Origin of the sequence: Bacteroides sp. AM37-9 (assembly GCF_003603455.1) — a bacterium.
GTDB lineage: Bacteria > Bacteroidota > Bacteroidia > Bacteroidales > Bacteroidaceae > Bacteroides > Bacteroides xylanisolvens.
This window is the reverse complement of record NZ_QTNF01000020.1, coordinates 57,672-113,089: the sequence shown is the minus strand read 5'-3', so window position 1 is coordinate 113,089 and position 55,418 is coordinate 57,672. Positions and strand designations below refer to the sequence as shown.

Here is a 55,418-nt window from a genome sequence, read left to right as displayed (position 1 = left end):
TCACTTTAAAGAAAGCTACAAATAGTTACCCCCAAGAAATTGCGGGTGAGCCGATGTTATCGCTTTGTCCGTTGTTTAGAGAAAGGCGGTCTACGTTGTCGAGCGAGAAACGCCCGATATCTATTTGTCCGGTTTGGCAGTCGGTCAGGGTGATTCCGTCATAACCGACAGCAGTATGTTGGGCTCCCAGGCTTCGTATGGATACTGTTTTCAGTCCGCCGATACCTCCGTAATCTTTTACGGTCACTCCGGCAAAGTGTTTCACCGCGTCGGAGACTTGCAGGGCGTGCAGGTTTTTCAGGGCGTCTTTGGAGAAGACTTGCAGGGGAGCGGTTGAGCGTACTTCGCGGGTCTGATAGATATCTGATACTGTTATTTCGGGAATAGAATATGTATGTGTCGTATCTACCTTTTGCTGTTGTGCAAAAAGTGGTATGGATAAGAATTGGCAGCTGAATGCTGCAAAGATCACTTTATTAAATGTTCTTTTCTTCATTTATTCCTTTTTCAGTCTGTTACTGTTTAAAAGTGTCCGGGCGAAATCCCTTCGACCGGACACGCATAAATAAACTTGGCAGAGTTTATCCGTTTTAACACACTTTCTCTGAATCAGAGTGATGAATGAAATGATAGACGACTTGTCCGGTTCATTAGACTCAACGCTTTTTCCTCGAAAGCAGTGAAACTTATTTGCATGGTAGGTCTTCTGACTTATTCCTGTTACAAACGCCTTCCCGGGTTGGTCTCCAGTGGCAATGAGTGAATTGCTTGTAACTTATATGGAACTTACAGCAGCGGGACTGTTCAGGACTTGCACCTGATTCCCTTTTAATTGCTTCCCCCGCATGGGAGTCGCAAACCAATGCGCGACAAAGATAGGGAGTTTATTTGTTTTTTCCAAAGGGATGTTCTTTTTCTTTCGTCTTGATACGAAAGAGAAAGAACCAAAAAGAAAGGATCAAGGCTGCGTTTTTTCAGCTACTCCGGTGCTTCCTTCGGCTAAAGGGCAGAAACTCGCTACGCTCAAACAGTCTGCCCTTTTTGACGCCGAAGAAAACACCTGCGCTTGACGCTGAAAAAACGAGGCCGGGAGACCATGCGGGGTGTTTGTGGGGTGGGTGTGAGGTGTTTGTGGGGCTTTGGAGAAATGGTGACGCTATCCGATATAAATAGTGACGGTATATGGCAAGGATACCGTTAGTATCTTGAGCATATACCGTCAATATTTTTTTATGTTAATCAAGTGCCTTATGTTGGTTCGTATGGTGTATGTTAATAGGGATTTTTGCTTATTTCTTATTGGCTTGTTTAATTTGTTGGTTCTTGTTTTGCTTTTTCTTGCGTATGTTAATTATTGCTTCTTATTAGCAGGTATTCTTCAACGGCTTGTGCGGTGGCGTCTTTTAGGAGTACGGTCTTTTCCTTGTTGAGAAGGTAGAGGGTGGGGATTGCCTTCAAGTCATATAGTTGTTGTTCTTTGATGGCAAATTTCTTGTCGTATCCGTTGATCCATTCTTTGGGGAATTCATTCAGGTGTTTTCTCCATTCGTCCAGTTCTTCGTCGGGATAGATGGAGAGGACTGTAAGTCTCTTTTGTTCCAGAAGTTGATTGATGATAGGGGCATTTTTCAGGGCGTCTATCGTTTCTGTGCAGGCGTGACAGCCGGGGTTGTTAATGAATAGGAGGATGTACTCTGCTTGCTGTTGGTAGAGGGAACCTTGTGCGCCGGAGGCTAATGTGTAGTTGAAGTTCAGGGCTTTGGTGCCGATACGGTTTTTCTGGGCTAATTCCCGGCGGGCTTTGGGACGTACTTTCTCTATTTCCTCTAACAGGGGGGAATCCAACATGGCGTCTAATACGGGAATGTAGAATTCTTCGTTACGCATAGGGGAGTTGGGGTCATATAGATATTTATCAGCCAAGTCGGTGATGTAGGTGAATACTTTTTTGTCTACGTTCGTTCGTTCGATTGTTTTCCGCATGGCTTCTTGTGCGGTTTCCAAAGGGACGTGGTTCAGTATGTCGCAATAGTCCGCCCAGGCTTGTTCGGTCACTTCGGGGTGGTGGATGTAATTGGTGTCGGCGAAGTTGACATTATCCCAATAGTGTTTTACTAGAAAATCTGCTCGTTGTTCGGGAGCTGTCATCATTGTGGGGATGGCAGGTAGGGTGATGGATTTAATAGTGTCTTGTACGGTTTCGTTTGTACTTTGGATGGAGGCGTTCCCGTTTTTGCATGAGCACAACAGGAGGAAACATAAAACCGGAATAATATTTATATTCATTTTCATAATTTGTTTTTTTACTTTGAGAGCAAAGGTAATTTCCTTTTTCCTTTATACAAAATAATCCTTTCTTTTTCTGTCTTTCTTTTGGTTTTGGGGTGCTGTTTTATGGGGGAGGTAATGAAGTATAAAATGTGCTGTTTTTAAGATAGTAAGGGGATGAGGAAGGATGAAAAAGAGATTGGTTAAAATGAAAATGGTATAAATAAATGTAAGAATATGCAGAATGTCGGTTTATTCTGTATGTATTTTATAGGAATATGCACTTTTTTTTCTAAATAGAGGCTTCGTTCCTCGGTGACAGACGCTCTGTTCATCGGTGAGGAAGGCTCTGTTTCTCGGTGAGGGAGGCTTCATTTCCCGGTGGGGAACTTGCAAAGGCTTGATTTTGCTCTTTGGGAGGGCTGCTTTGCTTTTCTTTATGGATGGTTGGGTGATGATAAAAAGTGCGGGTTTGGATGATGATTGGTAGTAAAAAGATGGTTGGTTGTGGAATTTGCTTTTGTTTTGATGGGAAATATACAATTCGTGTAAAATGGTGAATTTTCTTGTTTGCAAATGCTGCGCTTATTGTATATGTTCTTGTCGAGAGGGGGGGGATTATCCTCCTCTCTTCTGTTTAAATATTCCTTTTTTAAGGATGGTCGATTATATGTATGATGAAAGAATGTTTTTAACTGAATGATGCGTTGCTGTAATCGTTTGATTGCATGTGGATATTCCAGCAAGCAAATGAAAACGATGAAGGAGAATATGGTCTGTATGGGCTCGGGCGGTTATTTTTCTTTTGCCAGTGTAAATACGAATTCCAGTCCGCCTCCCTGATTGTTCTTGGCGGAGATGTTGCCACCGTGGATAATAACGGCGTTTTTCACAATAGCCAGTCCCAATCCTGTTCCGCCTAGTTTGCGTGAGCGACCTTTATCTACCCGGTAGAAGCGTTCGAAGAGACGGTTCAGATGTTCGGGTGATACACCTATACCAGTGTCGGCGAAGCTGAAATAGTAGAAATTCTCATCTTCACGGAAACAGTTGATATTTATCTGAATATTGCTTCCGGCGTATGCGATGGCATTGTCCATCAGGTTGCGGAAGATGGAATATAGCAATGAATAATTACCTTTGACTTGTATGCTCTTTTTCAGAGAGTTGATTACTGTGATATGCTTTTCGTCGAGTTCCAGAGATACTTCATTGATAATATTTCCGACAAGTACACTAATATCCACTCGTTCCATATCAATCATGCTGGCGGCTTCGTCCATGCGGGTGAGTACGGAGATGTCGCGTAGCAGCCGGCTCAAACGATTGCTTTGTGCATAACAACGTTCGAGGAATACGTTTATCTTTTCACGTGGAATATTCTCGTTGCTGACAATGGTTTCCAGATATCCTTGAATACTGCTGACAGGAGTTTTCAACTCATGGGCGATATTTTGAGTCAGTTGGCGTTTGAGTCTTACTTGTTCTTCTTCCTGGGTGACGTCGTTGATGGAAATTTCAAAGCTGGCATCCTGGAAGATGATACATTCAACGATAAATGTCCGCCCGTTCTTGTTGATGGTAACTGACATTCGTTTTTCACCTTTTCCTCTCGATCGTTCTTGCTGGTTCTTATTGATAAAATGAATAATCTCTTTTAGTTCGCTGATGGCAAAGACTTCTTCTGTTGTTTCCAGATTGGAGTCCGAAATCAGGTTACTGTATTGGGTGAAAAGATTGTTGACAAGAATCTCTTTCTTGTCTTTTGTAAATACTCCTAATCCTTCGTGCGAGATTTGGAGATGAGTGATTAGCTTTTCACGTTCGATGTAGAGAGCTTCTTTGGTTTCGTGCAATCGTTTGTAGATTTGGATGATGTGTTGTGAGATTTCTCCCAGTTCATTATGTGGAAAAGCGGATTGCATAGCCATTTCGATAGGCTCGTTTCGGTCGGCACGCATGGCAAATTCACGGAGCTGGCTGATGGAAGTGCCCAGTTTGTTGGTGAATTTATAGAAGATAATCATTAATAATAAGGTTACGATGATGGTAAACCATAGATAGTGCGGGTCTGCTTGCAGGTTGTTGATGAGGCTGACGTTATAAGGCAAAGCCGAACGGACAATATAATCTTTATAACGAGTGGCCGAATAAAAATAGGGAACTCCGGTTGTTTCGGAAGTACGGCGTACGTCATATCCGTTGCCATGCTTTATTGCTTTCTGTACTTCCGGACGATTCAGATGGTTTTCTATTTGGTTATTATGATTTGGATAACTGTCGTAAACAACATTTCCTTCTGCATCAATAAGGGTCACACGCAAGTCTTCCAGAATATGTTTGTTGATATAACCGCTGATTATTTCGCTATCAAGAGGTTGCTCTTCCAATTGTTCGTAGAGTCTGCTGTTGTAATCTTGCAGTTTTGTATTCAGCAGTTCTATTTTATATTCCCGTTCACGTTGATACTGGTACGCAATAAAACAAATGGCAAATACCAGAAAGAGTGAAATAACCGAAAGGAACAGCTTCCGGCTGAAAGAAAGAAAATGTTTTTGAGTTACAGGCAGGTTCATAATAATTGCTTAATTCGGTATTATTACTTATTCAGCTTCAAAACAGTATCCGTATCCGAGACGGGTGACAATACGTTTGCCGTATATACCTATCTTTTTACGTAAACGGGTGATGTTTACGTCGATGGTACGGTCGAGCACATACACTTCGTCACTCCAGATACGGGCCAGAATGTCTTCGCGTGAGAATACACGTCCCTTATTCTGTACCAGTAGAAGCAATATTTCAAATTCTTTTTTAGTCAATGGCACTTCTTCATCGTCGATGCTTACTTTTTTCTTCGTGATGTCAATAACGAGCGACTGATAAGTAAGACGTTCGGGTGCTCTTTCCGTTTCCGTTGTTACCGTACGTCTTAATACTGCTTTCACACGGGCAATGACTTCACGCAGCGAGAAAGGTTTCGAAATATAATCGTCTGCTCCCAGATTGAATCCGGTCACAGTATCGTTTTCAGTATCTTTTGCCGTGATAAAGATGATAGGCACTTTTGCTGTTTTTTTGTCTTTCTTCAATATGTTAGCCATTTTGAAACCGGAGATTTCTCCCATCATCACATCGAGGAGAATTAAGTGATAACTGCTGATATCCATCTTCATTGCTTCTTCGGCAGAATTTGCTGTATCAACCTCATAACCTTCGTTTTCAAGATTGAATTTCAGAATCTCACAGAGGTCTTCTTCATCGTCGACAACTAAAATACGGTAATCGTTCATAAGATATATGTATTAATGTGATATGACAAAGTTACGTTTTTATTTTATCCTTTGCAAAGATGAGGAGACTTTGTTACGGGCAGATGAAACAGACGTTACAATCGTGTTACATTCTGTGAATTCCGGGAATTGATACGGAATATGGAAGTTTTTGTTGATTGTAAGAGGAAAAAACGCTCGCTATTTGTTATCTTTGTTAGCGAGATACAATAGAAATGTTTGACTATAGAAACTACAAATAATGATAAAAATTGACTTAAAACGACATCGGAAGGAAATAATAGGATCTGTTGTGGTACTGTTAATTCTCCTTGGCGGTATGTCTGTGTTTAAATATACTTCATTCAATTCCGGTTTTGAGATTGTAGACGATCTGGGAGGAAATATATTTCCTTCGGCGATTCTGTCTGTTGCCACCACTGATGCACAAGTGATTGTTCCGTCGGATTCGACGTCTTTGGGGAATCCGAAGTCGTGTATTGCCGTTCGGTTGAAATCGAAGACAGCTTATAGTCGTGTGCGGATTGAAGTGGCCGAAACGCCTTTTTTCTCCCGCTCGGTGTCGGAATTTGTATTAAACAAGCCCAGGACGGAATATACGATTTATCCTGATATTATCTGGAATTATGAGGCACTGAAAAATGAGGTGCAGGCAGAGCCGGTAAGCGTAGCCATCACAGTGGAGATGAACGGAAAAGATTTGGGACAACGGGTGCGTACTTTTTCAGTGCGTAGCATTAATGAGTGTCTGTTGGGGTATGTGGCCAACGGAACTAAATTCCATGATACCAGTATTTTCTTTGCGGCTTATGTCAATGAAGAGAATCCGATGATCGATCAGTTGCTTCGTGAAGCATTGAATACTCGGATTGTTAATCGCTTTCTCGGTTATCAAAGTAAGGCTAAAGGGGCGGTAGACAAGCAGGTATATGCCCTTTGGAATATATTGCAGAAACGTAAATTCCGTTATAGTTCTGTTTCCAATACCAGCCTTTCGAGCAATGTTGTTTTCTCGCAGCGTGTCCGTACGTTTGATGATGCACTGGAATCTTCACAGATTAATTGTGTGGATGGGAGTGTGTTGTTTGCGTCGTTGCTTCGCGCCATTAATATTGATCCTATTCTGGTACGTACACCGGGGCACATGTTTGTAGGATACTATACGGATAATTCGCACACGAATAAAAACTTCCTGGAGACAACGATGATTGGTGATGTCGATCTGGATGATTTTTTCCCGGATGAACAACTGGATTCTACAATGGTAGGTAAATCGCAGAATGAGATGTCGTTACTGACTTTCGAGAAATCGAAGCAGTATGCTAATAAGAAGTATAAGGAAAACGAAGAAGGAATCCATTCCGGAAAGTTGAATTATATGTTTTTGGAGATTTCTAAAGAAGTGCGGAGGAAAATACAGCCGATAGGTAAATGATATTCGTTTTTAATTCGTATTTTTGCCCAAGTAATCATTTTAATATAAAAGGATGCAAGGCAAGAAATTTATCTCTCCCGGAGCATGGTTTTCTATGAACTATCCATCAGACTGGAATGAGTTTGAAGATGGCGAAGGCTCTTTTCTTTTCTATAATCCCGAAGTATGGACGGGAAATTTTCGTATATCCGCATTTAAAGGAAAAGCCGGTTATGGTAAAGATGTCATCCGGCAGGAACTGAAAGAGAATGATTCGGCTTCGTTGGTGAAAGTCGGAACGTGGGAATGTGCGTATAGCAAAGAAATGTTTCAGGAAGAGGGGACTTATTATACTTCCCATTTGTGGATTATAGGAGTTGACGATATTGCTTTCGAATGTTCTTTTACTGTACCTAAAGGCGGAGTTGTGAAGGAGGCGGAAGATGTAATCGCTACTTTGGAGGTACGCAAAGAAGGGCAGAAGTATCCTGCTGAACTGATCCCGGCCCGTCTTTCTGAAATCTATTTGATTAATGAAGCGTACGAATGGGTGGTATCCACCGTGAAGCAGGAATTGAAAAAAGATTTTCAGGGAATAGAAGAAGACCTGGAGAAACTTCAGCAGGTGATTAATAGCGGTAAGATTGGCTCGAAAAAGAAAGAGGAATGGTTGGCAATCGGCATCACAGTCTGTATAATTCTGACGAATGAAGTGGAAGGTATGGAATGGAAAACTTTGATTGACGGTAACCGGGAAGCTCCTGTATTACAATATAAAGACCGTATCATCGACCCGCTGAAACTGGCATGGAGTAAAGTAAAGGCAGGAGAACCTTGCGACATTATTGAAGAGTATAAATCCGTGATTATTAATCACTAATCACTAACCAACTAATTACTAAATTACGTGGCTGTACCTTATTTACAGATAGATAACCTGACCAAGTCCTTCGGTGACTTGGTTCTTTTTGAAAATATATCTTTTGGCATTGCTGAAGGCCAGCGTGTAGGATTGATAGCGAAGAACGGCAGCGGAAAAACTACCTTATTGAATATAATCGCCGGAAAAGAAGGTTATGATAGCGGTAACATTGTTTTCCGGCGTGACCTTCGGGTGGATTATCTGGAACAAGATCCACAGTATCCCGAAGAGTTGACCGTGCTTGAAGCCTGTTTCCATCACGGTAACAGTACCGTGGAACTGATAAAAGAGTATGAACGTTGCATGGAGACTGAAGGTCATCCGGGATTGGAAAATCTTCTGGCGCGTATGGATCAGGAGAAAGCCTGGGAATATGAACAGAAAGCCAAACAAATTCTTTCGCAACTCAAAATCCGCAACTTCGACCAAAAAGTGAAGCAACTGTCCGGTGGACAGTTGAAGCGCGTTGCTTTAGCCAATGCGTTGATTACCGAGCCGGATCTGCTTATCCTTGATGAGCCAACCAATCACCTGGACTTGGATATGACCGAATGGCTGGAAGATTACCTGCGTCGTACCAATCTTAGTTTGCTGATGGTGACGCACGACCGTTATTTCCTTGATCGTGTTTGTTCGGAGATTATCGAAATAGACAATCAACAAATCTACCAATATAAAGGTAACTACAGTTATTATCTCGAGAAACGTCAGGAACGTATCGAAGCTAAAAGTGTAGAAATAGAACGTGCCAACAACCTTTACCGTACGGAACTCGACTGGATGCGCCGGATGCCGCAGGCACGCGGGCATAAAGCCCGTTACCGGGAAGATGCTTTTTATGAATTGGAAAAGGTGGCAAAGCAACGTTTCAACAATGATAATGTGAAGCTGGAAGTGAAAGCATCCTATATCGGTAGTAAGATATTCGAGGCCGATCACTTGTTTAAGAGCTTCGGTGACTTGAAGATACTGGATGATTTTTCTTATATCTTTGCCCGCTATGAAAAGATGGGCATTGTGGGAAATAACGGGACAGGTAAATCTACTTTTATCAAGATATTAATGGGGCAGGTTGCGCCTGACAGTGGAACGGTGGATGTTGGTGAAACTGTTCGTTTCGGCTATTACTCGCAGGATGGCCTTCAGTTTGATGAACAAATGAAGGTGATTGATGTAGTGCAGGATATTGCCGAAGTGATTGAACTGGGGAATGGAAAGAAACTGACTGCTTCGCAATTCTTACAGCATTTTCTGTTTACTCCCGAAACGCAACATAGCTATGTCTATAAGTTGAGTGGGGGCGAGCGTCGTCGTCTTTATCTGTGTACCATCCTGATGCGTAACCCTAACTTCCTGGTGCTTGACGAACCTACCAACGACCTCGATATTATCACTCTGAACGTGCTTGAAGAATATCTTCAAAATTTCAAAGGTTGTGTGATTGTTGTTTCTCACGACCGCTACTTTATGGATAAGGTAGTAGACCATTTGATGGTATTCAATGGACAGGGAGATATTCGCGACTTCCCCGGAAACTATAGCGACTATCGTGACTGGAAAGACGCGAAAGCTCAAAAGGAGAAAGAAGCTGAAAAGCCGCAGGAAGAAAAGACTGCCCGTGTTCGTTTGAACGACAAACGGAAGATGAGTTTCAAGGAAAAACGAGAGTTCGAGCAATTGGAAAAGGAGATAGCAGAATTAGAAACAGAAAAAGTGCAGATTGAAGAACTCTTATGTAGCGGTACCCTTTCTGTTGACGAATTGACAGAGAAATCGAAACGTTTGCCTGAAGTCAATGACCTGATTGATGAGAAAACAATGCGATGGCTGGAACTTAGTGAAATAGAAGGCTGATTTGTGCCATTGTATCACTAGAATAGTCTGATAATGATAATAACTTTGATAATATATCCCGGACAACATATAACCTTGTATGACAAACCTAACCAATTATCATAGCCACTGTCTGTATTGTGACGGACGCGCCAATATGGAAGATTTTATTCGTTTTGCTATCAGTGAAGGATTTACTTCCTATGGCATTTCTTCCCATGCTCCACTGCCGTTTTCTACTGCATGGACGATGGAGTGGGATAGAATGGATGATTACCTTTCCGAATTTTCCCGTCTGAAGAAGAAATATGCAGATAAAATAGAGCTTGCCATTGGTCTTGAAATAGATTACCTGAACGAAGAAAGCAACCCTTCTTTACCCTGTTTTCAAAAACTACCACTTGACTACCGGATAGGTTCCGTACATATGTTGTACTCTCCGGAAGGAAAAATCGTAGATATTGATACTCCGGCAGATCTTTTCCGTCAATTGGTAGACAAGCACTTCGATGGTGACTTGGATTCTGTTGTCCACCTTTACTATAAGAACCTGCTTCGTATGGTAGAATTGGGAGGATTTGATATTGTCGGTCATGCTGACAAGATGCATTATAATGCTTCCTGTTATCGTCCGGGATTATTGGATGAACCGTGGTATGATGCATTGGTTCGCAAATATTTCACCGCCATTGCCGAATATGGTTATATCGTTGAAATAAATACTAAATCTTATCACGATTTAGGAACGTTCTATCCTAATAAACGATATTTCTCTTTCCTGAAAGAGTTAGGTATCAGAGTACAGGTGAACAGTGATGCGCATTATCCGGAACGGATTAATAATGGACGTGCCGAAGCATTGGCTGCTTTGAAGAAGGCAGGCTTTACTTCAGTTGCAGAGTGGCATAACGGAAAATGGGAAGAAAGAGAAATTGAATAAAGAAATAGAATTTAGTCAATCTCCAAAGTGCCTCCTTAATAAACTGATAATTTATTTTGTTTATTAAGGAGGCGCTTTCTTTAAGGATGTTTTGAGATGTTATTCAGTTCTTTTGCAAGCATTTGCCTGGAAAAACTCGTTCAATGTATCTTCATAGTTACCATGAAGCATAATATGATGATTTCCCAATGGATTCTTCAGAAAATACTCGGCTGGAGTATTCATGCGGATGCGTACTTGCGTGCGGCACATATTAATATAATTGGTATTTTCAGTCAATGTTCCAGTAGATAAGTAATATTCGTCCAGACATTCACCGCCGCATTTTATAATCGTTACGTCTCCTGTTGGAAGTAACCCTTGTATGGCAATTCCTTTTTCTGTTTCAAAATGATTGCGGATAATGTATCTCTCCGTTTGTTTGAGTCCTACGGTGCAGTGTGCCAGTATCAGCTCGTTCGTACGGGAATTAATCATGGAAGGATTTGCCATAAATCCGTCCTTGCCCGTAAGCGCTTTCACTGCTAATAGCGTAAAAATAGATTGAAGATCGCCTTCACAACCTGCTATTATCCCGTCATCATTCAATAAAGATAATGCCACGCATCCGGTAGTGTCGATTTGTTCAATCAATTTAAAGCAGCTCAATGTCAGTGCTTCCAGATTTTCTTCCTGACACACCTTTTTAATAGCCCGGTACAGCCTCATGGATTTGATTAAATCTTCGGGAGTTCCTTCGCGGCAGGCAAGAGCTTGCGATGCTACAGCTGCACATGATGCTCCGACTTGCTCATCCGTTATTTGTTGAAATTGTTCATAAATCCGTTCCAATGGAATATCTACATATTCAATTCCCCAACGACGTTTTGCCAACAGGTAGTCTACGTTACTGGCAACTAACCAGGAAGAAGGAGTTCCGATGACTCCGATACGTTTGCCGAATAAGGAACGTTGTGCACGGAAATTATTATAAAGTGTATGAATACGCAGGATGATAGCAGGTAATTCGCCATGTAGTATTTCGCTCTTCATTCCACGTCCCCGTAACCATGTGGAGATTTCCAATGCGGCAGCAAGAGAGTTCTGCATGCCGTCTGCCAGTAAAATGGCAGGGCGGGGGAGGTTTTCGAATTGCTGTATGACCAGTCTTTCCACCCCACCGGTAGCGATAAAAATGATTTTGAAATCATCACTACTAAGCTTGTCTATATCTTGATAATCGACGAGCTTTACGGTATAATATTTTTCAATTTCGCTTAAAATAGCTTCGTGTGAGCTACGTAGCGAGACTTGTTTGTGAAGGATTGAAGCAAATGAGATAAGGTGTATGGTCATTATGATATTGTTTTAAGTTTTCCGTATGACAAATGTATAGCTTTCTTTTCAAATTACCATAACGATTTTAACCTTGCTAAGGTTTTTAAAGTTTTTATGTCTCTGTATTCAAATTATTGCGTACATTTGCAGCTCCAAGTAGAAAAAGTAAATAGTAATTAAGTAATTTGTAGTTAAAATTATGCCAACCATATCCATTCGCGGAAACGAGATGCCTGCATCTCCTATCAGAAAGCTGGCTCCTTTGGCAGACGCTGCCAAGCAACGTGGAGTCCATGTGTTTCACCTGAACATCGGACAGCCTGATCTGCCCACTCCTCAGGCCGCGATTGACGCGATACGCAATATTGACCGGAAGGTATTGGAGTATAGTCCAAGTGCCGGTTATCGTAGCTATCGCGAGAAATTAGTAGGATATTATGCGAAATTCAATATCAACCTTACAGCAGACGATATAATCATTACATCAGGAGGTTCGGAAGCCGTACTTTTTTCCTTCCTTTCCTGCCTGAATCCGGGAGATGAAATAATCGTTCCGGAACCGGCTTATGCTAACTATATGGCATTTGCAATCTCTGCCGGAGCAAAGATTCGCACCATTGCTACGACCATTGAAGAGGGCTTTTCCCTTCCGAAAGTAGAGAAGTTTGAAGAACTGATTAATGAGCGTACCAAAGCGATTCTTATTTGTAATCCCAACAATCCTACCGGTTATTTGTATACCCGTCGTGAAATGAATCAGATTCGTGACCTTGTAAAGAAGTACGATTTGTTCCTTTTCTCCGATGAAGTATATCGTGAATTTATATATACCGGTTCTCCTTACATCTCTGCCTGCCATTTGGAAGGTATTGAGAATAATGTGGTATTAATTGACTCCGTATCCAAACGTTATTCAGAATGTGGTATTCGTATTGGTGCGTTGATAACCAAAAACAAGGAGATACGCGATGCTGTCATGAAGTTCTGCCAGGCTCGTTTGAGTCCTCCATTGATCGGACAGATTGCTGCAGAGGCCTCTTTGGATGCTCCGGAAGAGTATTCTCGTGAAACGTATGATGAATATGTAGAACGTCGTAAATGCTTGATTGACGGTTTGAACCGTATTCCCGGTGTTTATTCACCCATCCCGATGGGCGCTTTCTATACAGTAGCGAAACTCCCGGTAGATGATTCCGACAAGTTCTGTGCATGGTGCCTCTCTGATTTTGAATATGAAGGTCAGACGGTATTCATGGCTCCGGCTTCCGGTTTCTATACCACTCCGGGTTCCGGCATTAATGAAGTTCGTATTGCTTACGTATTGAAGAAAGAAGATTTAACCCGTGCGCTTTTTGTCTTGCAGAAGGCCTTGGAAGCATATCCGGGAAGAACAGAATGAAATTTAAGTATTAAGTATTAGGTATTAAGTATTAACCGTAGCTTCTTGTGTGTTTGCTCGTGTGTATAATTGCCTAATACTTTATGTCTAATACTTAATACTTTATACTTAATACTTAACCCAATGTCTCTATCACTTTTCATAGCTCGGCGTATCTATCGTGAAAGCGATGGCGGAAAGCAGGTGTCACGTCCTGCGGTCCTTATTGCCATGGCGGGTATTGCTATTGGTTTGGCTGTGATGATTATTGCGGTGGCGGTAGTTATCGGGTTTAAAAGTGAGGTGAGAAATAAAGTCATAGGATTCGGGTCACATATTCAGATAACTAATCTGGATGCGGTCAGTTCTTACGAAACTCATCCGATTGTGGTAGGAGACAGTATGATGACTGCTCTTGCTGATTATCCGGAGATAAGCCATGTGCAGCGTTTCTCTACCAAACCGGGTATGATTAAGACCGATGACGCTTTTCAAGGAATGGTGTTAAAAGGGGTAGGTCCGGAGTTCGACCCCCATTTTATAAAAGAGTATTTGGTAGAAGGGGAGATTCCTGTTTTCAGTGATTCAGTATCTACCAATCAAGTGCTTATCTCGAAAGCGTTGGCAACTAAAATGAAGTTGAAACTGGGAGATAAGATATATACCTATTATATACAGGATGATATTCGCGCTCGTCGCCTGACGATTGCCGGAATTTATCAGACGAACTTCTCCGAATACGACAACCTCTTTTTACTGACGGATCTTAATCTGGTGAATCGCTTGAACGGTTGGCAACCGGAACAGGTGACCGGTGTGGAATTACAGGTGAAAGATTATGATAAACTGGAAGATATAACCTATGAGATCGCAACTGATATTGACAACAGGCAAGATGATCTGGGAGGTGTGTATTATGTGCGTAACATCGAACAACTGAATCCTCAAATCTTTGCCTGGCTTGATTTATTGGATTTGAACGTATGGGTGATTCTGATTTTGATGATAGGAGTTGCCGGCTTCACCATGATTTCCGGTTTACTGATTATTATCATCGAACGCACCAATATGATTGGGATTTTAAAAGCATTAGGAGCCAATAATTTCACGATTCGCAGAACCTTTCTTTGGTTTGCTGTCTTTCTGATTGGCAAAGGCATGCTTTGGGGCAATGCCATTGGTTTGGCATTCTGTATTCTTCAATCTCAATTCGGACTTTTCAAACTTGATCCGGAGACTTATTATGTAGATACTGTCCCGGTATCTTTTAATGTTTTACTTTTTATCTTGATTAATTTGGGTACTTTGTTTGCTTCTGTATTGATGTTGATTGGTCCTTCATTTTTGATTACCAAGATCAATCCGGCAAGCTCCATGAGATACGAATAATCCTCTTTTTATCTACCCGTTTTCTACTGCATAAATAATTTAGTCTGTTGCGTGATGTGGAGTGAATAATATGTCTATATTTGCGCCCAATTTACTTAATATCCTCTTGTAGGTTTAATTTTTAACCATTATGAATAATGTGTTAATCCTGTTGGATAATCTGGATGACTGGAAACCGTATTACGAGACAAGTAGTGTCCTGACTGTTTCCGACTATCTGAAAAACAAGCCGGTAGAAAAAGACCGGAAGTTAGTTATTAATCTTAGCGATGATTACAGTTATAACTCTGAAGGGTATTACTGTTCATTGTTAGCCCAAACGAGAGGACAGAAAGTCATTCCGGATGTTGATATAATCAACAAGTTGGAGACCGGGACGGGTGTTCGGATGGATCGTAGTCTGCAAGCCCTCTGTTACCAGTGGATACAGAAGAACAATGTCAAAGACGACATTTGGTATCTGAACATTTACTTTGGCAAATGTAGAGAGAAAGGTCTGGAGCGGATTGCACGATTTATTTTTGAGAATTACCCTTGCCCATTATTGAGGGTGGCTTTGAATACTCATCCCAGAAATCAGATCGAAAGTATTCAATTTCTTTCTCTGAATCGGCTCAATGATGAAGAGCAGGATTTCTTTGCCAACACATTGGATAACTTTAATAAGAAAATATGGCGTGCGCCTAAGTCGGCGAAAGCTTCCCGTTATAGTTTAGCTGTATTGGTTGATCCACAGGAAAAATTTCCGCCCAGCAACAAAGGTGCCTTGCATAAATTGGCAGAAGTTGCCAAGAAGATGAATATTCATGTGGAAATGATTACGGAAGATGACGCCATCCGTTTGCTCGAATTTGATGCCTTGTTCATTCGTACTACAACATCATTGAATCATTATACATTCCATTTGTCGCAATTGGCTGCACAAAACGGAATGGCCGTTATTGACGATCCGCTTTCCATCATCCGGTGTACGAACAAAGTATACCTGAAAGAACTTTTTGAAAAGGAAAAAATTTCTGCTCCTAAGTCAACGCTGATTTTTCAGTCAAACGATCATTCGTTTGAGCAGATCAGCGAACAGGTGGGGGCTCCTTTTATTCTGAAGATACCGGATGGGTCTTATTCCATTGGCATGAAAAAGGTTTCTAATGAGGAAGAACTGCAAGCAAGTCTGAAGATGCTTTTTGAGAAGTCGGCTATCTTACTGGCGCAGGCATTTACTCCTACGGAGTTTGACTGGCGTGTCGGCCTGTTGAATGGGGTACCGCTGTATGCCTGCAAATATTATATGGCAAAAGGACATTGGCAAATTTACTGCCACTATGATTCGGGCAGAAGTCGTTGCGGACTGGTAGATACGATTCCTATTTATCAGGTGCCTCGGGTAGTGTTGGATACGGCCGTTAAAGCTGCGAATCTGATCGGAAAGGGATTGTATGGAGTCGACCTGAAAATGGTAGATGATAAAGCCTATGTTATTGAGATCAATGATAATCCGAGTATCGATCACGGGCTGGAAGATGCCATTATCGGTGATGAAATGTATTACCGGTTACTGAATCATTTTGAACAGGCCTTGGAGGCGAAACATTATTGATGATGGAGACGGGTTTATTTGTTCGTAAAGCACAGCAGATTGATATTCCTGCTATTTTGGAAATAGAATGGGAATGTTTTCGGGAAGATAGCTTTTCGAAAGAACAGTTTGCTTATCTGATAAGCCGCTCGAAAGGAACTTTCTATGTAATGATGGAAGGGGATAGGGTAATCGCTTATGTCTCCTTATTATTCCATGGTGGAACTCATTATTTAAGGATCTATTCGATAGCTGTCCATCCGGATTTCAGAGGGAAAGGATTGGGACAAGCATTGATGGACCAAACGATTCGGACAGCTAACGAATGTAAGGCTGCTAAAATTACTTTGGAAGTGAAGGTGACGAACGCTGCCGCTATTGCGCTATATATGAAAAATGGCTTTATTCCGGCAGGAATAAAGCCATGCTATTATCATGATGGTTCGGATGCTATTTATATGCAACGGTTGATTCCATGAATTCATCTTCTCATGAAATCTCCTTTTCCTCGAAAGAATCGGCAAATCTTGAAATTCAGCGACTGTATAGGTTGGAGAAGGTCGAATAGCGGTAATGAGAAATAGTATTTCCGGTTTCCTCCCATTTCTTTGGCTGTTTGGTTAATAACGACAATTTGCATGATGAAGCGTAGTAACCAGATTAACAGTGCGATGCCTGCGACTAACCAATGAGAATTGAGGACGCCGGATGCGATGCCTGCTATACAGGAAACATAGAATAACAGACGGGAGAAAGTCTCAAATCCCAAAAGGTATCGTTGTATTCCCTGATAATATCTTGCGGTCGCCATATAGCTTATTTTTTCCTCTTTCCATTCTTTGTATCGGTACACAGGATTTATCCGTGTGGTGGCGTTGATGTCTGTTTCGACGCGGGTATTTGAAGGAGTTGCCAACTGGTTGATGAATAGGTCATCCTCTCCACGTTGCAGGTTCAGGTATTTGGAGAATCCTTTCTGTTGGAAAAACAACTCTTTCCGGTAAGCTAAGTTACGTCCGATACCCATATATGGTTTTCCGGCTAAAGCGAATCCCAGATAACGCAAGGATTGGAAGAGGGTATCAAATGCGGTACGTTTGTGCAACCATCCTTTTGTACGGTCATAGCCGCTATATCCCAATACGATTTGAGTCTGCGGAGTAAAGTTGCGTGCCATTAACTTTAACCACTGGTTACTTGCCGGCATACAGTTTGTTTCTGTAAATACCAGCCAATCATGTTTACTGGCTTTGATGCCTAATGTCAGGGCCAGTTTTTTATGACTGATATAACGTGCGCTTTCAGGGGTAAAACTATGGTAAAGATGAGGATATTTTTCTTCCATCATTCCCAGTATATCCTCGGTTTCATCTGTGGAAGCATCGTTGATGACAATCACCTCGAATTGCGGATAATCCTGTTCCAGAATGGCTGGCAGGATTTTACGCAGGTTTTCAGCCTCATTGCGTGCGCAGAGAATTACGGAAAGTGGAGGCAGTTCTCGTGAAAAATGTACCTCTTCTTTGCGTACAGCCTTATTATGGGCATGTATCCGATTGTACAGACCAAAATAATAGATGAGCTGAATGATAAAAAGAATGCCTGCCGCTGATAAAAGAATCAGTTCGACAGTATTGAATGTAAATGTTTCCATCAAATTTTAGTGTCGTTTTTACAACGGCAAAAGTACACAATTTTTCGGTAGTTCCGTCATCTCGACGGGAGGTTATTTCGTAAGTCCAGATATTCTTTTTTAAACATATCTACAAAAAGAAAGAATAGCGAAAGCAATAACGGGCCGAAGATCACTCCCATGAACCCAAATAACGGCAGACCGATGACTACTCCGAAAATGGTGATAAGCGGATGTGTATCTGCCATTTTCTTTTGGAGAATAAACCGGATCAGGTTATCTGACTGTGATACGACGATGGCTCCATAAGCAGCAATTCCGATGGCATTAAACCAGTCTCCGCTTATGGCAAGGTAAGCGGCTACGGGAAACCATACCAGTGCGGTGCCTACCATCGGAATAATGGTTGCAAAGCAGGTCAGAAATCCCAGCATCAATATGTTGGGTGCTCCGAAAAGGAGATAACCGATCATGGCTACTCCTCCCTGAATGATAGCCAGCAAGGGAATACCGATGGCATTGGAACGAACAATCATATTGATTTCGTGGATTACTTCTTGAGTATTGGTCTCGTTAAATGGCAGAATATCGTTGACGTATGCTTCCATTTTTTTTCCTCCGATCAACATGAAATAAAGTACAAAGATCATGACGAACAGGTTGATGGCGAGACTGCTGATACTCTCCATTATGATTTGTCCGATACGGGGAAGTATGGAGACAATGAATGTCAATGTATCTTTTCCTAATACATCATATCCTGTTTTCTCTTTGATAAATTCGGCTACTTGTTGGATCGGTGCGATATACGTTTGTGGGTCCAGATTGATATCTTGTAGTTTATTTACTACCATCCAGACGGTCAGTCCCAAAGGAATAAGGAAGACAAAAATAGTTTCTGCGGTAATCAGTAAAGCACTTAGGCTACGTTTTAGCTTTCGTTTTTCTACCAGATATCTCATCTGTCCGCGTACAAGAATATAAATAGTGAGTGCTCCCAATAATCCTCCCAGGAATGGAGTGATTTGTCGGAAGATGATGATCCCCATAAATAGGATGATGACGATGAGGGAATATTTCCAGTATTGTTCTTTGGTGCTCATATCATGTGAAATTCGTTTATATAATGAACAATTAAGGTATAGGAAAGGTTTGTTTTATGGTGAGATAACGAAATGAAAACAGTTTGGTTTCATTGAGCGGATATTCGTTAATATCCAATTGATTTATGTTAAATGTTAACGGATTGGTTGTTTCTATTAAACCATGTTATAAGATACACTGCTTTGACCTGAAAATTTGGAGATAACCGAAAAGCTCGTATCTTTGTAGTGTGTTTTTCATAGTATTAGATTTAAGGTTAACAAAGATTGGCTGTCTGGGATAGATAGCCTTTTTTTATGTTATATATTCTGCTCTGTTTGACTATCCTCTTGGTTTTTCACAAAAAGCATTTGATTCCCACGTCCCACTTTACAGATTATGCCTTCTTTGGCAAACCGCTTTAAATCCTCTAATGCTTTATTTTTCAGTCGTCCGGTCAGTTCGGTATATGTGGTGCGTGTGATGAATCCATATCGGTTGACGTGTTCAAGTAGTCTTCTTTTCAGTTCTTCGTCATCCAGTTGGCTTGAAGCTTGGAAAAATAGTTTTTGAGCCCGTTCCAGTTTACCCGTTGCTTTCTTCTTGAATGTTTTGGAAGCAAGGAAATTCACTCTGTTGAATTGAATGGAAGGTGAACGCAGGTCTTTTTTATCTTTCACCAGTCGGGATTTTATCTTTCCGGAAAAATAACCGAACTCACCTACTTCTACCCGGTAGCCTTGTCCTATGTATTCTCCCACGAGGTCTACAAGTTCCATCAGTGTACCTTCTACCACTCCCGGCTTGTATCCGGTGCGGGCAACGAGTTGTTTCAATAGTTGTTTGGTGTTGATAGTGCCGTTAAATACAATGCTGGGGTACAACACATCCTTTTCTCCCTCTTTTGTAGTGAGAGCCGGTTTCTTCTTAAAGTCGTAATATGCCATTATTCTGATAATTAAATATATTCTCTGTATTCTTTATTGTTTTTTACTGTAGCTTTTATGAAACTGCTTAGTATAATTTTGCTCGTCCTGTTATAGGGTGTCTATTGTCCTGTTATAAAAAACTATTTGTTTTCCTATAAGAAAATAATTGTTTTGTTGTAAAGGGATAATGAAAATTATGCAGTAAAGGTATTTGTTTTATGTGAGGCGGACAAGTAATTGATGCAATGTTTGGGAATAATCTTCTAATGTGTTGAACAAGTAAACGTTTCTTGTCCTGTGCCGAAAATTATGTTTTTCAGCATAAGTGAGTGTTTTTCTATACTAATATTATTGTATTCTAAAAAAAATCCCTTAATATTGCATTTGTATTATTTGTCAGACAAATAATACAAATCATAAAATTCTAATAATATGAAGATAGAAATTAATCAAACAACATTAATCGATCAGGTGGAAGACAGTCTGCTTACTTACTTTAAAAAGAATGACTTAAGGCGTGGAGATTCAATTCCCAATGAGAATAATCTGGCTGCAGAATTAGGAGTTGCAAGGAGTGTTGTCAGAGAAGCATTGAGTCGTTTGAAAATGATGGGGCTGATTCATGCACGTCCTCGCAAAGGAATGGTTCTGACCGAACCTTCTATTTTAGGAGGGATGAAAAGAGTGATAGATCCTCGTGTTTTGAGTGAAGAAACTATTTTAGATCTGTTAGATTTCAGAATTGCACTTGAAATAGGAATATCAAGCGATATTTTCCGTAAGATAACTCCTAAGGACATCGAAGAATTAAGCGAGATAGTGAAAATGGGAATTGTTTTTGAGAATAATGAATACGCATTAATCAGTGAATCGGCTTTTCATACGAAACTATATAAAATCACTGGAAATAAAATAATATCCGAATTTCAGGAAATCATTCACCCTATACTTGTCTATGTGAAAGAAAAATTCAAAGATTATTTGAAACCTATAAATATAGAAATGAGTAAAAGTGGTAAAATAGCTACTCATGCTGATTTGCTGGATTTTATAAAAAAAGGGGATGAAAAAGGATACCGGGATGCCATCGAAAGACATTTTGAGGTTTATAAGATTTTCAAGGTCAATCGGAGTCAGGAGTTGATGGCAGAAAAAGAAAGTAGTGAAAAGGTAGAAGGGATATGAAAAGACTACATTTCATCATTTTATGTTTATCCTTAATAATATTGTTTATGAATACATCTTGTTTGAGAAAAAAGGAAAAGAGGATAGAGGTGCAATGGGAAAACTCATTGCTGCTTCCAGGATGCGCCGGCATGCCGGAGAACGTCGGATTAGCAGGTGCATATTCCGGGATAGTGGAAGGAAAGTTGCTTGTGCTGGGCGGAGCTAACTTTCCTGACAAGTATCCTTGGGAAGGAGGAACGAAAACTTGGTGGTCTACTTTATATAGCTATGATTTACAAACGGGAAAATGGACTGTTTATGATGATTTTCTCGATCGCCCGCTTGCTTATGGAGTTTCAATAAGTCTGCCGGAAGGATTGTTGTGTATTGGAGGGTGTGATCGTACGCAGTGTAGTGATAACGTTTTCCTGATAAAGAAAGAAGAAGATTCATTTGTGATAGACTCTGTCAGTTATCCATCTTTGCCGGTTCCGTTGGCGAATGCAACGGGAGCAATGGGTGATAACTGTATTTATATTGCTGGGGGGCAAGAGACTATGGTAAATGAACAGTCGACTCATCATTTTTACATGCTTGATTTGATGCATAAAGAAAGAGGATGGCAAGAAATGCCGGATTGGAATGGTCCTTCTCTTTCCTATGCAGTAGGTGTGGCTCAAGGGGAACGATTTTATCTTTTCAGCGGAAGAAGTTATGCTCCGGATGAGGCGATGGTAGAACATACGGAGGGGTACGTATTTGAGCCAGGCGTTGGAAAATGGAGTAAAATGACCGGTTCTTTTCCTGTAATGGCGGGGACTGGTATACCATACGGGGAGGATAAGATTCTGCTATTTGGGGGAGTGGAAGAGATTCTTCCTACATCTTCCGAGCATCCGGGATTCAGCCGTAAGTTACGAGTAGTCAGTACAAGTACGAATTCTCTGGTAGATTCGCTCGAATGTCCTTATCGCATTCCGGTTACTACGAATGTTGTTTCTGTCGGAAATCAGGTATTCATCGTAAGTGGTGAGGTACAGCCGGGAATACGGACGCCATTTATTCTAAAAGGAAGTTTCTAGAAATAAAATGAAATATCAAATCTAATTAAATGCATTATGAACAATTATGAAAGACTGGAAGGGATGGTTGCGGCCACCTTCACCCCAATGGATGAAAATGGGGATGTAAATTTATCTGTTATTGAAAAATATGCTGATTGGATCGCATCAACTCCTATTAAAGGGGTGTTTGTGTGCGGTACGACCGGTGAATTCTCTTCGCTGACGATTGATGAACGTAAATTAATTCTTGAAAAATGGGTTGCTTCGGCTGGTAAGCGGTTCAAAGTGATTGCCCATGTAGGTTCAAACTGTCAGCGGAGTGCTATGGAACTGGCATGTCATGCGGAAAAAGCAGGAGCCGATGCCATTGCTTCAATAGCTCCGTCTTTTTTCAAGCCGGGAACGGTAGATGAGTTGATCGATTTTTTTGCTCCGGTTTGCAGGTCTGCCAGTGGACTGCCTTTCTATTACTATAATATGCCGTCGATCACAGGGGTTAATTTGCCGGTAGATAGATTTTTGGTAGAGGGTAAGAAGAAAATACCAAACTTGGTAGGTACTAAATTTACTCATAATAACCTGATGGAGATGGGGGCTTGCATCGATTTGGAGCAGCATAAGTTTGAAGTTCTGCATGGCTTTGACGAGATTTTGATTGCAGGTTTATCAATGGGAGCTGTGGCAGGCGTAGGAAGTACATATAATTATATTCCGAATGTTTACCATGCCATTTTTGAATCAATGAAGCAAAATGATGTGGAAACAGCACGTGCCTGGCAAATGAAATCTATACGTACAGTGGAAGTTATCATTAAATATGGTGGAGGCGTACGTGGAGGTAAAGCTATCATGAAATTAATAGGCATTGATTGTGGCAGTTGTCGTTTACCGATTAAACCTTTTTCAATTGAGGAGTATGACAAATTAAAAGGTGATTTGGATGCAATAAATTTCTTCGATTTTTAGATATAAAAAGAGGAGATGACAGTAAAAGTATATTGCTGGGGTTTAGCTATTTTACTTTCTGTCATTCCCCTCAAATCTAGTTAAATGCGTTCAAAATTACCTAAAATAAAAATACTATGAAAGTAAGAAGGGAAATATTAATTATATTTTCAATGATTTTATTATTGGTATTGCCAGCCACGTCTTTGGGTAAAGAAATAAAATGGGTGCTGGAACGACCGGTAATTCCTGTGTTGGTGAAGAAACCGGCAAGTCCTGTATTAAAGGTTACTCTAATCAGGGCAGACAATCAACCTTACGCCATTCAGCAAATAGATTTAGATTTATTAGGGAGTACGGATGTGGCAGATGTTGTTTCTGTTGCTATATATGGTACACAAGAAAATGGACTGATAGATACATCCCGTTTGCTATATAAAGCACTTCCCGCTGCACGTAAAATATCATTTACTGATAAAGTGCAGGTAAATCAGGATTCTTTGTCTTTTTGGGTAGCCGTGACGTTGAAAGATACGGTTTCATTGGATCACCGTATTCAGCTTAACTGTAACCGGATTAAAACGACTAAAGGCAATCTGAAAATCTCGGAAAAAGGAAGTAAACCTTTGCGGGTAGGAGTAGCGGTACGGCAGAAAGGACAGGATGGGTGTGTTTCGTCACGTATTCCGGGATTGGCTACCAGCAATCAAGGAACTTTGTTAGCCATTTTTGATGCCCGTTATGACTATTCTCGTGATTTGCAAGGAAATATAGACATTGCTCTTCATCGGAGTACGGATAAGGGATTGACTTGGCAACCTGTTCAGACTGTGTTAGATATGGGAGAGTGGGGCAGCTTACCGCAGAAATACAATGGAGTGAGCGATGCTTGTATTCTAGTCGATAAAAATACAGGTGACATTTATGTAGCCGGATTGTGGATGCATGGCCTGCTGGATAAAGATGGCAAGTGGATAGAAGGATTGGATGAAAGTAGCACGGTCTGGACACACCAGTGGAAAGGAAAAGGCTCCCAGCCCGGAACAGGACTAAAAGAAACCTGCCAGTTTATGATAGCAAAAAGTACGGATGACGGTCTTAGCTGGAGTTTTCCGGATAATATAACTGCAAAGACGAAACACCCTGAATGGTGGCTGTTTGCACCGGCACCGGGACAAGGGATTACGTTGAAGGATGGCACGTTGGTATTTCCCACACAGGGACGTGATGAAAAAGGACTTCCTTTCTCAAATATTACGTATAGTAAAGATCACGGAAAGACGTGGATAACCAGCAACTTTGCGTATCAGAATGTAACGGAATGTAGTGTCGTACAATTGAATGATGGCGCCCTGATGTTGAACATGCGTGACAACCGGAACAGAGGACATAAAGAGGTGAACGGTCGGAGAATTTGTACGACTACCGATTTGGGAGCGAGTTGGAAGGAACATCCTACTTCAAGAAAGGCACTGGTGGAACCTACTTGTATGGCAAGCCTGCACCGACATGAATATATAGAAGAAGGAAAAAAGAAAAGCATGCTTCTCTTTGTAAATCCGAATGATTACGGGAAAAGGGATAAACTGACTTTGAAAGTGAGTTTTGATGATGGAATGACCTGGCCGGAGGAACATTGGATTCTTTTTGACCAATATCGCAGTGCCGGATATTCCTGCATTACGTCCATAGATGAAAATTCAATAGGCATATTATATGAGAGCAGTCAGTCGGATTTAGCTTTTATAAAAATCGATTTAACGGAGATTTTAAAGTAAACAGGCATGAATAATAAAACTTCAAATATATATCCCTGGGTAGTAGTCGGACTATTGTGGGGTGTTGCCTTGCTGAATTATATGGACAGGCAAATGCTTTCCACTATGCGAATTCCGATGATGGAGGATGTCCGGGAATTGGAATCGGCTGCCAATTTTGGTCGTCTGATGGCTGTCTTTCTGTGGGTATACGGACTGATGAGTCCTTTGTCGGGTATCATCGGTGACCGTGTGAACCGTAAATGGTTGATTGTAGGTAGTCTGTGTGTATGGTCGGGAGTTACTTATCTGATGGGCTATGCCACCACTTTCAATCAACTCTATTGGTTGCGTGGGATTATGGGAGTTAGTGAAGCACTGTATTTACCTGCTGCTTTGTCTCTGATTGCCGATTTTCACAAAGATAAAACTCGTTCGCTGGCTGTGGGAATACATATGACGGGATTATATGTAGGACAGGCTATCGGTGGGTTCGGAGCTACTTTTGCAGCAATCTATTCCTGGCATACCACGTTTCATTGGTTTGGCATTATAGGTGTAGGTTATGGTATTATTCTGGCATTTTTCCTACGTGATAAAGAGAGAGGAAATGTCTCGGAGAATCAGAAGATGAAAAAGATTCCGGTATTGAAGAGCTTGGGAATGTTATTCTCTAATGTCTTCTTCTGGGTTATCTTATTTTATTTCTGTGTGCCGGGTACTCCGGGATGGGCGGCAAAGAATTGGTTACCAACTCTTTTTTCTGATAGCTTGTCTATTGATATTTCAGTAGCAGGTCCTATGTCTACCATTTCTATAGCCTTATCTTCACTCTTCGGAGTATTGGCAGGTGGATACATCTCGGATCGATGGGTATTAAAAAATGTACGTGGAAGAGTTTATACCGGTGCGTTGGGTTTGGGGCTTATCATACCTTCCCTGCTGTTTATCGGATATGGTCATTCTATTTTTGCATTGGTCATGGGAGCGGTGTTATTCGGAATAGGTTTTGGTATGTTTGATGCAAATAATATGCCTATTCTTTGTCAGTTTGTATCTGCACGTTACAGGGCAACCGCTTATGGTATTATGAATATGTGTGGTGTATTTGCCGGAGCTGCTATTACTAGCCTTTTAGGCGAATCAATGGATGCCGGACACCTGGGACGTGATTTTGCACTGCTTGCTATATTGGTACTGGCTATGCTGGTTATTCTGGTCACTTGTCTGCGACCTAAAACAATTGATATGAAAGATTAATTTTCAAATTTTAATTTTATATTTTATGAAAAACTCAATAAAGCATACGAATAAAATATTATCGGTGTTATTTGCTTTTTTATTTATTTCCCTAAATATTCAAGCAGATGATATCAGTTCTAAAGAAATTAAAGTTTCTGGTATAGTACAGGATCAAACTGGGGTAGAATTGCCCGGAGTTTCAATTTCTGTAAAAGGAGTAGATAAAGGTACCATTACCAATGCGTCCGGTGAATTCTCAATAATGGTTTCTCCTGACGCTACTCTTATTGTTTCTTTTGTAGGAATGGAAACAAAAGAAATTGCAGTCAAAGGGCGTAGAAATATTGTCATTGTTTTGAAAGAGAGTTCTGTATTGCTTGATGAAGTTGTAGCTATAGGCTATGGAAAACAATCAAGGGCATTAATAACCAATTCTATTTCTAAGATAAATAAGGAAGAATTCCAGAAGGCACCCGGACAGAATCCATTATTACAGTTACAAGGAAAAGTGCCTGGTCTGTCTTTACAGATTTCTAGTGGGCAGCCTGGAGCTGATCCTCAATTATTTATTCGTGGAGGAAGTTCAACTTCGCCGGAAAGTGATACGCCTTTAATAATTATTGATGGTATAATATCACAAGGTTTTAGAAATATATCAGATATGAATCCGGCAGATATAGAATCTATAGAGGTCTTGAAAGATGCTGCTTCTACCGCTATCTATGGTTCCAGAGCAGCCAATGGTATTATTCTTGTCAAGACTAAATCCGGTCAGAAAGGGAAACCTGTTGTGAGTCTGCGATACACATACGGAGTGGAACAACAACCTCAGCGAATCCCATTATTGAATGCACGGGATTATATAACATTATCTCGTTCGAATATTGCCAAATTTAATCAGGCAGACTTAACTTATAATGGAAAAGAAGATCAGGCTAAATTTTTGAGCGGTTCATTTGGTATGTCAACCGGAAATCCTAGAAATTCAAAGAATACGCTTGAGTTTTTGGATGTTTATCTTCAAAAGTATGGTCAAGGTTACGTCAGTAACTTGTTGGAAAACGAAGGATGGCAGACAATGGCAGATCCTGTTACAGGTAAACAACTTATTTTTCAGGATAATGACTTTCAGAAAGCCACCTTTACAACTGGGCAGAAGCATGAAATAGATTTGAGCATTAGTGGAGGGACGGAAGTTATTAACTATTATGTAGGATTAAGATATTTGAATCAGGATGGTATTCTTCGAGGTACGAATTATAAGAATTACAGCGTTTTGTTTAATGGAAACTATAAATTGAGTGAAGCATGGAGTCTGTCTACTAAAGCTAGTTTGCAGGTGAGAGATGCTGTAGGAGGTGGAAATACAGTTAATACCATATCACGAAGCATATTGACTCCACCAACTTACCGCTTGTATTATGAAGATGGAACTCCGGCTCCGGGTGAAGGAATTTCTTCTTTCAGAAGCAGATTGCATGAAATTTATTATAAGACTAACTATGATGATACCAATGTATATAGGACAACTTTCCAATTAGGTGCAATTTGGAATATTCTGCCTGGCTTGATATTAAAGCCTACAGCCTATTATTTCGGTACGGAAGGTATAGAAAATTATTTTCAGGCAGATAATGAAACAACCGGAAATACAATTCGTCCGGCTTCTGCCAAACATAATTTTGACAGGCATTTGCAGGGAGATTTAGTGCTTTCGTATGATAAGAAAGTGAAAGATCATAATATTGGAGTCGTAGCAGGTGCCAGCTATACTCATGATTATAGTTATAGGCTTTCTGCAAGTGGCAGTGGTTCTTCCATAGATTTAATTCCGACATTAAATGCAACGGCAGATAGTACTCAGCGGGCAAGTTCGACTAAAACAATGGAAGCCACTTTGAGTTATTTCGGACGTGTAAATTATGATTATAATGGCAAATATCTTTTCTCCATCAGTATGCGTGCCGATGGTTCTTCGCGATTTGCGGAAGATAATAAATGGGGATTTTTCCCGGGAGTATCTGCTGGGTGGAATATGCATCGGGAAAACTTCTATAAACCATTGGAAGCTATCGTTAGTCGTTGGAAATGGCGTGCTAGTTGGGGGCGCACAGGTAACAACAATTTGAGTGTGGCTAATTCGAGAGGAGAATATAAGATTACAGATACCAACTATCAGGGCTCTGTCGGTATATTAAATACAACATTGAAAAATTCGCAGTTGCGCTGGGAAACAACAGAATCCTATGACATCGGGGTTGATTTGGGCTTTTTCAATAATAGATTAGGACTGTTAATCGACTATTACAACAAACTGACATTTGACAGATTGTATGATGAACCTTTATGGAGTTCTACCGGATTTAGTTCCATTAAGAGTAACTATGGATCTGTAAGAAACTCCGGAGTAGAGATTGAGTTGAATGCTACTCCTATTCAAACTAAAGATTTCTCATGGGATTTAGGGTTGACATTTGCTTATAACAAAGGAGTGGTAGTAGACTTACCGGATAATGGAGAAGAAAAGCATCGTGTAGGAGGAAACTTTGTTTATGATCCTGCAACTGGAGGGACAAAAAAAGTGGGTGGTATTGCCGAAGGTGAGAGATTTGGCGGAAGATGGGCTTTTCATTACTTGGGAACATATCAGACTGAAGAAGAAGCGGCCAAGGCACCTAATGACCCGAACGCACAAGGAAGAAAGAAACATGCGGGAGATGCAATATTTGAAGATGTAAATAATGATGGATAATTGGACTCTAAAGACATGATTTTCATGGGATATGTTCGTCCCGATAAAGTCGGAGGAATTATTAATACATTGAAATACAAAGGACTAACCGTGCGAATCGTTATGGACTGGGCTATGGGGCATGTAATAGACAATGGCTTCAAAGGACAGATAATGGGTAGCTCACGTAATAATAATAATGCCATCAAAGAGGCAATGACCAATTCTTGGCAGAGTGCGAATGATGGAAGCAAATATCCTAAATATACTGTTCAGAGTGACTATGATTATCAATATAGAAATCATATGAGATGGGATAATCAGATCGGAAGCTCTGCAAGTGGTAGTACTAATAATAGCTTGTATTTTAGCAAGGGAGATTACCTGGCATTCAGGGAAGTGTCTTTAAGTTATATGTTGCCATTATCTTGGATTAGAAAGATGAGACTCAGTGCTGTGGAAGTTTTTGCAGGAGCGTATAATATTGGTTATATAAAAAAATATGATGGCATGTTCCCTGAAATATATACTGGTGTTGACTATGGTATTTATCCGAGACCCAGACAATATAACATGGGAGTAAAAATTAATTTCTAATTAAATAAGACTCATAATTATGAAACAATTTAAATCAATACTATTAGGCATTTCTTTATTCTTGTTACATTCGTGTAACTTACTGGATGTAGATACTGTTTCAAGCATTACCGGAGATGGATACTGGAATACAAAAGGCGATGTAGAAAGTTATATGATCGGTATTTATACCAAATTGCGCGATACATCGAATTCTACTCTTCATTTTGAAGACAGAGGAGATGCCTTTACAACAGGGCTGGAAGGTGGCCCTTCTAATTTATGGGCGCAAAACCTCACATCGCAAAATGGTTATAGCTGGTCAAGCTATTACTCTGTAATACAACATTGTAATATGTTACTGAAGTATACTCCCGGAATAGATTTTGGTGTAGAGGCTGATAAAAACAGATTATTGGCAGAGGCGTATTGTATCAGAGGGTATATGTATTTCTGTATTGCCCGGATATGGGGGGATGCCCCTTTGGAACTGGAACCGACAGAAAGTTCAAATAAGCCTAAGTTAGCAAGAGAACCCGCGGAGGAAGTTTTGGCACGTGCTCTAAGTGATGTAAATACGGCAATTGATCTTTTTCCGGAAGAAAGTTATGCAAATGGAAAAGGAAGGGCATCGAAGCCGGCATGCTATGCATTGAAAGCCGATATTTTGCTATGGAAAGCAAAAGTGATGAATGGATCGGAACAAGATTTGAAAGATGTCATAACTTATGCGGATTTGGCAAGTAAAGGACTTTCACTGGAAGATAACTTTGCAGATATTTATGGAACTAAATATGGGAAAGAAGTGATATGGACTATCCATTTCGAAATTTATGAAAAGGAAGCTCAGTATAGTCAGAGTCTGAAACCAAGAGATGTTTTTGTAGAAAAGGCGGTCAATAAGGATGAAATTCCTTATGCTAAAGGAGGAGCTCGCAGCACTTATGCACCAAGTCCGTTTTTGATAGGTCTTTTTAATGCAAATCCGGCAGATATCAGAACCAAAGACTCTTATATCACTGCAAAGGATGCGGACGGAAATGAAATAGGGACTTTTGATAATAAGATGAAGGGAACAAAAACAGAAGGAGATCGCACCTATGACTCAGATATAGTTATATATCGGCTTGCAGAGATGTATTTATTTAAAGCAGAAGCTTATGCGGCGTTAAATCAAACACCACAGGCTATTATTGAACTGAATAGAGTCAGAGACCGTGCCAAGATTGGAACTTATAATGGAAGTACCAATAAAATAGCAGTGGAGAAAGAAATTCTGAACGAGCGTGCAAGAGAGTTATATCTTGAGAGAAAAAGATGGCCCGATCTTCTTAGATTTCATTATGGTGGAACGATTGATGTTTATCAGGAGGTCCCGAACTTAAAGAAAAAAGTCGATGATAATATTATCATTCCATTATATCTTGCAATCCCATTGAGCGATATAAATATCAATCCTAATTTAAAACAAACTCAAGGATATGAAAACCTATAAGATTATTACATGCGTATTTCTTTTTACAAGTATGTTTACACAGGCTTGTCAAAAAGATGATGAGACACAAGGAAACCCAACTCCTGTTCCACCGGAAGAAGAAGTGCCTTCGTCCGAATTCAACTATATTTATAATCAAGGGACGGATGGTTTTGAACTCTATCGAATACCTGCTATTGTTAAAAGTAAAAGCAATACTTTATTAGCTTTTGCTGAAGCTAGAAAAGCTCGAAGTAATGGAGATAGCGGAGATATAGATCTTGTAGTCAAACGTTCGTCGGATAATGGAAAAACATGGAGTAAACAGATTACGATATGGAATGATGGACAAAACACTTGTGGAAATCCCGTGCCTATTGTTGACGACAGAGGTAGAATACATCTGCTTATGACTTGGAATTTCCAGACTGATAAATGGGGGGCAATAACCAATGGTACCGGAGAAGACAGCCGACGTCCGTACTATACATATTCTGATGATGACGGCATTACTTGGGCGCAACCAGTTGAAATAACTTCTTCTGTAAAAAAAGAAAAATGGGATTGGTATGCTACCGGTCCGTGCCATGGTATTCAGATTCAAAAGGGAATACATAAAGGAAGATTAGTTGCTCCAAACTATTTTACAACTCGGGAGAGTGGAAAGGTCACGAGTTATTCTCATATCATTTATTCTGATGATTACGGAAAAACATGGAAACCAGGAGAACCTACTCCTGTCGGTGGTGTTGGAGAATGTTCTGTAGCCGAGATAGGAGAGGGAACGTTAATGTTGAATATGAGAGCAGATGAAGGCTTTTATCGGAAAAGTTGTACTAGCATAGATGGAGGACTTACTTGGTCTTCACCTCAAATTAGCATTGATCAAATAGACTGTAAGTGTCAGGGTAGTATATTATCAATAGGAGGAGCTGTTTTTCTTTCGAATGCTGCTTCCGCTACGGAACGTATTAATATGACTATCAAAAAAAGTACGGATAATGGGAAAAACTGGAAGGGACAATATACAGTTTATGAAGGTAACTCTGGTTACTCTGATATAGTTGAGCTCTCTGATTCACAGATTGCTATTATCTATGAGGGAGGAGAAAAACGATATACGGATGGGCTGGCATTTAAAGTTGTTAGCATAAAATCAATACAATGAATTTAATACATTACTGATATGAAAAGAAAAACTATATATTTATTACAGTGTATTGTTGTGATATTGTTATTGGCTTGTTCTGAAGATGATTTGCAGTCCTTGCAAGCTGCTTTCGAATCAGATCTTCAGGAAGTCACAATCGGAGAAAGTATTACTTTCAAAGACATATCTACTGGTGAACCTTCTAAATGGAATTGGCGGTTCGAAGGTGGAGAACCAGAAACCTCAATCTTATTTAGTCCTAATGTTGTATATAATAAGCCTGGAGTTTATTCGGTTACCTTGTCTGTCGGACGCGGAGAAGAAGCAAACGAAATGGTGAAGGAACAATATATTACTGTTAACTATCCGTCGCAGATAACTGTTGACTTCTCTGCAGATAAAACTACTGCTACAAATGAAGATGTTATTTCTTTTAAAGATTTGTCCAAAGGCTATCCGAATGAGTGGTTATGGAGTTTCACACCTAAAGAAGGTGGAGCAGTTATCACTTCAACAGAACAAAATCCACAAATGACACTTTCTCCGGGAATCTATACTATTAAATTGACAGCTAAGAATCCCAAAGCGTCTTCGGACAAAGTAAGAGAGGATTATATTACTGTTATTGATAAAAATGCGATTGCCGCTGATTTTGGTGCACAATGCCGGAATACTTATGCCGGGGGATATATTAACTTCTTGGATAAGACATTAGGAACGGTTGAAGAATGGGAATGGACATTTGAAGGAGGTACTCCAGCCAGTTCTGTAGAACAAAATCCTGTAGTGCAATATAATAATCCAGGAAAATACAAAGTGACGTTGAAAGCTAAAAACTCAGTAAATAGCTCTACGAAAGAGAAAGAAGGTTATGTATATGTTGTTTCTGCAGAAAAGTTAGTATTGTATTTGCCATTCGATGGTGATAATAAAGATGCAGGTCCAAATCAATTGAATCCTGAGGAACTTACGGCAGGAGCTGGTTCCAGTGTATATAATTCTCAGGCGCGCTTTTCCGGAGAAAGTGCTGAATGTCGATTTGCAGCACACTTCCAAGGCGACAAGCAAAATTATTCAATTTTGTCTATTCCTGAAGAAGGATTGAAGAATCATTATACGGATAGTGAATTTACAGTTGCATTTTGGGTGAAGGTTTCAAATATGACAGCTAAGAATGCAGTCTTTCATCAAGGTGTGGGACCTGGTGCTACTTATACCGATCCTGTGCCCAGACAAAGTTGGTTTAGACTTGATACCAGTGGTAAAACTGTTGTTTTCTGTGTAGAATACAAGGGAAAAGCAGGAAACTGGGCTGAATATGAAGGTAAACGAATGGATGACGGTGAGTGGCATCACTATGTATGTATTTATAAGAAAGTGGATGGAAAAAGAGATAGTTATTTGTATATAGATGGGCAGAAAGTTATTGAAAAGAAAGGGGTTGTTGACAAGGTGGTAGATAATTGGCCATACTATATTGGTTGTAACTATCGATTTACTAATGGAGAATTTGCACCTGAGAACTTCTTGAATGGTTATCTGGATGATTTTATTTTGTATAACAGAATATTGTCAGAAGAAGAAATACAAGATTTATACAATAACTAAAAACTAATTGTGGAACTTCTCTTTTAATCAGTAAAAGAGAAGTTCCACATTCAATTAATATCAGAATATGAAAAAACTTTTTCTATTGATTTTCATGCTTGTAAATTGCATTGGTTTATATGCACAACAGGTAATGGAGACAAGTGAAGCATACAAGAAGGCGGATGAATTATTAAAGAAGCTGACAATTGAGGAAAAAGCGCTCATGGTTAGGGGCTATAATAAGTTTTTTATCAAAGGTTTTGAAGAAAAAGGAATACTTCCTGTTTATTTGTCGGATGCGACACAAGGGGTTAATATCCGGAATAATTTGCCTGATCCTAACGTTGTAAAGCAACTGGAACGTTCAACAGCTTTTCCTTCTCCCATTTTGCTAGCCTCAACATTTTCACCGGAGTTATCTTACCAATATGCTAAAGCTATTGGAGAAGAATGTAGAGCTGGAGGAATTGAGGTTTTGTTAGGTCCCGGATTAAATATCTATCGACAGTCTCAATGTGCCAGAAATTTTGAATATTTTGGAGAAGATCCCTATTTGGTATCTCAAATGGTCAGTCAATATGTGACCGGACTTCAAAGTACGGGTACAGCGGCATGTTTAAAGCATTTCTACGGGAATAATACTGAATTTTATCGTAAACGGAGTAATTCCATTATCGGAGAACGTGCTATGAATGAAATCTATTTGCCGGGTTTTAAAGCTGGGATAGATGCAGGAGCTATGTCTGTAATGACTTCTTATAATCAGATCGATGGCGAATGGGCAGGACAAAGTTCGTATGTAATAAAGAAGATTCTTAGAGAAAAGCTGGGATTTAAATGGTTGGTTATGAGTGACTGGAATTCTGTGTGGGATTTGGAAAAGGTTATTAAATCAGGTCAAAATCTGGAAATGCCGGGTTCATATAATTTTGGAGTATCAGTATTGGATTTATATCATGAAAAGAAAATAACAGAGAAGGATTTAGACGATATGATACGGCCCACTTTGGCTACTTGTGTTGCCATGGGATTTTATAGCAGGCCTAAGTATGACACGACTTTGTTAAGTAAATATCCTGAACATGAACAGACTGCGAGGCGAGTTGCAGAAGAAGGTGTGGTATTACTTAAAAACAGGAATGAAATTTTACCGCTTGATCCTACAAAAAATAGAAAAATATTATTAACCGGTAAATTTGTATATGAAATACCTCGTGGCTATGGTGCGGCAGAAGTGATAGGGTATAATAATGTAAGTCTGATTGATGCTTTGCAGAAAGTCTTTGGGCGAACTGTATATTATATTGAAAAGCCTACTGTGGCAGAGATAAAAGAGGCTGATGTTGTTTTATTGAGTATGGGTACACGGGATAAAGAAGCCGTAGAACGTCCGTTTGCTTTACCTAGGGAAGACGAATCATTTATGCGCTATATCACTAAAAATAATCCTAACACTATTGCTATTATCAATACTGGGTCTGCGATTGATATGTCAGCATGGAACGAACAATTAGCAGCTTTGATTTATGGTTGGTATGGAGGACAATCTGGATTTGAAGCACTTACTGATATTATTATCGGAAAAGTAAATCCATCAGGAAAATTACCGATGACTATAGAAAGGTCATTTAAAGATTCACCGGCATGGGGATATTTGCCACAAGGGGCATCACTCTATAATGAGCTTAAAAATGAGCATCTTATTAATGTGTATGATGTTAATTATAAGGAAGATGTATTAGTTGGATATAGGTGGTATGATACAAAGAAGATAGAACCGCTTTATCCTTTTGGATATGGACTATCCTATACAACATTTGCTTTGACAAAACCACGATTATCATCTAACAAGATGAATGATAAACAGACTATAAAATGTTCTGTTACTCTTACGAATACAGGTAAGTGTGAAGGAGCTGAGGTGGTACAATTATATATCAAAGAGAACCAGCCAAGTGTATTACGTCCCGAAAAAGAACTAAAAAGATTTGAGAAAGTATCCTTGAAACCTGGGGAAAATCGAATCCTTGAGTTTATAATAACTTCCAAGGATTTAGCTTTTTGGGATGATCAGACACATAGTTGGAAAACAAATACTGGACAATATACAATTTTTCTAGGAACATCCTCCAGGCATATAAATCAAACTCTTTCTTTTATAAAAGAATAGGAATACTTTTAGGGCTACTTTGTGGATGCCGATGATAGAATTTGCCTTTAAGCATAAGTTAATAAAACTACAGTCTGATAATTATTTAGATTGTAGTTTTTTTGATAATATCTCATTCATTTATTATTTAATGGTGGAGTTGTCTTATTTATTTGGCCAATTCTGTATATTTGCAGACATATATTACAATATCATGAAAATTATATTTATTAATACACTTCGTATCCTGATGATTCTCGTGATTATTATTTCATGTGGAGTTGCCTGTGTAGTATACGAAGATACATTGGCTGCCTGGTGGATACCTGTTGGAGTGGCACTTATAATAGTGATAGCAACAATTCCTTTCTATAAAGGATGGATTTGGCTGACAACAATGGATAATAAAGTAATTAATTGTTGTTGCCATTTGGTTTGTGTCGGTGCTATCAGTTGTGTATTGTTTCTTGGGGGGAATTACTGGTTCGCTGATTCTGCTTCCACGCATGAAGAGAAAGTCATGGTACAGAAAAAATATATAGAAACACATAAGAAAACCCGTAGGGTCGGCAGACACCGTTATGTGTCGGATGGCGTTCGTAAAGAATATTATTTGCAGGTAGCTTTTGAAAATGGGAATGTAGAAACATTGCATGTATCTCCTTCTACTTATAATAAGACAAAGACAGGTCGGCCGAAGATTCTGACTTTGCAAAAGGGCTTATTTGGGTTGCCTGTAATTACCAAAGGACTTTAATGAAAGTCATACCACCTTTAGAATGGGTTATATATCCTTTAAAAGCGATATTCTTCTTTTCTTTTATTTTTCATCTTGCTAATTTTGCATTTAGTCTACAAATGGGACGCGTTCGTCTCATTTGAAAAATTAGTGCTGATCTCTGCCTTATCTTCGTGAAGAAATTAAAACGGAATAAAATCATGAAGATGAATAAAACTAGATTATTAGAGAAAATATCTATTCAGTCGGGCGTCTCTTTAGATGAGTGTGGGACAGTGCTCAAAACTTTTGAAAAAGTTCTAAGTGAAGAACTTTCCTGTAAAATGTATCGTTATGGCGGATGGATCCTATTATTGACCGCTTTATTTGTGTCTGTAACAGTATTTAGCCAGACAACAGGACGGAAAGGACGTCCGATGCAGACCATCCGTGGAATTGTTATAGATGGAGACTCGAAGTTTCCGATACCGTATGCAACAGTAAAGCTATCTGAAAAAGAGGGGGCGGGTACGATAACAGACAGTCTTGGTCGTTTCAGTATACCGCAGGTTCCTGTCGGCCGACATACCGTAGAAGCTGCGTTTATGGGATATGAACCGGGCATTTTCAGAGAAATACTGGTGACCTCCGCCAAGGAAATATATTTGGAAATACCTTTGAAAGAAAGCGTGAACGAATTAAACGAAGTGATAATTCGTGCGCGGACGAACAAGGAAGAAGCAATGAATAAGATGGCTACTACCGGAGCACGCATGTTGAGTGTAGAAGAAGCGAGCCGTTATGCAGGTGGATTTGATGATCCCGCACGTTTGGTTTCTGCTTTTGCCGGAGTGGCTCCCAGTGTTTCTTCCAATGGAATTTCTATTCATGGCAATGCCCCACATCTGTTGCAATGGAGACTGGAGGATGTCGAAATTCCTAATCCGAATCACTTTGCGGACATCGCTACATTGGGTGGAGGAATCCTTTCCTCTCTAAGTTCACAAGTGCTTGGAAACTCTGATTTTTTCACAGGAGCATTTCCTGCCGAATATGGAAATGCCGTATCCGGAGTCTTTGACATGAAATTGCGTAACGGCAACAACCAAAAGAACGAAAATACCATTCAGGTGGGAATTATGGGAATCGACGTCGCTTCCGAAGGCCCTTTGAGCAAGAAACATAAAGCATCGTATATTTTCAATTACCGTTATTCTACAACCGGCCTTCTGAATCTTGAAGGAGGAACGATGGATTATCAGGACCTGAACCTCAAACTCAACTTTCCAACACAGAAAGCCGGAACGTTCTCTGTTTGGGGAACGAGCCTGATTGATAAGTTCACCAGTGATTTTGAGAAGAACACAGAGAAATGGGATTATTGGGGCGACCGCAGTGAATCAAGAGACAAGCAATATATGGCAGCCGGAGGTGTCAGCCATCGTTATTTCTTTAATAATGACGCATCGTTGAAGACCACGATAGCCGCTACCTATTCGCAACTCGACGGAGGAGCAACCTTGTTCAACCATTCGATGGAGTCTACTCCTTATATGGATCTTGATTCAAAATATACCAACCTGATATTTACCACTACCTTTAATCGTAAATTCAGTAACCGTTTTACGAACAAGACAGGATTCACCTATACCAATATGTTCTACAAAATGGATCTTTCCATTGCTCCTTATGAAGCCGAACCACTGGAAATTGTATCTCAAGGAAAAGGTAATACAAGTCTGATTTCAGCCTACAATAGTTCATCGGTGGGATTAACAGAGCGTTGGACCCTTAATGCCGGAATCTATGGACAGCTTCTGACTCTGAACAATAAATGGTCTGTAGAACCACGGGTTGGCCTGAAGTGGCAAGCTACTCCAAAAACAACCTTTGCGTTGGCTTATGGAATGTACAGTCGCATGGAAAAGATGGATGTATATTTTGTTAAAACGAAAAGTACAGGCGATCAATCCGTCAATAAAGATCTTGATTTTACAAAAGCACAGCACATTATGTTATCATTCGGTTACAAGATTTCTGATCGCATGAATCTGAAGATAGAACCATATATCCAGTTTTTGCATGATGTCCCAGTAATGGCGGATAGTTCTTACTCCGTACTTAACCGTTCTGATTTTTATGTGGAAGATGCGTTGGTCAATAAAGGAAGAGGACGCAATGTGGGAATAGACATTACCTTCGAACGTTTTTTGGAGAAAGGACTTTATTATATGATTTCGGGTTCTTGGTTTGATTCCCGTTACCGGGGTGGGGACGGTGTGTGGTATAACACGAAGTTTAACCGTAATTATGTGATAAACGGACTCATCGGTAAAGAATGGATGTTGGGAAGAAATAAACAGAACATACTTAGTGTCAACCTGAAACTAACCTTGCAAGGTGGTGATCGATATTCTCCGATTGACTTGGAGGCAACGATGAATCATCCGGATAAAGAAGTGCAATATGACGAAACGAAAGCTTTCTCAAAACAATATTCTCCTATGTTGATTGGTAATTATACTGTCAGTTATCGTATCAACAAGAGAAAAGTATCACATGAATTTGCAGTGAAAGGACTTAACTTTACGGGTGCTAAAGAACATTACGGTCATGAATATAATGTGAAAACTGGAAAAATAGATGTCAGCGACAATTCTACGATATTGACGAATGTGAGTTATAAACTTGAATTTTAGAGATACGGTATAGAGTCTAACCGGAAAAATGTTTTATCTTCGTCCCCAATAAAGCGTATGACAACTGAAACACTTGCAACAGGTAGTGAATCTACCTTTTTATATCGATTTCTCGTTAGTCCGGACTTACGATGGATGCGGTATTTGGTACTTATCCTGGTGCTGGGGACGATCTCTTTCAATCAGGTCTTTATTATCTTTTTGGATTATAAGGATATATTGGGCGGATGGATTTACACATTTACCTTTCTTTACCTGCTCACTTATGTAGCGGTTATCTACTTGAATCTTTTCCAACTCTTTCCGAAATATTTGTTGAAGAGACATTATCTGACTTATTTGTCATTGCTTTCTACTGCGATGATCGTAGCTCTGTTGATACAGATGTCAATAGAATACATGTCATATTTCTATTGGCCGGAACTCCATGCGCGAGGTTCTTATTTTTCGATGCACATGGTAGTGGACTATATTTCTTCTTTTATGTTATCTACGCTGTGTATGATAGGAGGTACGATGACAGTTCTTCTGAAAGAGTGGATGATTAACAACCGGCGTGTTTCACAAATGGAGAAAGCTCATGTCGTTTCTGAAGTGGAACGGTTAAAAGAACAGATCAGCCCTGAACTTCTTTTTAAAACATTGCACCAATCGGGAGAATTAACGTTGAGTGAGCCGGAAACAGCCTCAAAGATGTTGATGAAGTTAAGCCAACTTCTCCGCTATCAGTTGTATGATTGCAATAGGGCCAAAGTCTTGCTTAGTAGCGAAATTACATTTCTTACTAATTACCTGACATTGGAACAGACCTCCCGACCACAATTTTACTATGAATTTACTTCCGAAGGCGAAGTGAACAGAATGTTGGTACCACCTTTGCTTTTCATCCCTTTTGTACAATATATAGTCAAAGCAATAGACGAGCAACAGATACAGCCTCCTGTTTCATTGAAAACTCATTTGAAAGCGGAAAAGGGTACGATTATTTTCGCTTGCGCTTGTCCTGAAGTAAATCTCTTGTCGTCCGATAAAGGGCTGGAAAGAATCAGACAAAGATTGGATATTTTGTATGGAAGCCGTTACAGATTATCATTGGCTGTCGGCAGTATATGGCTGGAACTGAAAGGAGGTGAGTCATGAGTATGGATACCAATCATGGTAATGACTTCAATAAAAATACCACTGATAGAAACATGAATGATAAAAGTGTCACTGCATTTCTATTGAGTCCCCGTTATCGGATATACAGGCATTTGCTGCTGCAATTGGTTGTTGTTTTGATAACAATCAACGTCCTTTGGTATGAGCCTTTACAAACAGTCTCCTTTGGGAGGCGACTGGGCGGATGTCTGGCATATTTTGCTTCTATGAATATGGTGATATATATAAACCTGTATGTATTGGTTCCTTATTTCCTGTTGAAGAATCGTTGGGGTAGTTATGTGTTGATGGCAGTCATTACAAATATAGCAGTCATTACTTTTCTTTCAGTTACCCAAGGTTTGCTTTTTGAAGTGATTCTGCCCGGAAAAGATCCCAATGGCTTTGCCACTTTTATCAATGCTTTTTCGGGCATACTGACCATTGGCTTTGTCATGGCAGGCTCTGCGGCTATCTCATTGTTCATGCATTGGCTACGCTACAACCTGCGTATTGATGAACTGGAATCCACGACTTTACAGTCGGAACTGAAGTTTCTTAAAAATCAGATTAATCCGCATTTTCTTTTTAATATGCTGAATAATGCCAATGTCCTGATAAAGAGAAATCCGGAAGAAGCATCCAAAGTACTTTTCAAATTAGAAGATTTATTGCGCTATCAGATAAATGACAGTTCGCGAGAAAGAGTCTCGTTAGCATCGGATATCCGTTTCTTAAATGATTATCTGAATCTGGAAAAGATCCGTCGTGATAATTTTCAGTTTACGATGGAGGAACATGGAGAGACAGATTCCATTTGGATTCAGCCGTTATTGTTTATTCCTTTTGTGGAGAATGCGGTAAAGCATAGTTTTGACAGCGAGCATCCTTCGTATGTGCACGTTTCTTTTAAGGTTGATAATGATAGATTAGAGTTTCGATGCGAGAATTCCACACCGGAAGTTGCCGTTAGTAAAGGGAAAGTCGGAGGGATAGGACTTGTGAATATTCAACGCAGATTGGGGCTGTTGTATCCCGGTAGGTATGAACTGAAGCAGATAGAGAATGAAAATAAATATACTGTAATTTTAAGTATAACATTATGAATTGTATTATTGTAGATGATGAACCATTGGCACGTGAAGCCATGAAGCTATTGATAGAAGAATCGAATAACCTTCAATTAATCGGGAGTTTTAATAGTGCGTCCACTGCTTCTGATTTCATGGAGCAACATGTGACTGATTTGGTTTTTCTTGACATTCAGATGCCAGGGATTACAGGAATTGAGTTTGCACGTACGATTTCAAAGAAAACACTGGTCATTTTTACCACAGCCTACACAGAGTATGCACTGGACAGTTACGAAGTGGATGCGATAGATTATTTGATTAAGCCTGTTGAAGCGGAGCGTTTTCAAAAAGCTGTGGATAAGGCTTTGTCTTACCATTCTTTGTTACTGAAAGAAGAGAAAGAAGCCATAGAAACGGTGGTTACTGCCGACTATTTTTTTGTGAAAGCAGAACGCCGGTATTTCAAAGTCAACTTCTCCGATATTCTCTTTATTGAAGGATTGAAAGATTACGTTATAATCCAACTTAGCGATCAGCGTATTATCACCCGTATGAGTTTGAAAGCCATATTCGACTTATTACCTAAATCTACTTTCTTGCGGGTGAATAAATCATATATTGTCAATACCGGTCACATCGAATCGTTCGACAATAATGATATATTCATAAAATCGTATGAAATAGCTATCGGTAATAGCTACCGCGACGATTTCTTTGAGGGGTTTGTGATGAAACAAAGAGTGTGAGATCGTGATGTAGTATTATTCAATGTTTCTGCATTTTTTCAATTTGAAATATAAATAAGAAGATAAAGTGAAGTGCGAATATATGCAAATATGTTTGTTCTTATCATTTGGCATATATAAACAGCCCTCTATCCATCTTCTAAAGACGAATAGAGGGCAGTTGTCATGACGAGAAAAAAGTCGAAGTCTATTGCTTTGCTTCGTTATTTTGTTTCAGAAGAAATTCATCAATTGCTTTTTTAAGCTGGTCTTTAGGCATAGCTCCCTGCATGATTCTCGGTTCCTCTTTCATCGGAATCATCAATAGGGTAGGGATGCTGCGGATACCGAATGCTGCTGCCAGCTCCTGTTCTTTGTCCACATCAATCTGATAGATATCTACTTTGCCGCTATATTCTTTGCTAAGTTCTTCCAGAATCGGGTGCATCACTTTGCAGGGACCGCACCAGGTAGCATAGAAATCTACGATGGCAGGACGGCTGCCTTCAAATTTCCAATCGTTCGGATTGGCTTCATAGTTATATACCTTCTTTAAAAAATCTGCTTTATTTAATGCTACTACTTCCATTTTATTGTCCTCCTTTGTTGGTTCATTGCTTTTTTTATTTTCTCCGCTGTTTCCCGCGCAAGCTGTGGCTGCCAGTGTCAAGACGAAGACACTTAATAAGCTTTTTATCCGTTTCATATATTATCTTTCTTTTTGTTTTTATCTGATGCAAAGATAGGCGATATAAAGGGACCATAAAATAGCAATTTGACAGAAACTCTTGGCAAAACTTCCCTCGGATAGTTATTGAACACTAAAATTTGTCTATTAATCTTTGGAAGATATAAAAATAAGCACTACTTTTGCCACGATAAAATGAGTATTCACCCTTTAAAATTGATGGAAAGGGTATTAATTATGTTGGAGTTATAATATTTTCAAATTAGGACTAAGTTGTCTCGTCGGGAGGATGAGGCTTTGCAACTTATTATTTTTTTATATTGAACTGATGGTTCTTACATTGACCGCAATTCTACTAACAGGCGGCAATGGTTGATTAGTCCTGCAATCACATTTATTATTTTTAAAATTAATCACTTCAATGCGGTGGGAGGGTATTTTATATCCGTATCCTAAGCATTGGTATCACGTGTATTGCATCGTCGTTTGCCGGTGAGGCTGACAGGGAATGTTGTATGCGAATGAAAAAAGAGTATGGGAATACGATTAAAAGATTTAAGTAAACTGGGATATCGGGATAATGTTGCCCGTAGTCTGGTAGTGGACATTGTGAGCAAACATTGCAAATATAACACGAAAGAACAGATTGAAATGACATTGAGCGATATACTCGAGCATCCCGAGTCTTACAAAAACAATGAAATATGGAATAAGCTGGCCGAACGCCTTTCGCCGACTATAATAGCGAAAGAGTTTATAGCTTATGATTTACTGGATGAGCCGTTGATGTATAAAACCTATGGAGGTAAATTTATCGAGACGCTTGCCAAACAACAGATGAACCTGGCTATGCGCTTGCCTATAACAGTGGCCGGAGCATTGATGCCTGACGCTCATGCCGGATACGGGTTGCCTATCGGTGGAGTGCTTGCTACGGATAATGCGGTGATTCCGTATGCCGTAGGAGTTGATATCGGCTGCCGGATGAGTCTGACAGTATTCGATGCCGGAGCAGATTTTCTGAAACGGTATGCCTATCAGATGAAAGAAGCCTTGAAAGATTTCACCCATTTCGGTATGGATGGCGGATTGGGTTTTGAGCAGGAACATGAAGTGTTGGATAGGGAGGAATTCCGTCTGACGCCTTTATTAAGGGACTTGCATGGAAAGGCCGTCCGTCAACTGGGGAGTTCCGGTGGTGGCAATCATTTTGTAGAGTTCGGCGAGATCACTTTGCAAGAAAATAACGTCTTGAATCTTCCGGAAGGAAGTTATCTGGCGTTGCTGTCACATTCCGGTTCACGAGGATTGGGGGCTGCTATTGCAAAACATTACAGTCTGCTGGCACGTGAAGTGTGCAGGCTTCCCCGTGAAGCACAACATTTTGCCTGGTTGGATTTGAATACGGAAGAGGGGCAGGAGTATTGGATGAGTATGAATCTGGCGGGTGATTATGCCCGTGCCTGTCATGAACGGATTCATTTGAATTTGGCGAAAGCCTTAGGGTTGAAGCCTCTCGCTAATGTCAATAACCATCATAACTTCGCTTGGAAAGAGGAAATAATACCGGGGCGTATGTCAATCGTCCATCGTAAAGGGGCTACTCCGGCGCAAAAGGGACAAGCGGGATTGATTCCCGGAAGTATGGCTACTCCGGGGTATCTGGTTTGTGGCAAAGGGGTGGAAGAAGCGTTGAATTCGGCTTCTCATGGAGCCGGCAGGGCAATGTCCCGCCAAAAGGCAAAAGATAGTTTTACGCAATCAGCTTTGAAGAAGTTACTGTCGCAAGCAGGAGTAACTTTGATTGGTGGGAGCGTGGAAGAAATGCCGTTGGCATACAAGGACATTGACAGAGTGATGTATACGCAGGAGACACTAGTGGAAGTGCAAGGCAAATTTATGCCTCGCATTGTACGAATGAATAAGGAATGATGCGATGAAAGAAAAAGTCTATTTACAAATTACTTCCGGCAGAGGACCTGCGGAATGTTGCCGGGTAGTGGCTTTAGTGCTGTTTAGCTGTGCAAAAAAGAATAAGTATTTAATTAAAAAAAAAGAAGAAGATGATATCAGAGAAATATGGTCGTACCTATCACTATCCGTTCTCTCCCGGAACGACTAGTGATGACCGAATTAATCATACGTATTGGGAAGATATCCAACGGATTAAGACATTGGTGCATACCGAGAAGTTGGATGGAGAGAATAATTGTTTGAGTCAGTGGGGTGTCTTTGCCCGTTCGCATGCGGCTCCCACCACTTCACCCTGGACGAGGCAACTGCGGGAACGTTGGGAATTGATAAAGAATGATTTGGGTGATATAGAAATTTTTGGAGAAAATCTATACGCCATACATTCTATTGAATATCAGCGATTAGAAACGCATTTTTATATCTTTGCGGTTCGTTGCATGGATCAATGGTTGTCATGGGAAGAAGTGAAGTTTTATGCAGCTTTATTTGACTTGCCTACGGTTCCGGAGTTGAAGATAGAACCTGTTTCCGGTTTAACGCCGGAACTTTTAAAACAGGAAATCATCGATATGTCACAAGACCCGTCTGTTTTCGGTTCATGTGATCCGTGGACGAAAGAGGCTTGTACTCGTGAAGGAGTAGTCAGCCGCAATATCGAGGAATATCCGGTAAGCGAATTTGCGCATCATGTGTTTAAGTATGTGCGAAAAGGACACGTCAAAACAGATGAGCATTGGACGCGTAATTGGAAACGTGCCCCGCTTGTCTGGGAATTGAGTAATGAAAAGGAGAATAATGATGAATTGGAAATTGATAGAAGATAAATCATGGTGCTCACTCGAACAACAGTTCGAGTGGGTACGAGAAATGAATGTCGTCCCGCAAGATACTCGTTACCACGCGGAGGGAAGTGTGGCCGAGCATACCCGTATGGTGTTGGAAGCATTGCAGCAGTCTTCTGCTTATCAGACTCTCTCCACCTTGGAGAAAGAAATTATTTGGACATCTGCATTGTTACATGATGTTGAAAAACGTTCGACTTCCGTGGATGAAGGAGAGGGACGGGTATCTGCTAAAGGGCACGCCAGAAAAGGAGAGTACACTGCCCGTACTATTTTATACCGGGATTGTCCTGCTCCGTTCCATATTCGGGAGCAGATTGCGTCTTTAGTCCGGTATCACGGATTGCCTGTTTGGCTGATGGAGAAACCGGATTCTGTAAAGAAACTCTGTGAAGCTTCTTTACGGGTAGATACTTCATTACTGAAAATGTTGGCTGAAGCTGATGTCAGAGGACGTATTTGTGAAGATAAGAATGGGTTGTTGGAAGCTGTGGAACTGTTTGAGATTTTCTGCCGTGAACAAGATTGTTGGAGTAAACCGAGAGAGTTTGCCACAGATTATGCACGCTTTCATTACTTCCATGCAGAAGGCAGTTATATTGATTATATCCCTCACGAACAGTTTAAATGTGAAGTGACAATGTTGTCAGGACTTCCGGGAATGGGGAAAGACTATTATATTCAGTCTGCTGGCATGGATATACCGGTGGTGAGTTTGGATGCCATTCGTCGCAAGTACAAATTGAGTCCCACGGATAAGTCGGCGAATGGACGGGTAGTGCAAATGGCGAAGGAAGAAGCCAGGACGTATCTTCGCAAAGGACAGGATTTTGTTTGGAATGCTACTAACATAACTCGTCAGATGCGTGCCCAACTGATTGATTTGTTTGTTGATTATGGTGCAAAAGTGAAGATAGTCTATCTGGAACAGCCCTATCACACTTGGCGTCAACAAAATAAAAGCAGGGAATATGCACTTCCTGAATCTGTTTTGGATAAGATGTTGGATAAACTGGAGGTTCCACTGCTGACAGAAGCGCATGAAGTGGTATATCATGTGGTATAAGCAAAGGTTTCTATGCTACGGCTTTTCAAGTCATTCGCTAACTAACTACAAACCATTTGCAGGACATTAAGGGAAAACTTCCTTCCTATTAATTATAAACTTCTAAAGGATAGGGAGGAAAGTTATTTTTCATTAGTTGAAATCTATAAATGCAAGTTCTGTTTTTATAAACAGAACTGGCATTTATAAAAACAAAGCTTCTAATTATATAAATGAAAGCTTTATTTATAGTTTGCTGTTAGTGCATTGCAAGTTTGGTATTGGTTAAACACAAGTTTACTAGTAAGCAAAAGAAAGTTTATTATTAATAGATGAGTCGATGCGTCTATATGGATGGCAAAGTTCCTCTTGCAACAAGCAATTGCAGCAAGAGGAAGTTCATTTTAGAAGACTTATTGAATAACCTCATTTTAATTCCAAATGGATTTTACAGAAAAAATCTCCAGATTCTTTATATCAATATTATTTCCCCAAAAGCAGATTCCATCCTGATTGTTTTTTGCCGCTTTTCTTTCCATAGAATAAGAATATATCCCTCCGTCTATGAATACTTCGATGGAAGTTTTGTCTATGTATATATCGGCTGTAAGTTCCATACTGTTTCTGTCTTCGGGAGAATAAAACACACTGTTGATTGTATTTGCATTCATATTGTAATCTAAGATTCGCTGACCAAAAAGGTCAATGCCGGCACTTGTAGCATGAGATAGTTTGAAAGTCGTTTTGATTCTCAAAGTTCCGGCATTGCGAAATTCTTTAAGATGATCGTTTGCTTTATCAGATGTCAAAGATGCCCATTTTTTCAAAGGGGTAAATAATTGCTTGGTTTCTTTAATCGGATTACTGAATAGCCTAATTCCTTCTTTTGTCGTGTGAAGAGTTAGTTCTGTGGGCAATAGCATCATTCCATTAAATGGCATACCTGGGTGTGAAATACGTCCCCAGGCAATTTGTATGCGACGCCCGTCACTGTCGGGTATATTAGTATATGTTTGTCCTGCATACAGGCTTCCTTTGGTATAAAAATACTTTCCTGATTCCGGGATAAATGTTTTACCGTCAAATGAACCTAGCATATATGTACCTGTAGCTCCATACATTACCCATTTTTTGTTATTGGAATTTCCATCTACTGATAACTCAAAAAGTTCGGGACATTCCCAGAAACCTGTAACATGGCTTTCGTATTTCCAGATTTTCAGATCAGCGGAAGTGTATATGGAGTGTCCATCACGTTCATTCAACACCATTACCCAATGACTCCCGGGATTATACCAAAAAATTTTAGGATCTCGTGTGTCGTGACTATTCCAGATGTGCTTGGAGTCTATCACAGGATTATTTGTATATTTTGTAAATGTGCGTCCTTTGTCGAGGCTATATGCAATACATTGTACTTGCTTGTCAAGTCCGGCGGCCGTATATGCAACAATCATAGCCGGAGTGTCTCCTTTATTGTAACCGGCAGTATTACCATAATCTATGACTGCCGAACCGGAGAACATTCCACCTAAATGATCGGGATATAAAGCATCTGTCAATTCTTCCCAATGTACCAAATCTTTGCTTACAGCATGCCCCCAATGCATATTTTCCCATTCTCGCTCGAAAGGATTATGCTGATAAAAAAGATGATATTCTCCGTCATAATATACAAGTCCGTTAGGATCATTGATCCAACCTCTTTGGGTTGTAAAGTGAAATTGAGGACGGTTGTTTTCTTTATATAAGTTGTCCTCTCCTTTAATATTGTCATCCTGATAGATATTGCTTAATCCTTTTTCATTTCCTTCATAGCTGATTGTCAATGTTTTCCCTTTCAGATTGGAAACATCTTTAAATACCCAATAATCAGCTTCATCGTGAGCAAGACGTATAACAACCGATAGGGCAGGTTGGCCTTTTACCTCAAAGGTCATTTTATGTCGGTCCTCTTTATGAGAAACAGGGATATTTAAATATCTCTTATCGATTTTTATTTTGATTTCTCCTGCTGAAAGTGAATAGCCTATAAAAAGAAGAATATTGGCTAATATAGCTTTTTGAATAAGTAATTTCATGCTGTTTTTATATTATAACCTATTTGAATCTTTGGAATCACTGACAAATATATGTGTTTTTTGGTCTTTTTCAGTAAGTTCCTCTATCTTTATAAAGAAAATCATTTGTGCCTTTTAATGAGACAGACATTAAAGGCACAAATGATTATTATAATTTACCTATTGATTCCCTCATACAGGGATATATATTTGAAACTTCTTTATTTCCGGTCTTTTACATTCGGGAAAGTTAGCATTAGTGCAGGAATACCGGAAGCTGTATAAGAAGACAGGGGTGATGTTGATAATGGAACTCGCTCCAAGAACTTATTAGTCAGATTACGTTCCTTGTCACGGTTTTTCCAGCCGAGATTGATGCTGCGTTCTATATATTCGATGTATTGGGTTTGCCCGCAATCATTAATTAAAATAGGTATGTATTGGGCTAAGATGGCATTATAAATACCTTTTTCGTCTGCTACTTTATCTTGTGTTGGATCACCTTCCGGTCTTAATACTTTATTGGCTGTTGATTTTTTTGCTATAATATAATCCATAGCAGCTTTTGCATGATTCAGATAAGTCTGATCCTTTGTCTCAAGATAAAGCATTGCCGCCGCTCCCATACATGTAGCTTGGTTATAAACAGTTGTGGTCCAGTCGACACCGTCAGGATGCTCAGAGTCAGCTACCGCCCCTGTTGTCGTATTGAATAGATGTGTTGTAGACCATTGGTAAACATCTTTTGCTTTATCCAGATAGTCGGATTTGTTGGTAGCCTTGTATAATTCCATAGCAGCTATGACTGTTGGATAATTGATACATGCCATTTTTCCTAGAGCATCATCTTTCCAACCCCAGTACAAACCTCCGTTTATAGGGTCATACCCACCTGTATCTCTAGGATGCCGGTCTGGATATAATTCTATCGGTTTGCCGTACCATACTCTTTTGAAACCCTCTTCTGATATATCAAGGTAGTTTTTATCCTTAGTTAGCAGGTATGCACGGGCAAGTGAGCCTATCCACCACATCATATCATCGTTCAAATCCCAGTGGGAATAATCATACCAATCGAATGTGAATTCGTTAGAACATCCCTCGAAGTGCTTTTGCATCAGATCTAGATATTTATTATCTCCTGTGAGTTTGTAGGCGTTCATTATCATATCAAACATTGTGGCTTGTGTCCAACCTACAGCAATGTCTGATGTTCCGCCTCCTGCATCTCTGCGATAGACTTTGCGGGAATCTTGGAACAAGTTTTCATTGAATGAATCGTAAGCTGTAATTACATCATTGTATGTGAATCCTTGATCACCGGAATTGTTGTTGTCATTGGCATCGGAGTCGGAACATCCGAATAACATAGCCATCAGCATCCAACTGAAAACGATTATTGTTTTATTTTTATTCATAACTGTTCTTTTTTTATACATGTAATTAATGAAAGAGGTTATCCTCGTTAGGATAAGAGGATAATAACCTCTTTTCAAAATAGGATTGTTTTAATCTAAATTATACACCAGTAATTACGGAATCAATACTTCCATTGGTTCACTGTAATTCCAGCGGCGGACACTTTCTGTTGCGTAGTTTATACGGGCGGCAGCTCGTATAAATACTGTCCTGCCTGAGGGTATTGTGCCATTGGACTTAATGGTAACTTCTGTTCCGAAAAGAGGTTCAAAGTCTGTTCCCGTATATTCTATTTTGTTAGACCAACGATCGTCTCTTGCTCTATACCCCACAGTTGAAGAATAACTTACAAATAGTTGTATATCAGTCATATTCACGAAGCTGTCATTGTATTTCCCTAGAGGTTCTATCTTTTCTTTGAAAATTTCTTTGCTGACACCTCTTGTCACTTTTACTTTTGCTGTAATTTTACCATTACTAATTGTCGGCTCACCTACGAGAACTACTTTTAAGAAAGGCTCTACTTCAAAACGGACTTTTGTTACGCCTGATATTTCTTTCTCTATAGTTTCATCAGCTAAAGGTACTCCGTAGCCGTCTTCCCGCAATAAGGGGATGAATGGACCGTCAATACGAATATTGTAAGTGCCTTTGAATAATTTTGTATGCTGGAATGTACCGTCAGGCATACAATAAAAGTCAGGGTTATGCTGGACGTTATCGCCCCAACTAAGTTCGGTCAAGCGTACGCGAATACCTTCACTACCTTGGTCGGTCAGTATTCTTTCTCCTGTAGCTATATCTATCACTTCACCTTGCAATGTTTCCGCCGGTTCGTCGTAATTGTCAACGCTGAACATATCACAGGAACCGAAAGTGAACAGTGTACACAATAAAGTACAAAATGTTATCTTTTTCATATTCTATGTTTCTTAATTAGTTTTTTTTATATCACTTATCTTTTATCGATTAGGCTGCTGATCGATTACCGGACTCTTAGTTACTTGTCCACCTGGTATTCCGAAGTAGTAGTCAATAGTACTGTAATCGGCAGTTATGTTTGAAGTCCATTGGAAACGAGCGTCAAAGAAATACTTACCAGCTTGGGTTGAGAAGAAAGGATATAATCCACGGAAACGATAACGGGAATTACTGCTAAACTTATCTTTATCTCTTGTTTCACCCCAGAATCCGCTTCTATTATTGTAGTCTTGTACACGCCAACGACGTAAATCCCATTTAGTCTTATGTTCAAAGGCTAATTCTTTACGACGTTCTTTCCGTACGATGTCACGTCCTCCTTCTGTAGCTGTCAGGTTACTTGTCAACAGAGTAGCTCCTGCACGTTCACGGATATCATTTACCGCTTTGGTTGCCAGCTGGAGAAGATTTTCTCCATCAGGAGATGTTACTCCGGCTAAAGATAACTCTATTGCTGCTTCGGCCGCATTGAGCAGAACTTCAGCATAACGCATCAATATAAAAGGTTGAGCTGATTTTCCTTCGCCTGCCGCAAACGATGGATCTGGGTTCAGCCATTTACGTCCATAAAATCCGGTTATTGCCGATTCTCCCTGGTCATAGAACGGACCATTTTCTCCTCCTGCAGTCATATCTTTACCGTCATATTTTACAACTTCTTGATTTTCCATCTTAGGACTGAGATATAATGTTTTGGGCTTGCCGGTATATGCATTTAAATCTTGGTAGTGAGTGTCAGCATTGGCAAAAGAGTAATCATTGAAAAAAGGTTTGATTGGAGTTGCTCCGGTATATATTCCCGCTCTGATTTCAATTTCTCTACCTTTAAACATGTCACCGGGGAAGATTACATAGGCACGTAAGCGAGGTTCCGCATTTTTAAAGAAATCCATCGGTGTATTAAACAGCAGATAGTTGCCATCGGTGTTGGAAGCACCGTCAGTTACTTTCATTGTTCCGTCAGCATAATGTTCGAAGCCATCAAATAATTCTACAAAATCAAGAGTTGGACACGTTTCAGATGATAGCGGAGCGCGGAATATTAGTGGAGCACTGTAAGCGTCATATCCGTGTGTGATGGTTGGATATATGTATTTTCTTACATATATATTTTCCGGACTAGTCAGATCGCTAAACATATCTACCATATTCTGGTATTGAGCTTCTTTATCGTTTGCTGCCCATTTTTTCTTATAAAGATCATAACCACCATTTATCATTACTTCACGGGCTGCTTTATAAGCTTCAGTGAAATATTTTTTGGATGCATCTTCCCATTGGCTCTCGTCGAATCCGATAACACGTACGCCTGTTTTGCGTCCTAATCCTGTAAGACGTCCTTGAACTGTTTCATTATATTTAGCAACGGACCCTGCGTATAGCATAGCTTCAGATTTGAATGCTAATGCGATGTATTTACTTGAATAGCCATCCTTTAACGGTTTGTTACTTAATAGTGATATGGCTGTATCAAAGTCAGATAACACCTGATTCCATGTCTCTTCCTCCGATGAGCGGGGAACTTCCAGCGTATTTTCGTCAGCCGGATATTGTATCACTCTCGTAACCAGCGGCACACCACCATAGCGCTTTGCCATCGTGTAAAAGACAAAAGCTCTTACGAAATAAGCCTCACCCATATAGTGATTATAAACATTACCAGCAAAGTTTCCTTCGTATTTCGGCAAGTTCTCAATTAAAAAATTGGCATCACGCAACAAAGGAAATGATTTTCCCCAGTATTGAGTATCTTCTCCTGTAAAGCTCTTGCAGATGTTATCTCTGCCTACGGCTTCACCTGTTCCTTCAATACCGAATGCACCTAACCAGGAATTGAAATCAAATCCCCATTTTGCCATATATTTAAAATCTTCGAAAGGCATATTACTGTACATTCGTGCCATATAAATATCCATTCCCGATTCACTTCCTATTAAGTCTTTATCGGTAATAAGATTCTTGGGAGCAATATCCAGATCATTGCAACCGCTGAATAATAAGATACTAAACAATGATAATATAAATATCTTTTTCATATAGATAATATTTTAAATTATTTTTTTGTCCAAAACCTTAAAAAGAAAGAGACATTCCTACTGTGTAGGTTTTGTTTAACGGATACATTCTACCCAGATCGTCGTCAGGATGTTCCGGGTCGACAAATTTCACGCCTGTTATTGTAAACAGGTTGTAGGCATTGGCAAATATGCGAAGGTTCATGGTCGACAAAGCTTTTATCCGAGGAAGGGTATAGCCAATTTCTATACTCTTAAGACGTAAATAAGCTGTGCTGACGCGATTGAATTCAGAGTTCCCTTTTGGATAATGGCCCGTATATCCATAGTGGCCGCTTACCCATTGAGTCTTCGGATCGTAGGGATCAGCCAAAGGGTCTGTCGGATGCCAACGATCAAGGAATTGCTCCAAAGCACCTCCGCCATTTTCACCCCATATATTGTATAAAGGTTCTTTATATTCCATAGAACCGAGGGCAGAACCTTGAAATAATATGTTCAGATCAAAATTTTTATATGCGAAATCCAAATTCAAACTGTAATTTAACCAAGGTGTTTGATCGAATGCGAAAGGATGTTCATCTTGACCATTGATTTCACCATCTCCATTCCAGTCTACATACTTGTAATCTCCAGGGAGTATATCTCTGTCTTTATAAATAGGGTATGTCCAGATATCATTCCAATCAGTGTAACGTCCTGCTGAATTATAACCGAATTGAACGCCTTGATAACGGTTGTTCAAATTATCATTGCGCCATCTGTCATAAGAACTGGACCAAGGACCTTTATCGACTGCAGTCATGTGTTTTCTGCGAGTAATAGTACCTATTGCTTTTACTTTATAAGAAAAATCTCCTATTTTATTCCGGTGTGTAAGCTCCAGGTCTATACCAAATTGACGGTCGCTGTTAACGTTCTCTAATGGAGCTTCAGCACCTACAACTGTTGGTAAATCTCCGCTACTACGGGCAAACATGTTCTTACGGCGGCGGTCGAAGTAATCAATCACAAAACCGAATAAACCATCCCATCCCTCAAAGTCTACACCAATGTCGAATGTTCTTGATTCGTACCATGAGATACCCTCATTAGGAAGAGGTTTCGGTGAGGCGGCATAAACGAATTTATCACCAAAAACAAATCCCGGAGCGTAATGATTATAATACCCTTTTTCTGCGTTTTCGCCGGTAGCAGGATAATTATATCCTTGTGCCCATTCATAATTCCAATTATTACTTAAATCATCTCCCAATACACCATAGCTGGCACGTACCTTCAACTGATTCACAAAAGAAAGAGCAGATATTGATTTGAAAAACGGTTCTTCAGAGATACGCCATCCTGCTGATATGGAAGGGAAGAACCCCCATTTATGCCCTTTGGCAAATTTGGAAGATCCATCATAACGGAATTGAGCTTCAAGTAGATAACGGCTTCCGTAAGCATAATTTATTCTACCTATTAAAGCTGAATTAGCTTCCTCGTAAAGATCGGAGTTACCCGAATACATTCCACCTTGTTGGGCAGTGTCTTCGCCTACAAAAAGATATGGAACGCTGAAGGCAAGATTGCGTTGGGCATAGAAATTATCTCCCTGACGTTTCTGAGTTTCCCAACCGACTAATCCACTTATGGAATGTTCTCCAAATGTGCGATTATAATTCAATATCAACTGAGCCAGAGTCTGTTGTTTATCGTACATTTTTCGGAGGAGGTTGCTCGGAGAACTGTTGTTGTATAATTTTTGAGTATAGGTATCAGTCAAATCATCATAAGCATATTGATAATATTCCTTACGGTAACTTTCATTGTTGTCCAATCGGTAATCGTAACTAAACAATGCTTTTGCCGACAAGCCTTTTAAAACTGGTGTTATTGTTCCAAAATCAAAATTGAGTGATGCTGAAGATTGGATATTTTTCTGTTTGTTCTTTTTGTATCCTGACACATCGGAAGTCATGAAGGCAACCGTATTATTTTCCAATTCTAATCCTTTGTAATTTAGCATTGTATTTTTCGGATCGGCATACGCAGGATACAATACCCCTTGTGACCAATAGTTGCGAATAATATCGACTGAACTGTAATAAGGAGAATTTCGTTCATCGAGGAAAGCACTAAGATTGAGTTCGAAAGTCAATCCTTTAAGAATTCTTGTCGAGATGTTAGAACGAATATTATATTTCTCATAATTCAAATCTCCTGATTTGAAAAAT

General features: G+C 40.0%; 40 protein-coding genes, 1 pseudogene and 1 riboswitch (1 of these 42 only partly in view). Of the genes and pseudogenes, 27 read left to right on the top strand and 14 right to left on the bottom strand.

All coding sequences use genetic code 11. The annotated features are described in order from the left end of the window. Positions 1–40: 40 nt before the first annotated feature. The 4 genes and pseudogenes from DW862_RS15070 to DW862_RS15045 form a co-directional block, all read right to left on the bottom strand. A pseudogene (locus tag DW862_RS15070) lies at positions 41–496 on the bottom strand (TonB-dependent receptor); the annotation flags it as partial. A 182-nt stretch (positions 497–678) separates the two neighbouring features. After that, a riboswitch (cobalamin riboswitch) is annotated at positions 679–879 on the bottom strand. Between the two features lie 468 nt (positions 880–1,347). Then, positions 1,348–2,292 carry a DUF5106 domain-containing protein gene (locus DW862_RS15055; RefSeq protein ID WP_120069069.1) on the bottom strand — a complete coding sequence of 315 codons (945 nt, stop codon included), beginning with the start codon at positions 2,290–2,292 and terminating at the stop codon, positions 1,348–1,350. 770 nt (positions 2,293–3,062) lie between these two features. Further along, positions 3,063–4,844 carry a cell wall metabolism sensor histidine kinase WalK gene (locus DW862_RS15050; RefSeq protein ID WP_008644720.1) on the bottom strand — a complete coding sequence of 594 codons (1,782 nt, stop codon included), beginning with the start codon at positions 4,842–4,844 and terminating at the stop codon, positions 3,063–3,065. Between the two features lie 27 nt (positions 4,845–4,871). Continuing rightward, the gene (locus tag DW862_RS15045; RefSeq protein ID WP_004314840.1) at positions 4,872–5,561 is read right to left on the bottom strand and encodes a response regulator transcription factor; all 690 of its coding nucleotides are present in this window, start codon (positions 5,559–5,561) and stop codon (positions 4,872–4,874) included. A 241-nt stretch (positions 5,562–5,802) separates the two neighbouring features. On the opposite strand from DW862_RS15045, the gene DW862_RS15040 reads away from it, so the two are divergent. From DW862_RS15040 to DW862_RS15025, 4 genes are all read left to right on the top strand, one after another. Beyond that, positions 5,803–6,996, top strand: a complete 1,194-nt coding sequence (locus tag DW862_RS15040) for a hypothetical protein (protein ID WP_008019595.1) — start codon at positions 5,803–5,805, stop codon at positions 6,994–6,996. A gap of 52 nt (positions 6,997–7,048) precedes the next feature. After that, on the top strand, positions 7,049–7,855 hold the full coding sequence (locus DW862_RS15035; protein WP_120069066.1) for a DUF3805 domain-containing protein: 807 nt from the start codon (positions 7,049–7,051) through the stop codon (positions 7,853–7,855). A gap of 27 nt (positions 7,856–7,882) precedes the next feature. After that, positions 7,883–9,751, top strand: coding sequence for an ABC-F family ATP-binding cassette domain-containing protein (locus tag DW862_RS15030; RefSeq protein ID WP_004314837.1), 1,869 nt, complete (start codon positions 7,883–7,885; stop codon positions 9,749–9,751). A 79-nt stretch (positions 9,752–9,830) separates the two neighbouring features. Next, entirely contained in the window at positions 9,831–10,670 is an 840-nt protein-coding gene (locus tag DW862_RS15025; protein WP_004314836.1) for a histidinol-phosphatase, read from the top strand. A gap of 99 nt (positions 10,671–10,769) precedes the next feature. On the opposite strand, the gene DW862_RS15020 is transcribed toward DW862_RS15025, so the two are convergent. Beyond that, complete coding sequence (locus DW862_RS15020; RefSeq protein WP_120069063.1) at positions 10,770–12,005, bottom strand: fucose isomerase; 1,236 nt, start codon at positions 12,003–12,005, stop codon at positions 10,770–10,772. Positions 12,006–12,186: 181 nt separating this feature from the next. On the opposite strand from DW862_RS15020, the gene DW862_RS15015 reads away from it, so the two are divergent. The 4 genes from DW862_RS15015 (at position 12,187) to rimI (ending at position 16,809) form a co-directional block, all read left to right on the top strand. Further along, positions 12,187–13,386 carry a pyridoxal phosphate-dependent aminotransferase gene (locus tag DW862_RS15015; protein WP_007757808.1) on the top strand — a complete coding sequence of 400 codons (1,200 nt, stop codon included), beginning with the start codon at positions 12,187–12,189 and terminating at the stop codon, positions 13,384–13,386. A 123-nt stretch (positions 13,387–13,509) separates the two neighbouring features. After that, positions 13,510–14,754: an ABC transporter permease gene (locus DW862_RS15010; RefSeq protein WP_165861930.1), complete on the top strand. Its 1,245-nt coding sequence runs from the start codon at positions 13,510–13,512 to the stop codon at positions 14,752–14,754. A 130-nt stretch (positions 14,755–14,884) separates the two neighbouring features. After that, positions 14,885–16,351, top strand: coding sequence for a RimK family protein (locus DW862_RS15005; RefSeq protein ID WP_120069059.1), 1,467 nt, complete (start codon positions 14,885–14,887; stop codon positions 16,349–16,351). Beyond that, positions 16,351–16,809, top strand: a complete 459-nt coding sequence (rimI, locus tag DW862_RS15000; protein ID WP_120069056.1) for a ribosomal protein S18-alanine N-acetyltransferase — start codon at positions 16,351–16,353, stop codon at positions 16,807–16,809. Before DW862_RS15005 ends, rimI begins: the two co-directional genes overlap by 1 nt. 2 nt (positions 16,810–16,811) lie before the next feature. Here the strand turns inward: rimI and DW862_RS14995 are convergent, their stop codons facing one another. The 3 genes from DW862_RS14995 to DW862_RS14985 all read right to left on the bottom strand — a co-directional run bounded on the left by DW862_RS14995 (position 16,812) and on the right by DW862_RS14985 (position 19,993). Continuing rightward, a complete protein-coding gene (locus DW862_RS14995) occupies positions 16,812–17,984 on the bottom strand; it encodes a glycosyltransferase (protein ID WP_004314830.1) in 1,173 nt (390 codons plus the stop codon). 56 nt (positions 17,985–18,040) lie between these two features. Further along, on the bottom strand, positions 18,041–19,066 hold the full coding sequence (locus tag DW862_RS14990) for an AI-2E family transporter (RefSeq protein WP_008025686.1): 1,026 nt from the start codon (positions 19,064–19,066) through the stop codon (positions 18,041–18,043). Between the two features lie 300 nt (positions 19,067–19,366). Further along, positions 19,367–19,993, bottom strand: coding sequence for an HU family DNA-binding protein (locus DW862_RS14985; RefSeq protein WP_120069053.1), 627 nt, complete (start codon positions 19,991–19,993; stop codon positions 19,367–19,369). A gap of 414 nt (positions 19,994–20,407) precedes the next feature. On the opposite strand from DW862_RS14985, the gene DW862_RS14980 reads away from it, so the two are divergent. The 16 genes from DW862_RS14980 (at position 20,408) to DW862_RS14910 (ending at position 42,196) form a co-directional block, all read left to right on the top strand. Continuing rightward, positions 20,408–21,160 (top strand): FadR/GntR family transcriptional regulator, encoded by a 753-nt coding sequence (locus DW862_RS14980; protein WP_004314826.1) that lies wholly within the window; start codon positions 20,408–20,410, stop codon positions 21,158–21,160. Between the two features lie 47 nt (positions 21,161–21,207). Then, positions 21,208–22,224 (top strand): hypothetical protein, encoded by a 1,017-nt coding sequence (locus DW862_RS14975; RefSeq protein WP_120069050.1) that lies wholly within the window; start codon positions 21,208–21,210, stop codon positions 22,222–22,224. A 36-nt stretch (positions 22,225–22,260) separates the two neighbouring features. Further along, positions 22,261–23,172: a dihydrodipicolinate synthase family protein gene (locus tag DW862_RS14970; protein WP_087318320.1), complete on the top strand. Its 912-nt coding sequence runs from the start codon at positions 22,261–22,263 to the stop codon at positions 23,170–23,172. 116 nt (positions 23,173–23,288) lie between these two features. Continuing rightward, a complete protein-coding gene (locus tag DW862_RS14965) occupies positions 23,289–24,929 on the top strand; it encodes a sialidase family protein (RefSeq protein WP_120069046.1) in 1,641 nt (546 codons plus the stop codon). 6 nt (positions 24,930–24,935) lie between these two features. Next, on the top strand, positions 24,936–26,168 hold the full coding sequence (locus tag DW862_RS14960) for an MFS transporter (RefSeq protein ID WP_008025676.1): 1,233 nt from the start codon (positions 24,936–24,938) through the stop codon (positions 26,166–26,168). Between the two features lie 25 nt (positions 26,169–26,193). Then, complete coding sequence (locus DW862_RS14955) at positions 26,194–28,902, top strand: SusC/RagA family TonB-linked outer membrane protein (protein ID WP_243636497.1); 2,709 nt, start codon at positions 26,194–26,196, stop codon at positions 28,900–28,902. Between the two features lie 24 nt (positions 28,903–28,926). Then, on the top strand, positions 28,927–29,478 hold the full coding sequence (locus tag DW862_RS26370; protein ID WP_243636496.1) for a hypothetical protein: 552 nt from the start codon (positions 28,927–28,929) through the stop codon (positions 29,476–29,478). Positions 29,479–29,497: 19 nt separating this feature from the next. After that, positions 29,498–30,952 carry a RagB/SusD family nutrient uptake outer membrane protein gene (locus tag DW862_RS14950; protein ID WP_004314820.1) on the top strand — a complete coding sequence of 485 codons (1,455 nt, stop codon included), beginning with the start codon at positions 29,498–29,500 and terminating at the stop codon, positions 30,950–30,952. After that, entirely contained in the window at positions 30,939–32,099 is a 1,161-nt protein-coding gene (locus DW862_RS14945; RefSeq protein WP_004314819.1) for an exo-alpha-sialidase, read from the top strand. Before DW862_RS14950 ends, DW862_RS14945 begins: the two co-directional genes overlap by 14 nt. A gap of 18 nt (positions 32,100–32,117) precedes the next feature. Further along, a complete protein-coding gene (locus DW862_RS14940) occupies positions 32,118–33,689 on the top strand; it encodes a PKD domain-containing protein (RefSeq protein WP_004314818.1) in 1,572 nt (523 codons plus the stop codon). Positions 33,690–33,756: 67 nt separating this feature from the next. Beyond that, positions 33,757–35,841 (top strand): glycoside hydrolase family 3 C-terminal domain-containing protein, encoded by a 2,085-nt coding sequence (locus DW862_RS14935; protein WP_004314817.1) that lies wholly within the window; start codon positions 33,757–33,759, stop codon positions 35,839–35,841. Positions 35,842–36,034: 193 nt separating this feature from the next. Further along, positions 36,035–36,577 (top strand): hypothetical protein, encoded by a 543-nt coding sequence (locus tag DW862_RS14930; RefSeq protein ID WP_120069088.1) that lies wholly within the window; start codon positions 36,035–36,037, stop codon positions 36,575–36,577. 182 nt (positions 36,578–36,759) lie between these two features. Then, positions 36,760–39,237, top strand: a complete 2,478-nt coding sequence (locus DW862_RS14925; RefSeq protein ID WP_120069084.1) for a carboxypeptidase-like regulatory domain-containing protein — start codon at positions 36,760–36,762, stop codon at positions 39,235–39,237. 57 nt (positions 39,238–39,294) lie between these two features. Further along, positions 39,295–40,377 (top strand): sensor histidine kinase, encoded by a 1,083-nt coding sequence (locus DW862_RS14920; RefSeq protein WP_008644738.1) that lies wholly within the window; start codon positions 39,295–39,297, stop codon positions 40,375–40,377. Next, positions 40,374–41,483 (top strand): sensor histidine kinase, encoded by a 1,110-nt coding sequence (locus DW862_RS14915; protein WP_120069043.1) that lies wholly within the window; start codon positions 40,374–40,376, stop codon positions 41,481–41,483. Before DW862_RS14920 ends, DW862_RS14915 begins: the two co-directional genes overlap by 4 nt. Then, entirely contained in the window at positions 41,480–42,196 is a 717-nt protein-coding gene (locus tag DW862_RS14910) for a LytTR family DNA-binding domain-containing protein (protein WP_004314812.1), read from the top strand. Before DW862_RS14915 ends, DW862_RS14910 begins: the two co-directional genes overlap by 4 nt. 187 nt (positions 42,197–42,383) lie before the next feature. On the opposite strand, the gene trxA is transcribed toward DW862_RS14910, so the two are convergent. Then, the gene (gene trxA / locus DW862_RS14905) at positions 42,384–42,881 is read right to left on the bottom strand and encodes a thioredoxin (protein ID WP_118219463.1); all 498 of its coding nucleotides are present in this window, start codon (positions 42,879–42,881) and stop codon (positions 42,384–42,386) included. A 516-nt stretch (positions 42,882–43,397) separates the two neighbouring features. Here trxA and DW862_RS14900 point away from each other — a divergent pair. The 3 genes from DW862_RS14900 to DW862_RS14885 all read left to right on the top strand — a co-directional run bounded on the left by DW862_RS14900 (position 43,398) and on the right by DW862_RS14885 (position 46,745). Beyond that, positions 43,398–44,795 (top strand): RtcB family protein, encoded by a 1,398-nt coding sequence (locus DW862_RS14900; RefSeq protein ID WP_087318326.1) that lies wholly within the window; start codon positions 43,398–43,400, stop codon positions 44,793–44,795. Positions 44,796–44,926: 131 nt separating this feature from the next. After that, on the top strand, positions 44,927–45,661 hold the full coding sequence (locus DW862_RS14890) for an RNA ligase family protein (RefSeq protein ID WP_008025652.1): 735 nt from the start codon (positions 44,927–44,929) through the stop codon (positions 45,659–45,661). Then, positions 45,636–46,745 carry an AAA family ATPase gene (locus DW862_RS14885; RefSeq protein WP_120069081.1) on the top strand — a complete coding sequence of 370 codons (1,110 nt, stop codon included), beginning with the start codon at positions 45,636–45,638 and terminating at the stop codon, positions 46,743–46,745. The genes DW862_RS14890 and DW862_RS14885 overlap by 26 nt, the downstream gene beginning before the upstream one ends. A gap of 410 nt (positions 46,746–47,155) precedes the next feature. Here the strand turns inward: DW862_RS14885 and DW862_RS14880 are convergent, their stop codons facing one another. From DW862_RS14880 to DW862_RS14860, 5 genes are all read right to left on the bottom strand, one after another. Next, positions 47,156–48,805: a glycoside hydrolase family 32 protein gene (locus DW862_RS14880; protein WP_120069039.1), complete on the bottom strand. Its 1,650-nt coding sequence runs from the start codon at positions 48,803–48,805 to the stop codon at positions 47,156–47,158. Positions 48,806–49,005: 200 nt separating this feature from the next. Continuing rightward, positions 49,006–50,202: a glycoside hydrolase family 76 protein gene (locus DW862_RS14875; RefSeq protein WP_008025645.1), complete on the bottom strand. Its 1,197-nt coding sequence runs from the start codon at positions 50,200–50,202 to the stop codon at positions 49,006–49,008. Positions 50,203–50,316: 114 nt separating this feature from the next. Further along, positions 50,317–51,123: a DUF3823 domain-containing protein gene (locus DW862_RS14870; RefSeq protein WP_008025643.1), complete on the bottom strand. Its 807-nt coding sequence runs from the start codon at positions 51,121–51,123 to the stop codon at positions 50,317–50,319. Positions 51,124–51,165: 42 nt separating this feature from the next. Then, entirely contained in the window at positions 51,166–53,220 is a 2,055-nt protein-coding gene (locus tag DW862_RS14865) for a RagB/SusD family nutrient uptake outer membrane protein (RefSeq protein WP_008025641.1), read from the bottom strand. A 37-nt stretch (positions 53,221–53,257) separates the two neighbouring features. Continuing rightward, a protein-coding gene (locus tag DW862_RS14860; protein WP_008025639.1) for a TonB-dependent receptor crosses the window boundary here: on the bottom strand, positions 53,258–55,418 show its 3' portion. The gene runs 1,019 nt beyond the window's last position; the window shows 2,161 of its 3,180 coding nt (coding positions 1,020–3,180); its start codon lies beyond the right edge, outside the window; the stop codon is at positions 53,258–53,260.

Excerpts from the sequence above, each read along its gene's own strand:
- DW862_RS15035 (WP_120069066.1), top strand. The coding sequence starts at position 7,049 with ATGCAAGGCAAGAAATTTATCTCTCCCGGAGCATGGTTTTCTATGAAC.
- DW862_RS15010 (WP_165861930.1), top strand. The coding sequence starts at position 13,510 with ATGTCTCTATCACTTTTCATAGCTCGGCGTATCTATCGTGAAAGCGAT.
- DW862_RS14965 (WP_120069046.1), top strand. The coding sequence starts at position 23,289 with ATGAAAGTAAGAAGGGAAATATTAATTATATTTTCAATGATTTTATTA.
- DW862_RS14870 (WP_008025643.1), bottom strand. The coding sequence starts at position 51,123 with ATGAAAAAGATAACATTTTGTACTTTATTGTGTACACTGTTCACTTTC.
- DW862_RS14925 (WP_120069084.1), top strand. The coding sequence starts at position 36,760 with ATGAAGATGAATAAAACTAGATTATTAGAGAAAATATCTATTCAGTCG.
- DW862_RS26370 (WP_243636496.1), top strand. The coding sequence starts at position 28,927 with ATGGGATATGTTCGTCCCGATAAAGTCGGAGGAATTATTAATACATTG.
- DW862_RS14960 (WP_008025676.1), top strand. The coding sequence starts at position 24,936 with ATGAATAATAAAACTTCAAATATATATCCCTGGGTAGTAGTCGGACTA.
- DW862_RS14970 (WP_087318320.1), top strand. The coding sequence starts at position 22,261 with ATGAACAATTATGAAAGACTGGAAGGGATGGTTGCGGCCACCTTCACC.
- DW862_RS14865 (WP_008025641.1), bottom strand. The coding sequence starts at position 53,220 with ATGAAAAAGATATTTATATTATCATTGTTTAGTATCTTATTATTCAGC.
- DW862_RS14900 (WP_087318326.1), top strand. The coding sequence starts at position 43,398 with ATGGGAATACGATTAAAAGATTTAAGTAAACTGGGATATCGGGATAAT.
- DW862_RS14880 (WP_120069039.1), bottom strand. The coding sequence starts at position 48,805 with ATGAAATTACTTATTCAAAAAGCTATATTAGCCAATATTCTTCTTTTT.
- DW862_RS14910 (WP_004314812.1), top strand. The coding sequence starts at position 41,480 with ATGAATTGTATTATTGTAGATGATGAACCATTGGCACGTGAAGCCATG.
- rimI (WP_120069056.1), top strand. The coding sequence starts at position 16,351 with ATGATGGAGACGGGTTTATTTGTTCGTAAAGCACAGCAGATTGATATT.
- DW862_RS14920 (WP_008644738.1), top strand. The coding sequence starts at position 39,295 with ATGACAACTGAAACACTTGCAACAGGTAGTGAATCTACCTTTTTATAT.
- DW862_RS15055 (WP_120069069.1), bottom strand. The coding sequence starts at position 2,292 with ATGAAAATGAATATAAATATTATTCCGGTTTTATGTTTCCTCCTGTTG.
- DW862_RS14975 (WP_120069050.1), top strand. The coding sequence starts at position 21,208 with ATGAATACATCTTGTTTGAGAAAAAAGGAAAAGAGGATAGAGGTGCAA.
- DW862_RS14885 (WP_120069081.1), top strand. The coding sequence starts at position 45,636 with ATGAATTGGAAATTGATAGAAGATAAATCATGGTGCTCACTCGAACAA.
- DW862_RS14935 (WP_004314817.1), top strand. The coding sequence starts at position 33,757 with ATGAAAAAACTTTTTCTATTGATTTTCATGCTTGTAAATTGCATTGGT.
- DW862_RS14990 (WP_008025686.1), bottom strand. The coding sequence starts at position 19,066 with ATGAGCACCAAAGAACAATACTGGAAATATTCCCTCATCGTCATCATC.
- DW862_RS14995 (WP_004314830.1), bottom strand. The coding sequence starts at position 17,984 with ATGGAAACATTTACATTCAATACTGTCGAACTGATTCTTTTATCAGCG.
- DW862_RS15015 (WP_007757808.1), top strand. The coding sequence starts at position 12,187 with ATGCCAACCATATCCATTCGCGGAAACGAGATGCCTGCATCTCCTATC.
- DW862_RS14890 (WP_008025652.1), top strand. The coding sequence starts at position 44,927 with ATGATATCAGAGAAATATGGTCGTACCTATCACTATCCGTTCTCTCCC.
- DW862_RS15020 (WP_120069063.1), bottom strand. The coding sequence starts at position 12,005 with ATGACCATACACCTTATCTCATTTGCTTCAATCCTTCACAAACAAGTC.
- DW862_RS14945 (WP_004314819.1), top strand. The coding sequence starts at position 30,939 with ATGAAAACCTATAAGATTATTACATGCGTATTTCTTTTTACAAGTATG.
- DW862_RS14950 (WP_004314820.1), top strand. The coding sequence starts at position 29,498 with ATGAAACAATTTAAATCAATACTATTAGGCATTTCTTTATTCTTGTTA.
- DW862_RS14985 (WP_120069053.1), bottom strand. The coding sequence starts at position 19,993 with ATGGCATATTACGACTTTAAGAAGAAACCGGCTCTCACTACAAAAGAG.
- DW862_RS15005 (WP_120069059.1), top strand. The coding sequence starts at position 14,885 with ATGAATAATGTGTTAATCCTGTTGGATAATCTGGATGACTGGAAACCG.
- DW862_RS15025 (WP_004314836.1), top strand. The coding sequence starts at position 9,831 with ATGACAAACCTAACCAATTATCATAGCCACTGTCTGTATTGTGACGGA.
- DW862_RS14930 (WP_120069088.1), top strand. The coding sequence starts at position 36,035 with ATGAAAATTATATTTATTAATACACTTCGTATCCTGATGATTCTCGTG.
- DW862_RS14915 (WP_120069043.1), top strand. The coding sequence starts at position 40,374 with ATGAGTATGGATACCAATCATGGTAATGACTTCAATAAAAATACCACT.
- DW862_RS15040 (WP_008019595.1), top strand. The coding sequence starts at position 5,803 with ATGATAAAAATTGACTTAAAACGACATCGGAAGGAAATAATAGGATCT.
- DW862_RS14875 (WP_008025645.1), bottom strand. The coding sequence starts at position 50,202 with ATGAATAAAAATAAAACAATAATCGTTTTCAGTTGGATGCTGATGGCT.
- DW862_RS15045 (WP_004314840.1), bottom strand. The coding sequence starts at position 5,561 with ATGAACGATTACCGTATTTTAGTTGTCGACGATGAAGAAGACCTCTGT.
- DW862_RS14955 (WP_243636497.1), top strand. The coding sequence starts at position 26,194 with ATGAAAAACTCAATAAAGCATACGAATAAAATATTATCGGTGTTATTT.
- DW862_RS14980 (WP_004314826.1), top strand. The coding sequence starts at position 20,408 with ATGAAGATAGAAATTAATCAAACAACATTAATCGATCAGGTGGAAGAC.
- DW862_RS15050 (WP_008644720.1), bottom strand. The coding sequence starts at position 4,844 with ATGAACCTGCCTGTAACTCAAAAACATTTTCTTTCTTTCAGCCGGAAG.
- trxA (WP_118219463.1), bottom strand. The coding sequence starts at position 42,881 with ATGAAACGGATAAAAAGCTTATTAAGTGTCTTCGTCTTGACACTGGCA.
- DW862_RS14940 (WP_004314818.1), top strand. The coding sequence starts at position 32,118 with ATGAAAAGAAAAACTATATATTTATTACAGTGTATTGTTGTGATATTG.